The sequence below is a fragment of the Actinoplanes sp. NPDC023801 genome, from assembly GCF_040639655.1.
GTDB lineage: Bacteria > Actinomycetota > Actinomycetes > Mycobacteriales > Micromonosporaceae > Actinoplanes.
Genome location: NZ_JBFAAI010000010.1, coordinates 228,380 through 274,656 on the forward strand (window position 1 = coordinate 228,380; position 46,277 = coordinate 274,656).

49 protein-coding genes are annotated in these 46,277 nt (G+C 70.7%); 28 read left to right on the forward strand and 21 right to left on the reverse strand.

What is annotated here, in order from left to right:
• The first annotated feature begins 327 nt into the window (after positions 1–327).
• A complete protein-coding gene (locus AB0G04_RS20230) occupies positions 328–2,973 on the forward strand; it encodes a hypothetical protein (protein WP_360984510.1) in 2,646 nt (881 codons plus the stop codon).
• Positions 2,974–3,384: 411 nt separating this feature from the next.
• Here AB0G04_RS20230 and AB0G04_RS20235 read toward each other — a convergent pair whose 3' ends face one another.
• A complete protein-coding gene (locus tag AB0G04_RS20235; RefSeq protein WP_360984512.1) occupies positions 3,385–3,741 on the reverse strand; it encodes a DUF6401 family natural product biosynthesis protein in 357 nt (118 codons plus the stop codon).
• 199 nt (positions 3,742–3,940) lie between these two features.
• Between AB0G04_RS20235 and AB0G04_RS20240 the strand changes: the two genes are divergently transcribed.
• Positions 3,941–4,402, forward strand: coding sequence for a hypothetical protein (locus AB0G04_RS20240; RefSeq protein WP_360984515.1), 462 nt, complete (start codon positions 3,941–3,943; stop codon positions 4,400–4,402).
• A 232-nt stretch (positions 4,403–4,634) separates the two neighbouring features.
• Here AB0G04_RS20240 and AB0G04_RS20245 read toward each other — a convergent pair whose 3' ends face one another.
• On the reverse strand, positions 4,635–4,844 hold the full coding sequence (locus AB0G04_RS20245) for a hypothetical protein (RefSeq protein WP_360984518.1): 210 nt from the start codon (positions 4,842–4,844) through the stop codon (positions 4,635–4,637).
• Between the two features lie 121 nt (positions 4,845–4,965).
• Between AB0G04_RS20245 and AB0G04_RS20250 the strand changes: the two genes are divergently transcribed.
• Positions 4,966–6,093, forward strand: a complete 1,128-nt coding sequence (locus AB0G04_RS20250; protein WP_360984521.1) for a hypothetical protein — start codon at positions 4,966–4,968, stop codon at positions 6,091–6,093.
• 74 nt (positions 6,094–6,167) lie between these two features.
• Here the strand turns inward: AB0G04_RS20250 and AB0G04_RS20255 are convergent, their stop codons facing one another.
• Positions 6,168–6,356, reverse strand: a complete 189-nt coding sequence (locus tag AB0G04_RS20255; protein ID WP_360984524.1) for a hypothetical protein — start codon at positions 6,354–6,356, stop codon at positions 6,168–6,170.
• A 71-nt stretch (positions 6,357–6,427) separates the two neighbouring features.
• Positions 6,428–6,892 carry an SRPBCC family protein gene (locus AB0G04_RS20260; protein ID WP_360984527.1) on the reverse strand — a complete coding sequence of 155 codons (465 nt, stop codon included), beginning with the start codon at positions 6,890–6,892 and terminating at the stop codon, positions 6,428–6,430.
• Between the two features lie 199 nt (positions 6,893–7,091).
• Between AB0G04_RS20260 and AB0G04_RS20265 the strand changes: the two genes are divergently transcribed.
• Entirely contained in the window at positions 7,092–8,654 is a 1,563-nt protein-coding gene (locus AB0G04_RS20265; protein ID WP_360984530.1) for an NAD(P)/FAD-dependent oxidoreductase, read from the forward strand.
• Here AB0G04_RS20265 and AB0G04_RS20270 read toward each other — a convergent pair.
• On the reverse strand, positions 8,645–9,073 hold the full coding sequence (locus AB0G04_RS20270) for an SRPBCC family protein (protein WP_360984533.1): 429 nt from the start codon (positions 9,071–9,073) through the stop codon (positions 8,645–8,647). The genes AB0G04_RS20265 and AB0G04_RS20270 overlap by 10 nt on opposite strands.
• A 121-nt stretch (positions 9,074–9,194) precedes the next feature.
• Between AB0G04_RS20270 and AB0G04_RS20275 the strand changes: the two genes are divergently transcribed.
• From AB0G04_RS20275 to AB0G04_RS20295, 5 genes are all read left to right on the forward strand, one after another.
• On the forward strand, positions 9,195–10,349 hold the full coding sequence (locus AB0G04_RS20275) for a glycosyltransferase (protein WP_360984536.1): 1,155 nt from the start codon (positions 9,195–9,197) through the stop codon (positions 10,347–10,349).
• An 82-nt stretch (positions 10,350–10,431) separates the two neighbouring features.
• Entirely contained in the window at positions 10,432–11,325 is an 894-nt protein-coding gene (locus AB0G04_RS20280) for an ABC transporter ATP-binding protein (protein WP_360984539.1), read from the forward strand.
• 5 nt (positions 11,326–11,330) lie between these two features.
• Positions 11,331–12,071 (forward strand): ABC transporter permease, encoded by a 741-nt coding sequence (locus AB0G04_RS20285; RefSeq protein WP_360984542.1) that lies wholly within the window; start codon positions 11,331–11,333, stop codon positions 12,069–12,071.
• A 2-nt stretch (positions 12,072–12,073) separates the two neighbouring features.
• Complete coding sequence (locus AB0G04_RS20290; RefSeq protein WP_360984545.1) at positions 12,074–13,336, forward strand: sensor histidine kinase; 1,263 nt, start codon at positions 12,074–12,076, stop codon at positions 13,334–13,336.
• Entirely contained in the window at positions 13,333–13,965 is a 633-nt protein-coding gene (locus AB0G04_RS20295; RefSeq protein ID WP_360984548.1) for a response regulator transcription factor, read from the forward strand. Before AB0G04_RS20290 ends, AB0G04_RS20295 begins: the two co-directional genes overlap by 4 nt.
• Before the next feature lie 46 nt (positions 13,966–14,011).
• Here the strand turns inward: AB0G04_RS20295 and AB0G04_RS20300 are convergent, their stop codons facing one another.
• The 3 genes from AB0G04_RS20300 to AB0G04_RS20310 are packed head-to-tail and all read right to left on the reverse strand — an operon-like array spanning position 14,012 to position 15,846.
• Positions 14,012–14,440 (reverse strand): VOC family protein, encoded by a 429-nt coding sequence (locus AB0G04_RS20300; RefSeq protein WP_360984551.1) that lies wholly within the window; start codon positions 14,438–14,440, stop codon positions 14,012–14,014.
• Between the two features lie 26 nt (positions 14,441–14,466).
• Complete coding sequence (locus AB0G04_RS20305; protein WP_360984554.1) at positions 14,467–15,333, reverse strand: helix-turn-helix domain-containing protein; 867 nt, start codon at positions 15,331–15,333, stop codon at positions 14,467–14,469.
• A 9-nt stretch (positions 15,334–15,342) separates the two neighbouring features.
• A complete protein-coding gene (locus AB0G04_RS20310; protein WP_360984557.1) occupies positions 15,343–15,846 on the reverse strand; it encodes a hypothetical protein in 504 nt (167 codons plus the stop codon).
• A gap of 216 nt (positions 15,847–16,062) precedes the next feature.
• Here AB0G04_RS20310 and AB0G04_RS20315 point away from each other — a divergent pair, with 216 nt between their 5' ends.
• On the forward strand, positions 16,063–16,737 hold the full coding sequence (locus tag AB0G04_RS20315; protein WP_360984560.1) for an MBL fold metallo-hydrolase: 675 nt from the start codon (positions 16,063–16,065) through the stop codon (positions 16,735–16,737).
• Between the two features lie 88 nt (positions 16,738–16,825).
• Here AB0G04_RS20315 and AB0G04_RS20320 read toward each other — a convergent pair whose 3' ends face one another.
• From AB0G04_RS20320 to AB0G04_RS20335, 4 genes are all read right to left on the reverse strand, one after another.
• On the reverse strand, positions 16,826–17,974 hold the full coding sequence (locus AB0G04_RS20320) for an LCP family protein (RefSeq protein WP_360984563.1): 1,149 nt from the start codon (positions 17,972–17,974) through the stop codon (positions 16,826–16,828).
• Positions 17,975–18,052: 78 nt separating this feature from the next.
• Positions 18,053–19,690: a RecQ family ATP-dependent DNA helicase gene (locus tag AB0G04_RS20325; protein ID WP_360984566.1), complete on the reverse strand. Its 1,638-nt coding sequence runs from the start codon at positions 19,688–19,690 to the stop codon at positions 18,053–18,055.
• 10 nt (positions 19,691–19,700) lie between these two features.
• Positions 19,701–20,651 carry a TIGR03557 family F420-dependent LLM class oxidoreductase gene (locus tag AB0G04_RS20330; RefSeq protein WP_360984569.1) on the reverse strand — a complete coding sequence of 317 codons (951 nt, stop codon included), beginning with the start codon at positions 20,649–20,651 and terminating at the stop codon, positions 19,701–19,703.
• A gap of 15 nt (positions 20,652–20,666) precedes the next feature.
• Positions 20,667–20,792, reverse strand: a complete 126-nt coding sequence (locus AB0G04_RS20335; protein ID WP_360984572.1) for a hypothetical protein — start codon at positions 20,790–20,792, stop codon at positions 20,667–20,669.
• Positions 20,793–20,914: 122 nt separating this feature from the next.
• Here AB0G04_RS20335 and AB0G04_RS20340 point away from each other — a divergent pair, with 122 nt between their 5' ends.
• Positions 20,915–22,483 carry a glycoside hydrolase family 3 protein gene (locus AB0G04_RS20340; RefSeq protein ID WP_360984575.1) on the forward strand — a complete coding sequence of 523 codons (1,569 nt, stop codon included), beginning with the start codon at positions 20,915–20,917 and terminating at the stop codon, positions 22,481–22,483.
• Between the two features lie 78 nt (positions 22,484–22,561).
• On the opposite strand, the gene AB0G04_RS20345 is transcribed toward AB0G04_RS20340, so the two are convergent.
• Positions 22,562–22,846, reverse strand: a complete 285-nt coding sequence (locus tag AB0G04_RS20345; protein WP_360984578.1) for a GNAT family N-acetyltransferase — start codon at positions 22,844–22,846, stop codon at positions 22,562–22,564.
• 42 nt (positions 22,847–22,888) lie between these two features.
• Between AB0G04_RS20345 and AB0G04_RS20350 the strand changes: the two genes are divergently transcribed.
• The 7 genes from AB0G04_RS20350 to AB0G04_RS20380 all read left to right on the forward strand — a co-directional run bounded on the left by AB0G04_RS20350 (position 22,889) and on the right by AB0G04_RS20380 (position 27,108).
• Positions 22,889–23,215: a hypothetical protein gene (locus AB0G04_RS20350; RefSeq protein WP_360984581.1), complete on the forward strand. Its 327-nt coding sequence runs from the start codon at positions 22,889–22,891 to the stop codon at positions 23,213–23,215.
• A gap of 43 nt (positions 23,216–23,258) precedes the next feature.
• Positions 23,259–24,080, forward strand: coding sequence for a DUF1206 domain-containing protein (locus AB0G04_RS20355; protein ID WP_360984584.1), 822 nt, complete (start codon positions 23,259–23,261; stop codon positions 24,078–24,080).
• A gap of 134 nt (positions 24,081–24,214) precedes the next feature.
• Complete coding sequence (locus tag AB0G04_RS20360) at positions 24,215–25,375, forward strand: mechanosensitive ion channel domain-containing protein (protein ID WP_360984587.1); 1,161 nt, start codon at positions 24,215–24,217, stop codon at positions 25,373–25,375.
• Between the two features lie 48 nt (positions 25,376–25,423).
• On the forward strand, positions 25,424–25,858 hold the full coding sequence (locus AB0G04_RS20365) for a phage holin family protein (RefSeq protein ID WP_360984590.1): 435 nt from the start codon (positions 25,424–25,426) through the stop codon (positions 25,856–25,858).
• A gap of 64 nt (positions 25,859–25,922) precedes the next feature.
• A complete protein-coding gene (locus AB0G04_RS20370) occupies positions 25,923–26,288 on the forward strand; it encodes a DUF3618 domain-containing protein (protein WP_360984593.1) in 366 nt (121 codons plus the stop codon).
• Entirely contained in the window at positions 26,288–26,560 is a 273-nt protein-coding gene (locus AB0G04_RS20375; RefSeq protein WP_360984596.1) for a DUF4235 domain-containing protein, read from the forward strand. Before AB0G04_RS20370 ends, AB0G04_RS20375 begins: the two co-directional genes overlap by 1 nt.
• A gap of 344 nt (positions 26,561–26,904) precedes the next feature.
• The gene (locus AB0G04_RS20380; RefSeq protein ID WP_011905669.1) at positions 26,905–27,108 is read left to right on the forward strand and encodes a cold-shock protein; all 204 of its coding nucleotides are present in this window, start codon (positions 26,905–26,907) and stop codon (positions 27,106–27,108) included.
• A 176-nt stretch (positions 27,109–27,284) separates the two neighbouring features.
• Here AB0G04_RS20380 and AB0G04_RS20385 read toward each other — a convergent pair whose 3' ends face one another.
• Positions 27,285–27,467 carry a hypothetical protein gene (locus AB0G04_RS20385; RefSeq protein ID WP_360984600.1) on the reverse strand — a complete coding sequence of 61 codons (183 nt, stop codon included), beginning with the start codon at positions 27,465–27,467 and terminating at the stop codon, positions 27,285–27,287.
• Positions 27,468–27,508: 41 nt separating this feature from the next.
• The gene (locus tag AB0G04_RS20390) at positions 27,509–28,486 is read right to left on the reverse strand and encodes an aldo/keto reductase (protein WP_360984603.1); all 978 of its coding nucleotides are present in this window, start codon (positions 28,484–28,486) and stop codon (positions 27,509–27,511) included.
• Positions 28,487–28,550: 64 nt separating this feature from the next.
• Here AB0G04_RS20390 and AB0G04_RS20395 point away from each other — a divergent pair, with 64 nt between their 5' ends.
• Together AB0G04_RS20395 and AB0G04_RS20400 are read left to right on the forward strand one after the other, a co-directional pair.
• Complete coding sequence (locus tag AB0G04_RS20395; RefSeq protein WP_360984605.1) at positions 28,551–29,294, forward strand: methyltransferase domain-containing protein; 744 nt, start codon at positions 28,551–28,553, stop codon at positions 29,292–29,294.
• Between the two features lie 32 nt (positions 29,295–29,326).
• The gene (locus tag AB0G04_RS20400) at positions 29,327–30,349 is read left to right on the forward strand and encodes an adenosine deaminase (protein WP_360984608.1); all 1,023 of its coding nucleotides are present in this window, start codon (positions 29,327–29,329) and stop codon (positions 30,347–30,349) included.
• Here the strand turns inward: AB0G04_RS20400 and AB0G04_RS20405 are convergent.
• The 4 genes from AB0G04_RS20405 to AB0G04_RS20420 form a co-directional block, all read right to left on the reverse strand.
• Positions 30,340–30,486, reverse strand: coding sequence for a hypothetical protein (locus AB0G04_RS20405; protein ID WP_360984611.1), 147 nt, complete (start codon positions 30,484–30,486; stop codon positions 30,340–30,342). The genes AB0G04_RS20400 and AB0G04_RS20405 overlap by 10 nt on opposite strands.
• A gap of 51 nt (positions 30,487–30,537) precedes the next feature.
• Positions 30,538–32,658 (reverse strand): RICIN domain-containing protein, encoded by a 2,121-nt coding sequence (locus tag AB0G04_RS20410; RefSeq protein ID WP_360984614.1) that lies wholly within the window; start codon positions 32,656–32,658, stop codon positions 30,538–30,540.
• A gap of 344 nt (positions 32,659–33,002) precedes the next feature.
• Positions 33,003–34,424, reverse strand: a complete 1,422-nt coding sequence (locus AB0G04_RS20415; RefSeq protein WP_360984617.1) for a HAMP domain-containing sensor histidine kinase — start codon at positions 34,422–34,424, stop codon at positions 33,003–33,005.
• Between the two features lie 2 nt (positions 34,425–34,426).
• The gene (locus AB0G04_RS20420; RefSeq protein WP_043525920.1) at positions 34,427–35,116 is read right to left on the reverse strand and encodes a response regulator transcription factor; all 690 of its coding nucleotides are present in this window, start codon (positions 35,114–35,116) and stop codon (positions 34,427–34,429) included.
• Between the two features lie 96 nt (positions 35,117–35,212).
• Between AB0G04_RS20420 and AB0G04_RS20425 the strand changes: the two genes are divergently transcribed.
• From AB0G04_RS20425 to AB0G04_RS20435, 3 genes are all read left to right on the forward strand, one after another.
• Entirely contained in the window at positions 35,213–36,115 is a 903-nt protein-coding gene (locus AB0G04_RS20425) for an ADP-ribosylglycohydrolase family protein (protein WP_360984620.1), read from the forward strand.
• 136 nt (positions 36,116–36,251) lie between these two features.
• Entirely contained in the window at positions 36,252–38,249 is a 1,998-nt protein-coding gene (gene thrS / locus AB0G04_RS20430) for a threonine--tRNA ligase (RefSeq protein ID WP_360984623.1), read from the forward strand.
• Between the two features lie 69 nt (positions 38,250–38,318).
• On the forward strand, positions 38,319–38,849 hold the full coding sequence (locus tag AB0G04_RS20435) for an HIT domain-containing protein (RefSeq protein ID WP_360984677.1): 531 nt from the start codon (positions 38,319–38,321) through the stop codon (positions 38,847–38,849).
• On the opposite strand, the gene AB0G04_RS20440 is transcribed toward AB0G04_RS20435, so the two are convergent.
• On the reverse strand, positions 38,799–39,404 hold the full coding sequence (locus AB0G04_RS20440) for a TetR/AcrR family transcriptional regulator (protein WP_360984626.1): 606 nt from the start codon (positions 39,402–39,404) through the stop codon (positions 38,799–38,801). The genes AB0G04_RS20435 and AB0G04_RS20440 overlap by 51 nt on opposite strands.
• A 53-nt stretch (positions 39,405–39,457) precedes the next feature.
• On the opposite strand from AB0G04_RS20440, the gene AB0G04_RS20445 reads away from it, so the two are divergent.
• A complete protein-coding gene (locus AB0G04_RS20445; RefSeq protein WP_360984629.1) occupies positions 39,458–40,627 on the forward strand; it encodes an FAD-dependent monooxygenase in 1,170 nt (389 codons plus the stop codon).
• Here AB0G04_RS20445 and AB0G04_RS20450 read toward each other — a convergent pair.
• Positions 40,624–42,786, reverse strand: a complete 2,163-nt coding sequence (locus tag AB0G04_RS20450) for an elongation factor G-like protein EF-G2 (protein ID WP_360984632.1) — start codon at positions 42,784–42,786, stop codon at positions 40,624–40,626. The two genes, AB0G04_RS20445 and AB0G04_RS20450, sit on opposite strands and share 4 nt — an antisense overlap.
• 177 nt (positions 42,787–42,963) lie before the next feature.
• Between AB0G04_RS20450 and pgsA the strand changes: the two genes are divergently transcribed.
• Genes pgsA through AB0G04_RS20470 form a run of 4 tightly spaced genes read left to right on the forward strand, consistent with a single transcriptional unit; the run spans position 42,964 to position 46,168 of the window.
• Positions 42,964–43,584 (forward strand): phosphatidylinositol phosphate synthase, encoded by a 621-nt coding sequence (pgsA, locus tag AB0G04_RS20455; protein WP_360984635.1) that lies wholly within the window; start codon positions 42,964–42,966, stop codon positions 43,582–43,584.
• Positions 43,581–44,447: a phosphatidylinositol mannoside acyltransferase gene (locus AB0G04_RS20460; protein ID WP_360984638.1), complete on the forward strand. Its 867-nt coding sequence runs from the start codon at positions 43,581–43,583 to the stop codon at positions 44,445–44,447. Before pgsA ends, AB0G04_RS20460 begins: the two co-directional genes overlap by 4 nt.
• An 8-nt stretch (positions 44,448–44,455) precedes the next feature.
• Positions 44,456–45,592 (forward strand): glycosyltransferase family 4 protein, encoded by a 1,137-nt coding sequence (locus AB0G04_RS20465; RefSeq protein WP_360984641.1) that lies wholly within the window; start codon positions 44,456–44,458, stop codon positions 45,590–45,592.
• Positions 45,593–45,622: 30 nt separating this feature from the next.
• Entirely contained in the window at positions 45,623–46,168 is a 546-nt protein-coding gene (locus AB0G04_RS20470) for a hypothetical protein (protein WP_360984644.1), read from the forward strand.
• The last annotated feature ends 109 nt before the right edge of the window (positions 46,169–46,277 follow it).

Consider the following 46,277-nt stretch of genomic DNA (forward strand, 5'->3'; position numbering starts at 1 on the left):
TCTCACCCTGCGTGAGTGGCTGAGACGTGATCCGATCCGGGCTGCCCGCCCAGGACCGCCGCCCCGAGCCGGTCGCGCGGTGTGACCCTTTCCACCGGGCCCGTCAACCGCTTCCTCCGTGACGGGATTCTCCTCGCCTGAGCCCCGGTTGTGTCGTCTTCCCGCTTCGAGCCGCCGGCCGGATGCCGCCAAGCAGCGGCGATGTCCGGCGTGCCCACGTCCGTGGTTCCGTCGGCCGCGAGATTGCCGGGGGTTCGTGGTACTCCAGAGGCCTATGGTTCGTGGAGGCGGCGTGACGGCCGGGCCGCGGGCAGTCAGGGAGGACCGATGACCGGAGACGGGCTGAGTCGTGGGCTGAGCGACATGTGGCGTTCGGTGGTGCTGTTCCTGCCGTCGGCCCTGGCGTTCCTCGCGATCGTGATGGTCGGTTATCTGCTGGCCCGTCTGGCCCGCACCCTCACCACCAAGGCGCTCCGCAGGACCGGGTTCGACCGGGCCGTCCAGCAGGGCCCGGCCGGCCGCCTCATCAGACCCGGAACACCGAGCGCCACCGACGTCTGCGCGCGCCTTGCGTTCTTCGTGGTGCTGCTGTTCGCGCTGCAGCTGGCATTCGGCGTCTGGGGTCCCAACCCGGCCGGTGAACTGATCAACGACCTGATCTCCTGGCTGCCCCAGGTCTTCGTGGCGATCGTGATCGTCGTCGTCACCACCGCCATCGCGCGGGCCGCCCACGATCTGACCCTGGCCGTCCTCGGCAACCTCGGTTACGCCCGCGTGCTGGCCAAGGCCGTCACCGCGGTGATCATCACCCTCGGCGTCATCGCCGGCCTCGACCAGATCGGCATCGCCACCTCGGTGACCCGCCCGCTGCTCATCACCATCCTCGCCACCGTCGCCGGCGTCATCATCGTCGGCGTGGGCGGTGGCCTGATCCGGCCCATGCAGCAGCGCTGGGACGGCTGGCTCGACCGGGCCGCCGCCGAATCAGCGGTGATCCGGTCACAGGCGCGCGCCTACGCCGAGGAGCGCGCTCGCAAGGCGGCCCGGCCCACCGGATACGACCACTCCAGCACAGCCGGTCCCAGCCCGACCGACCTCGGTTCGGCCGACCTTGGCTCGTCCGGTCCCGGTTCGGCCGACCTTGGCTCGTCCGGTCTTGGTTCGGCCGACCTTGGCTCAACCGGTCCCGGGCCGTCCGGTCCCGGGCCGTCCGGTCCCGGCTCGACCGACCCCGGCTCGACCGGTCCTAGCTCGAGTGGTTCTGGCTCGAGCGGCCGAACCGGCCCAGGAGGCATGGCCGGTCTTGCGGGCAAGATCGGGCACCCGAGCCCGGCCGGTGCGGACGACGTGACTATCCAGACAAGCCGCGCGTCTAGTGCCGATCGGCCATCGACGGCTCAGGCGGTCGCGGCCGGTGCCGCGGTCACCGGCGTGCGGGGACAGGAGGAGGCCGACGCGCCCGGCCGGACGGCGGATCTGGAAGCCCGCACTTCGGGTACCGCACCGGCGCCACCCGACGGCTCAGCCGCCGGTGGCGCGTCAGCGGGCGCTCCGGCAGTCACGGGGGCGGTTGCCCCGACTTCGGAGTCGTTGACCAGAGATGACTCGGGTTCCTCGGCGGACGACGGCTTGAGTTCCTCGGCAAGCGACGGCTCGGGTACCGGTTCCGTGGCTACGTCCGGGGACACCGGTGATGCGCCGTCGTCCACCGCCGCCGGCACATCGAGTGACGCACCGTCGCCGGCCGGCGGTGAGGAGCGGGGCGCACGTGCCGGCGGGATCGGATCGCGGGCATATCCGGAGGAGGGCGACGACTGGGGCTGGGAAGCCCGCTGGGCGGAGGAGGAACGCCAGTCCCGTGCACGCGGCGGCGACGAGACCCAGATCGTCGACGCTCCGGCAGCCGGCATGGTCGACGACCGCCCGCATATGATTCCGGGCTTCGACCGCCCCGAGGACCGTCAGCCGGCGACCTACGAAGGTCCTACGGCCGACGAAGACCCCACGATCTTCGTGCACATCGGTTCAGCCGAGACCACCCTGCTCACGCCGGGGGTGAGGCCAGCACCGGCATCGGCCGACCCCGCTGCCGGAGACGACGACCCGACGGATCCCGGCCACCGCCTCAACGCCTCGGCAGTGCCGGACGCAGCCGCCGGCGAGCCGACCCGGCAGCTGAACACCGTCCCGGCCCACGACCCGGGTTCCGGTCCGGTGCCGGGCGTACCTGCCGCCACACCTGATCGAGACGAGCCGACGACAAGCGTCGTCACGTTTGACAGTGAGCCGACTACGTCGTTCGTGTCAGGTGGGCCGGTTTCGGGTGAACCGACGGTTGTGCTGGCGGCAGGCGGTCCGCACGACAGCGAGTCGACCACCTCGTTCGTGTCGGGTGGCCCGGCGTTTCGATCGGCGGACGGGAGTGAGCCGACGACGTCGTTCGTGTCGGGTGAACCGACGGTTTCCCTGACTGTCAGCGGTCCGGACGACGGTGACCCGACGACCTCCTTCGTGCTGGATCGGCCGGTCTCCGGTGAGCCGACGGTTTCGGTGGTCGGGGATGGTGAGCCGACGACCTCGTTCGTCCTGGATCGGCCGGTTTCCGGTGAGCCGACGGTTTCGGTGGTCGGGGATGGTTCCGGCGGGGGTGAGCCGACGACTTCGTTCGTTGTTCGCAGTTCGCGTACCGGTGAGGCCGGTGCTCCCGGTTCGGACTCGGATTCGGACGAGTCGCCCACGGCGTTCATCACCATGGGGCCGAGCCCGGGTGACGAGGTGGTCGTCATACGTGAATCGGGTTCCGGCGTGACCGGCGAGAGCGAAGTCGGGGCAGGCGGGGCCAGAACGGGGGCAGCCGGGGAGGGCGCGGCGCGGGGCGACGACACGGACCGGACCGTGGAGAGCCGGCGGCCCGCCGAGACCGGTGCTGGCCCGGAGGCGGGGCGGACGCCGGGCGAGCGGGGAGACGCCTAACCACCGCGGAGACGGCGCCGGGCAAGGACGGCCGGTAAGGGCGCTGGGCATGGACCGCCTCGGCAGGTGAGGGCGCCGGGCAAGGAAGGCGTCGGCAGGTAGAGGCACGGCGTAGGGGTCGCCTCGGCCGGTAAGACGCTGGGCGAGGTCGGCCGGACGGGTAAGACGCCGGGCGAGGTTGGCCGGACGGGGTAGGGCGTGGGGCGAGGTGAGGTCGGCGTCGAGAGGTCAGCGGTCAAGGCATGCCATAGGCCGCTGACAGACCCGGAATGGGCCGAGGGCCGGCACCGGGTTACCGGTGCCGGCCCTTTGCGGACGGGATTCGGGCGGGTGGCCGAACTACCCGGCCGGATGTTCGAGGCGAGAGCTGTTCGGGTTGGGCCTGTTCAGGTCAGAGCGGTGGGGATGTCGTCAGCGCGGGTCCGGCAGGGTGCGGGCCAGCAGGCAGATCGCCAGCAGGCGGCGGAGGACCCAGTCGTTCTCGGACCAGTCGATCCCGTCCTCGGGGGCGGTCCAGCCGTGCTGGAAAGCGGCGTCGCGGACACCCTCGGCGTAGGCGGCCAGCAGGATCGCGGTCAGCGGGCGCGAGTCGGCGTTGAGGCTGTCCCGGACGCCGGCGGCGTGCTGGTCGATCACTGACATGAGGCCGGGGTTCGCCTGTGCGGCGGCGAGGCCGGTGACGCCGACAGCTGCGGTGAGGTCGGCGAGCGAGGCGTGGGCGGAGCGCTGAGCGGCGCGGGCGGCGGCGTTGCTGAACAGACCATTCATGAGAAGAAACGTTAGGTACGCCAGGGTGACCGACGGGTCTATCCGCGTTGCAGGCCGGTTGAACTCGTCCGGTGCGGGAAATTGGCCCGGTGCGCGAAGTCCCGGGGTGCTGCGGGCGGGGGCGGTCGCGCTGTCGGGAGAGGTTCGGCAGGCAACAGCGAGGGCCCGCGAAGGTGGCGGGCCGCGGAAAGGTGGAGCGGTGGTGGCTGGCGGCGGTCCGGATTCGGGACATCAGCGGCCGGAAGGGCTGGACGACGTGACCGTGGAGGCGCTCGGCAAGCTCAGTGAGGCCCTGGAGACGGTGGAACGCGTTCGCGGGCATCTCTACAGCGCTCATCAGCTCGTCGGGAAGGCCGATTTCGCGCTGGACGAGGCTGTTTCGCTGTTCATGCAGGCGGGACACACCGAGACTGCGGAGCGGATCCAGCGGGAGCTGATCGGGCGGAACGTGATTCCGGGGCATTGGACGTTCCAGATCGTCGAGGAGTTCGACGACGGGTACTACGCCGAGTTCCGGGAGTTCGAGCGGGACGCCCGGGTGCGGTTCGCGGGTGGGCGGCGGCATCTCTACGAGGCGGAGCTCAAGGAGCGCCGGCGCACTCACGGACGGCGCGGACACGAGGCGCTCCCGGAGGACCCGGAACGGCAGAACGGCAACTGATCCGGTCGGTCGTACGGGCTAGCAGCCGCACCCGGAGAGCAGCCGACGGCCCGGAAACCACGGAGAAGACCCGGACCGGGAAGTGCGCCGGAGCATGCCGCGGAGCGCGGAGCGAGGAATGAGGGCCGGACCCCGGAGTAGGGTCCGGCCGCGAAGGCTCCGAAGTGACGGGCCGAACCGAGCGGGCGGAGAAGCCCTGCCAGGTCCGGTGAGTCGGGGTAAATCTGGAGAGTTACTCCGGGTAGTCGACCACTTCGGGGCGACGGCGCTCGGCGTCGTCGGCGATGATGACCGTGGCGACCACCAGGGCCACTACCACGGCGAAGAACCAGGACGCATCATTGACCAGTTTCGCTGCCAGGGGAGCCTGGAACGCGGCTAGGAGGAAGCCGATCCAAGCGAAGCGGCGCTGACGCTCTGAGAGGAAGCCGACGGATCGCACTCGGAAAGTCTGGCGCGATATGGGCGGATCGCCGTCACCCGTTCGGCCGATAATGCGTTGTCCGATGGTGCCTGCTGTCTTGCGTCTCCGTCACTCAATTCTTGTCGCCGCCGGGGTTTCCTTGCTCGCCGTAGGAGTGGTGGCGGCGGTCGGGCCGGCGCCGGGCGCGCCGCCGATGCGCATGGTCACGCCGGTCGTGCCGGTGGCGGACGAGCGGGTGATCTCCGGGCCGCTTCTGGACCGTACGGCCGCCTGGCTCACTGTGGGTGACGCCGCGGCCCGGGTGCGGGTCCGGTTCGCGCGGATGCCGGGGCTGCTGTATCGGGTCAGCACCGCCTCGGATGCGGGGGTCGCGCCGGTGGTGAGCCGTCGGGGTGGCCGGGTGACGGTGCGGCTGACCGCCACCGGCCGGGACGGGCTGGACGAGGTGCGGATCGTGCTGAACCGCCAGGTCCGGTGGGATATCCGGCTGCCCGCCGGCGCCGGTGAGCAGCAGCTGAACCTGCGGGACGGGCGGGTGCAGCGGGTCGAGGTCGGCTCGGCGGGGCTGGCCGAGGTGTGGCTGCCGGAGCCGGAGGGCACCGTTCCGATCGTCTTCACCGGCGGGGTGGGTACGGCCGTGGTGTCGGTCGGCAGCGGTACGCCGGTACGGGTGCGCCTGTCCGAGGGCGCCGGATCGGTGGAGACCCCGTGGACGACCAACAACGGCACCGCCGCGGGGACCGTGCTGCACGATCCGGTGTTCCGGCGGGCCCGGGACCGTTATGCGATCCGCGCGGAGGGCGGCCTGGGCGCGCTGGTGGTCCGTCAGTCCACGGATGACGTACCCGGCACGGTCGCCCCGGGACGCGATCCGTGGACGGTGCCGCCGGGAAAGCCGGCCGGTCCGGGCCCCCGCCCCGGCGTGATCGCCCCGACCGGTGAACCGCGGCCGCCCGCACCCGCGGGTGACGCCCGCACGACCGGGAAGAGGGACGCCCGGACTGCCGGGAAGAAGGACGCCCGCACGGCCGGGACGAGAAATCCCCGGACGCCGGGGACGAGAGACAGCCGCCCGGGCGGTACGAGAGACACCCGGCCGACGGTTCCGCGGCGTGACCCGCGGCCCGCTGCGACTACGAACCCGCCACCGCCGGCTGCACCGATCGCCACGGGGAAGGCGGACCCGCCGCGGCGGACGAGCGCACCCGGAGCGGCCGTCCCGCCGCGTGCCGCCGACCGGACGGCTTCCGAGGATGCCGCCCGATGACCACGGAGCTCTAGTTTGGGCGGGACGCCCGCCCGAACCGGGGTGGCCGTGGGCTCACGTAGCCGTACCGGAAATCAGTGGGGCCCGGTGTGCGGGGTGGTGCTGGGCCGCCCCGCCGCCGTCTCCGCGGGCTCCTGGCCGGCGTCGTTGTCGGTGGCGTCGTTCTGGCCGTCGGTGTCCCACGTGGCCATCGCCTTGTTCAGTTCGCTGAGGGGGAGTTTCTCCTCGTCGCGCCAGGCCTCGTCGTTGCGTGAATCCGTCATGACGGCCGATTACCCGTCCGGGGACAACGGAAACGGCCGCCCGGAGGCGGCCGTTCCACGAAGCTGACGGATCAGATACCGGGGCGGTCGACCTGGCCGCGCCAGGCGCCCGTCTCGATGCCGCCGCGGCTCTCGATGAACTCCTTGAACCGGTGCAGGTCACCCTTGACCCGGCGGTCGATCACGCCGAGCTTGTCGCCGGCGGTCTCGACGATGCCCTGCGGCTCGAAGTCCATCTGCACGGTCACCCGGGTGTGGGTGTCGTCGATGCGGTGGAAGGTGACCACGCCGGCCTGCTTCTCACCGTCGGTGGCGTGCCACGCCACCCGCTCGTCGGGCAGCTGTTCGGTGATCTCGGCGTCGAATTCACGCTTGATACCGGCGATCTCGGTCTTCCAGTGGGTGTGGGTGTCGTCGAGCTGCCGGATCTCGCTGACGCCCTCCATGAACCTCGGGAAGTCCTCGAACTGTGTCCACTGGTTGTAGGCGGTTCGAATGGGGACGTTGACGTCGACGAATTCCGTTACCGTGCTCACGCGTTTCTCCCTTTCGATTGCTTTTCACACCTGGGTGACGTTCTCCCCGTCGGGAAGGCGGCCAGGTGCCGCATCGGGTCTTGGGGGTGGCCGGCGCCCCGCGCCGGGAATCAATCTCCGGCGCCGCGCGGTCTCACCCTTTCCATGATTCGTCTGGTGCCCGGAGGTAGATGTCCTAAACGCCGGGTAGCTTGCTGATGTGGAGACCGTGGATGCGATCGTCGTCGGGGCCGGTCACAACGGCCTCGTTGCCGCCAACCTGCTCGCCGACGCCGGATGGTCGGTGCTGGTCCTGGAAGCGACGCCGAACCCCGGCGGCGCTGTCCGGTCCGGTGAGATCACCGCGCCGGGCTACTTGTCCGACCTGTTCAGCGCCTTCTATCCCCTGGGGTACGCCTCTCCGGTGCTGAAGTCGCTCGATCTGGATCTGCGCTGGACGCACGCCCCGGACGTGTTCACCCATCTGCTGCCGGACGGCCGCGCCGCGACGGTCAGCCGGGACCTGGACCGGACCGCGGAGTCGATGGATCAGTTCGCGCCCGGTGACGGCGATCGCTGGCGGACCGCCTACGAGGAGTGGCGTTCCGTCTCCGGGAAGATGCTCGACACCCTGTTCACCCCGTTCCCGCCGGTGCGCAACGGACTCGGCCTGGTCCGGCAGCTGCGGGTCGGCGGCGCGCTGCGGCTGGCCCGGCGGCTCGTCCTGTCGGTCCGCGAGCTCGGCTCGGAGATGTTCGACGGCGAGGGCGCGCCCCTGGCCCTGGCCGGGTGCGCCCTGCACACCGACCTGTCGCCGGAGGAGGCTGGCGGCGGTGTGTACGGCTGGCTGCTGGCCATGCTCGGGCAGGAGTTCGGCTGGCCGGTGCCGGTCGGCGGGGCGCAGGAGATCACGACGGCGCTGGTCCGGCGCTTCCGTGGAGAAATCGTTTACGAGGCACCGGTGTCCCGCGTGCTGGTCGCCCGGGGACGGGCCGTGGGGGTGCGCACCGCCGACGGCCGTGACTGGCGGGCCCGCCGGGCGGTGATCGCCGACGTGCCGGCTCCGGCGCTCTTCCTCGACCTGGTCAGTGAGCGGTGGCTGCCGTCCCGGTTCGTCGAGGATCTCCAGCACTTCCGCTGGGACGGAGCGACCGTGAAGGTGGACTGGGCGCTGCGCGGCCGGATGCCGTGGCACAACCCGGTGGCGGGCCGCGCCGGGACGGTGCATCTGGGCGCCGACCTGAACGGGCTGACCAAATACGCCGCTCATCTGGCCGCCGACGAGGTGCCGCCGGATCCGTTCCTGCTGCTCGGACAGATGACGACGGCGGACGCGACCCGGTCGCCGGCCGGGACCGAGTCGATGTGGGCGTACACCCATCTGCCGCACCGCCGGACCTGGCATGCCGACGAGATCGCCGCCCACGTGGAGCGGATGGAGGCGGTCGTCGAGGAGCACGCGCCCGGCTTCCGTGCCGAGGTGATCGCCCGGCACGTCTACGCCCCCGGTGACATGGAGCGGGAGAACCCGTCCCTGGTCGGCGGCGCGCTGGGTGGCGGCACGGCGGCCGCGTTCCAGCAGCTGTTCCTGCGGCCGGTGCCGGGTCTGGGACGGCCGGACACCCCGGTGGACCGGCTGTACCTGGGCAGCGCGTCCGCGCACCCTGGTGGTGGCGTGCACGGAGCCCCGGGTGCGAACGCGGCGCGCGCCGCGCTGGTTCGCGACCGGAACGTGCTCTATCCGGCCGCGATCCGCGCGGCGCACCGGGTGATCTACCGCTGACGTTCGGCGATGTCGGCGAGCCGGCGCAGGCTCTCCACGTTGCGGCGGTGCAGCAGCAGGTCGTTGAGTTTGTTCTGGACCCAGCGCAGTGGGCCCGCGATGAACTCCTCCTCGATCTCCACCCGGGTGGCGTCACCCTCCACGGGGGTGAGCCGGATGTTCACCCGGGCCGCGCCCATCGGCCACAGTCCGGCGTTGAGTTTCAGTTCGCGTTCGGGGGTGCAGGCCAGCACGGTCGACGAGTCGTGCAGCGACAGCGGCCAAGGGCCGGCCTTGTGGTGGAGTTTCGAGCCGGGCGCGGGCCACTCCGGCTCGACGTCACGGATGTGTACGGTGCCGACCACCCAGTCGCTGTAGCTCCAGCCGTCGGCTAGCACGGCGAAGACCTGTCCGGGCGGGGCGTTAACGGTTCGGGTCACAATGGCCACGACCTCGGTTTACCCTGCTCAGGCAGTCTGTAACGGATCGCCCATGTTTACGGTTCGTGCTGTCGGGCATTGGCTGCGGCGTACCCGACCCCGGCCCGCTGGAGGAGACCCCGTGCACATTGCGATGATCTCCGAACCCGCTGACGTCGCCGACCTGGCGGCCGCGCTGGCCGAACAGGGCCACGACGTCCGCATCTACACCCGTCGCGACGATCCGGACGTCGCCGAGGTCGTGATCACCCCGAGCGGCGTGCACGTGGTCCACATCGAGGCCGGCCCGGTCCGCCCGGTGCCGTCCGATCTGCTGCTGCCGTACATGGGGGAGCTCGCCCGGATTCTCGGCGAGCAGTGGCGGGACGGCTGGGCGCCGGACGTGGTGCACGCCCACTTCTGGACCAGTGGACTCGCCGCGGTGACCGCCGCGAAGCAGCTGAACATCCCGGTGGTGCAGTCGTTCCACGAACTCGGGGAATCCGAGGAGACGGCGCAAGGCCCGTCCCGCACCGGCTACGAGCGGGCACTGGGCCGGGCGGTGGACCGCGTGGTGGCGCAGACCCAGGAAGAGATGCGCGGCCTGGTCCGCATCGGTGTTCCCCGGGCGCGGCTGACCGTGGTCCCGCCGGGTGTCGACAGCGAGCGCTTCACCCCGGACGGCCCGGCCGTGCAGCGTGACCCGGAGCGGCCCCGCATCCTGTCGGTCGGCAAACTCGTCGAGCGCAAGGGCTTCGGCGACGTCATCCAGGCGATGCGGTACGTCCCCGGTGCCGAGGTGGTGGTCATCGGCGGCCCGCCGCCGGAGCAGCTGCAGGCCGATCCGGGCGCGCGACTGCTGAGGTCGATGGCCGAGCAGTTCAAGGTCGCCGACCGGTTCCGGCTGGTCGGTTCGGTCCCGCAGCGGGATATGCCGAGCTGGTACCGCTCCGCCGACGTGCTGGTCGCCACCCCGTGGGAGGAGCAGGCGGCACTCGAGGCGATGGCCTGCGGCGTGCCGATCGTCGGCCCGGCCTCGGGCGCGCTCACCGAGACGGTGGTCGACGGCCTGACCGGTGACCTCGTTCCGGCCCGTGATCCGCGGGCACTGGGTTCGGCGATGCGCCGGCTGGTCAACGACAAGGTGCGGCGGTTCACGTACGCGACGGCTGCGCTGGACCGGGCGCGGCAGGCGTACTCGTGGCGGCGGGTGGCCTCCCAGATCGGCTCGGTGTACACGTCGCTGCGGCGTACCCCGGCCGTGAGTACCCCGGCCGTGGCTGAGGACGCGGTGTAGGACGCCATCAACCGATCGGTGGATCGGTTGTCCCGCTCGCTGATCGATTCGGGCACGGGGGCCCCCGGGTGACGCTCTATGCATGACAGTCATCGAGGTCAGGAACCTGGCGAAGAGGTACGGCGAGACCGTCGCCGTCAAGGACGTCTCGTTCACCGTCGAACCCGGTGAGATCTTCGGGATCCTCGGTCCGAACGGGGCCGGCAAGACCACCACCGTCGAATGCATCTCCGGTCTGCGGACTCCCGACTCCGGCACCATCACGGTGCTCGGCCAGGCGGCCGGCTCCCCGGTGCTGCGCAGCCGTGTGGGCGTGCAGCTGCAGGAGAGCGCACTGCAGGACAAGCTGAGCGTCCGTGAGGCGCTGGAGCTGTACAGCGCCTTCTACCCGGCCCCGGCGGACTGGCGGAAGCTGGCCGACGACCTGGGTCTGACAGCCAAGCTGAAGACCCGGTACGGCAAGCTCTCCGGCGGCCAGAAGCAGCGCCTGTCGATCGCGCTGGCGCTGCTCGGCAACCCCGAGATCGCCATCCTGGACGAGCTGACCACCGGACTGGACCCGCAGGCCCGGCGGGACACCTGGGAACTGATCTCCGGCATCCGCGACCGCCGCGTCACCCTCGTGCTGGTCACCCACTTCATGGAGGAGGCCGAGCGCCTCTGCGACCGGATCGCGGTGATCGACAAGGGCGAGGTCGTCGCCCTGGACACCCCGGCCGGTCTGGTGCAGCGGGCCGGTGACGAGCAGCGGATCCGGTTCCGCCCGTCCACCCCGTTCGCGGACGAACTGCTCACCGGCCTGCCGGAGGTGCGTGAACTGCGCCGCCAGGGAGACCGGGTCGAGATCATCGGCTCGGGCAACGTGCTGCACGCCGTCATCTCGGTGCTCGCCCGCGACGGCATCGTCGCCGCCGAGCTCAACCTGGAACAGGCAAGCCTCGATGACGCCTTCGTCCAACTGACCCGCGGGGAGTGAACATCATGGCCGTCTTCACCAAGCTGCTGCTGACCGAGATCAAGATCTCCCTGCGTGACCCGCTCTACGCCTTTTTCACCCTGCTCTTCCCGGTGCTGCTGATCTCGATCCTCGGCAACGTCCCGACGATGCAGGAGGCCCCGCCGGAACTCGGCGGCCTGCGGGTGATCGACCTGTACGCCGGACTCGCCCTCGGCCTGGCGATCGGCATCATCGGGCTGCAGGGCCTGCCCGCGGTGCTCGCCACCTACCGCGAGCGGGGGATCCTGCGACGCCTCGCCACCACCCCGGTACGGCCCGGCCTGCTGCTCGGCGCGCAACTGACGATGAATCTGCTGACCGTGCTGATCTCCGCGGTCCTGGTGTACACAGTGGCCAACCTGGCGTTCGACGTGCCGATCCCGGAATCCCCGCTGTTGTTCCTGCTCGCCGTGCTGCTCAACTGCGCCGGTGCGTTCGCGATCGGCCTGCTGCTGGCCGCGCTGGCACCGTCGGGCAAGACGGCCAACGCGATCGGCACCTTCCTGTTCTTCCCGATGATGTTCTTCGCCGGGCTGTGGGCTCCCCGCGAGCTCATGCCGGAGATGCTGCAGCGGATCGGTGACTTCACCCCCCTCGCGGCGGGCCAGGACATGATGACCGACGCCCTCACGGGGCGGTCCCCGGCTCTCCTCTCGATTACCGTTCTCATCGGATACCTGGTGATCTGCGGGGCCGCCGCGGTGAAGTTCTTCCGCTGGGAGTGACGATGACGGAGCCGATGGCAGTGGAGGGACCGGCCCGCGACTGGGACGTCTGGCGCCCCCTCCTGACGTACGGGACGCTGCTCAGCGCACTCCTCATCGTCCTGGTGTCGCAGAACGTCGAGGAACTGCCGCGGCAGGACATCCCCACCATCCTGGCCACCACCGCGCTGGCGGCCCTCTGGATGGCGTGGTGGGTCGACCTGCACCCGTCCTGGGCCGGGCGCCGGGTCCTGATGTTCGTCTTCCTCGCCGGCTGGCTGGTCATCGCCGTGCTGCTGGTCATATGCAGCCCGCTCTTCGGCATCTTCACCTGGACCGGCTACATCTTCGTCGGCTACGCGGTGCCCGGCATGTGGCAGATGGCCGGCGTGGTCCCGGTGGCCGCCATCAACGCCCTCTCCCAGATCGGTGGCCCGCAGACCTACGCCGACGACGACGGGCTCTCCATCTACCTGGTGGTCCTGCTCGCCAACCTGCTGATCGCCGGGATCATGACGTACGTCAGCATCCGCGAGGACCAGAAGTCGCAGCGGCGGGAGAACCGGATCGACACCCTCGCCGAAGCCAACGCGAAACTGGCCGCCGCCCTGCAGGAGAACGCCGGACTGCACGCACAGCTCCTGGTCCAGGCGCACGAGGCCGGTGTCCTGAACGAACGGCAGCGGATGGCCGGCGAGATCCACGACGTCCTCGCCCAGGGGCTGACCGGCATCGTCACCCAGCTGGAGGCGGCCGAGTCGGGCGGCGACCGTGAGCGGCACCTGGCAGCCGCGAAACGCCTGGCCCGGGAGAGCCTCAGCGAGGCCCGCCGGTCGGTGCAGGCCCTGCGCCCGCAGCATCTGGACGCGGCCCGCCTGCCGGAGGCCATCGACGAGGTGGTGCGCGGCTGGTCCGAACTGCACGGGGTCCGCGCCGACCTGACCACCACCGGCGTGGCTCGGCCGCTGTTGCCGGAGATCGAGACGACGCTGCTGCGTACCGCCCAGGAAGCCCTGGCGAACGTGGCCAAGCACGCCGCCGCCGGTAGGGTCGGGCTGACTCTGTCCTACATGGAGGACGTGGTCACCCTCGACGTGCGCGACGACGGCGCCGGTTTCGACCCGGCCGCCCCGCGCAAGGTCACCGAGGAGGGTGGCTTCGGCCTGCGGGCGATGCGGGAACGGCTGTCCCGCATCGCCGGGTCCCTGGAGGTGGAGTCGGAGCCGGGCGCCGGCACCGCGATCTCCGCGTGCGTGCCCGCCATCGCGATCGGGGGAGCGGCATGAGCACGGTCAAGGTCGTCATCGTGGATGATCATCCGGTGGTGCGCGACGGCCTGCGCGGTATGTTCGCCGGCGACGACCGGTTCACCGTGCTCGGTGAGGCCGGCGACGGCCGGGAGGCCCTGGCCGTCACCGACGCGGTCGGCCCCGACGTCGTGCTGATGGACCTGCGCATGCCGGTGATGGACGGCGTCACCACCATCCGCGAGCTCAAGGCCCGCGGCTCGGCCGCCCGGGTGCTGGTCCTCACCACGTACGACACCGACTCCGACGTGCTTCCCGCGATCAAGGCCGGAGCCACCGGGTATCTGCTGAAGGACACCCCGCGCGAGGAGCTCTTCCGGGCCGTCCTGGCCGCCCACCGCGGCGAGTCGGTCCTCTCCCCGGCGGTCGCCGGACGCCTGATGGGCCAGCTCCGCTCACCCGCCAAGGAGCCGCTCAGCCATCGCGAGATCGAGGTGCTGACCCTCATCGCGCGCGGGTGCGGCAACCGTGAGGCGGCCCAGCGCCTCTTCATCAGCGAGGCCACGGTCAAGACCCATCTGCTTCACGCGTACGCGAAGCTCGGCGTCCGGGACCGGGCGGCGGCCGTGGCCACCGCCATCGAGCAGGGACTCATCCGCCGGGACTGAACCCGCGAACCGCCGGAGAAGGACCGGGGGCCGTACCCGGCGTGTGTCAGGGCGTACCCGTTGCCGGCCGGCGGGCTTCACCGCGGTACGTGCCGAACTGCCACAGGTTGCCCTCAGGATCACGGGCCGTGAAGTCGCGCGAGCCGTAGTCGGTGGTGAACGGCTCCCGGACGATCTCGGCGCCCGCCGCGGCCGCCCGCTTGTGCAGCCCGTCGATGTCGTCGGCCACCACGTAGGCACCGAACGTTCCGGGTGGCAGCCGCCACGGGCTGTCCGGGTCGTCGCGTACCGAACCCAGCATGATGCCGCCCCCCGGAGGCCAGCTGAGCTCGCAGTGATGGACCACGTCGCCCTCACCGTGGACCACGGTCTCCTCGAATCCGAACGCGTCGACGAGGAAGCGGATCAGAGCGCGGGCGTCGGTGGCGTGAAGTGTCGGCCACACCTGTGGCGGTGGTGTCCTCGAGTCGGTCATGAACCCATCGTCGCGATCACCGGCGGTCAGGGATTGGACAAAACCGAACCGGCGATCAGGTCGTGCTCGTCGGCCAGCCACCGGGACGGCGCGCACCCGGCGAACACCCGGAAGTCACGGACCAGGTGCGACTGATCGGCGTATCCGTGAACGGCGGCCACGTCGGCGAGCCGCACCCCGGGCCGCACCGCCCGCCGGGCGCGGTCGAACCGGGCGATGCGGGCTGCTTCCTTGGGCCGCAGCCCGATCTCCGCCCGGAACCGGTCGGTCAGATAGCGCGCGCTCCAGCCGATCCGCTTCGCCACGTCACCGATGGGCACACCATCGCTGACCAGATCGAATGCCTGCCGGACCGGCTCCGCGGCGGCGGCGTCGCGCAGCCGGCCGCCGAGTGCCCGGTCGAGGACGGCGAACCGGGCCGGCCAGTCCGGTGCTGCCGACATCCGTTCGCGGACCTCGGCCACGAACCGCTCGCCCAGGATCGCGGCGGCGTCAACGTCGAGATGCGCGACCTCCGCGGCGGGCAGTCCCAGCAGGGCCCGGCAGCCGAGCGGCCGCACCGCGACCTGCACCCCGGACTGGCTGCCGTCGTGGGTGATCAATGCCGGTGCCAGGTGCAGTCCGCCGAGCAGCGAGGTGTAGACGCCGGACGGTTGCCGCGGATCCGGGTGCGCCGCGACGACAAGTGGCTCGTCCAGCGTGAAGATCAGCGTCAGGTAGGGGGACGGCAGCCCGCGATGAGTGGCCGGGGCAAGCCCGCGCTGCCGGTAACCGGAGTAGAACGCGATGTGCGGCCGCAGCATGGGCGCCGGCCGTACCTGCGCGTATTCGTCCATCTCCCGAGTCTGCACCCGGCCGCCACCGTGGTGCACGACGAGCCGGTCGTCGTGCACCACGTCCGGCTAGCGGGCCAGGGCCTTGGCCAGCTCGTCGCGGAAGGTGCGCTCGCTCTCGGTGACCGTCTCGCCGCCGAGGCCCAGCAGGCCGCCGCTGGACGCTGCCCCTACCACCTCGTCGGCGATCTCGACGAGCCAGTGCTTGTAGGTCTCCGCGTCGGCCGGCGCCGCCTTGACTGCCAGCAGCGCGGCCGCCTCGGCGGCCCGCGCCACGACGTCAGCGGCGTACCCGGCCGGGTCGCGCGGCTCGATCACCGGCGGCTCCTCACCGATCTCCGGGTCGCCGGCCTCGGCCACGGCGGCCGTTGCGGCGGCCGCGACCAGCGGGCTCGCCGATGCGCGGGCGTCCGAGATGCGGTCCAGCCCGGCAGCGCTCTCGGCCCGGGTCTTGCGTGCGCTGTCCGGGGTGGCGGCGCTCGCCGCGGTGAGCACCGACTGCGGCAGGCCGCTCAGCAGCCCCCACTCGGCATCGGTGAATCCCAGTTCGGCATAGAGCGGTTGATCCGTCACGCTGGTGTCCCTCTCATCAGTTGACCCGTCAGCATTCTTACCTGCCACCGCCGTATCAAAACCCCCGGCTGTCGCGCAGCGCTGTCTCAGCGCCGCTGAGACAGCGGTGCTCGACAGCCGGTCAACCCCCGCCTACGCCCGGTGGTCGTGCTGCGCCCGCGCCCGGGGTCCGCGGCCCGGTCCGTGATCGCCGGGGACGGCTGCGAGAATCGTCGGGTGCGTGAGGTCGTCGACGGGGTCTTCGAGATCCCTCTGGGTTATGTCAACGTGCACCTGGTCGTGACCGACGACGGACTGGTGCTGATCGATACCGGTCTGCCCGGCCGGTCGCCGATGATCGAGCGTGCCCTGCGCGGCATCCGCCGCTCGCTGGGCGAGGTGACCACGATCCTGATCACCCACCATCATCCGGACCACGTCGGCAGCCTCGCCGACCTGCGCGACCGGACCGGCGCACGGGTCATCGCGCACGCCGCCGAGGTTCCGTGGATCGGTGGCGAGCGCCCGCCGGCCGGCCCCGGTGGCTGGCTGGGCAAGCTGATGACGAAGGCCGTCGGTACGGCGGCGCCGACCAAGGTCGATCAGCTGATCACCACCGACGGCTCGGAGCCGGTGCCCGGGTTCACCGCCCTGCACACCCCGGGACACACCCGCGGTCACGTCTCGTACCTGCTGGACCGGGCGGGCGGGGTGCTGTTCGCCGGGGACGCGGCAGCCAGCCGCCGGGGCCGGGTGACCGGCCCGCCGCGGATCGTCACCGCCGACCCGCCGCGTGCCGGCGAGAGCCTGGCCCGTCTCGCCGGACTCGAGTTCGACCACGCCGTCTTCGGCCACGGCCGCGCCGTCTCCGGCATGGCCGTGGAGGCGTTCCGCCGAGCCGTCGCGAGCTAGGGCCGTCCGGGACGGCCGACTACGGGCCGTCACTCGCCGGTGGTGACGAAGCCCGCGTCACTCTTCCTCGATGGTGACCAGGCCGGGGTCACTCTTCGTCGGTGTTGACGAAGCGGGGGTGGTCCAGCAGGAACGCCGGTACCCGTTCCTCCCTGACCGCCTTGAAGAACTCGCCGACCTCGGGGAGGAAACGTTCCCCCTTGTATTCGCCCTCGAAGATGCCCTCGCCCGGCAGGTTGACCGTGACGATGTCGTCGATGTTCAGGCTCTTCAGCTCCATCGCCCAGTCCAGGACGGTGTGGTCGCCGGGCGCGACCGTCAGCGATCCACCGGCCGCGTCCATGACACCGAGCAGCTTCGACGGGTTGGTCACCACGTCGCGGCTCATCGCCTGCTTCGCGATCGCCTTGATGAACTGCTGCTGGTGCCGCTGCCGGACGTAGTCGGTCATGCCCTCGCCGTAGCGCTGGCGCACGTAGTCGAGCGCCTCCCACGCCTTGAGGCGTACCGGCTTGGTGCTCTTCTTGTAGATCTTCTGCACCCCGGTGTACGGGCGGGCGCAGTTGTGGTGGCCCTGACATGCGGGGGTGCGGTCGCGCGGGCTGCCGTCCGGCTTGAGATGCTCGCTCTTGACGTCCATGTCGATGATCATCTCGACGCCGCCCATGGCCTCGACGATCTTCTTGAAGCCGCCGAAGTTGACGATCGCGCCGGCGTCGAACCTCTTGATCCCGGTGACTCCGCTGACCGTGGTGGCGAGGAGCTGGAAGCCCTGGGCGGCGCTGTACTTGCCGTTGCCCAGCCGGCTGCCGTACGCCATCGCGGCGTTGATCTTGTCGCGGTCCGCCCCGGTGCCGGACTTCGGGAAGGCCGGAATGTCGACACGCAGGTCACGGGGCATCGAGAAGAGGTAGGCGGTGTGCCGGTCGCGGGGGATGTGCGCCACGATGATCGAGTCGGCGAGCGGCGCGGTGCGATCGTCGCGCGGGTCGATCCCCACGAGCAGGATGTTGACCGCCCCGTCGATGTCCACGTCGGGCTCGGGTGCCGGGGCCGCCTCGGCCGGCTTCGGCTGAATCGGGTCGAGGAGAGTGTTGTCGGTTACGGCGTCGGAGTACTTGGAGATCAGTGCCTGACCCGTCACCAGCGTGCCGGCCCCGGCGACCAGCACGCCGACGCCGACGCCGACACAGATCCGCGCCCACAACGGAGATCGTTTCTTCGTGGATGCAGCCACCCGTCAAGCCTCCCCCGTACCGGCAACGTGCGCATGATGGCACAGTGGCGCAAGCCCCTGGGAGCGCTTCCCACGTGGTCAGGCGAGTGACAGCAGTCCCTGCTCGACGACGACGGGAACGGAGAGGGTCTTGTAGCCGACCGAGTCGAAAAGGACCGTCATCCGATCCTCTTCGTAGTTCATCACCATGCCGGTGCCCCACTCGCCGTGCCGGACCTGGCTGTGCACGGGGAACGGACCCTCCGGCTCGGCCGCGGCGATCTCCTGGGCGGAACCGTCGGCACAGTTGTCACAGTGGTTGCACGGCCGGCGCAGTTCCTCGCCGAAGTAGGCGAGCAGCGTCTCGGTACGACACTGCCGGGACTGGGCGAAGCCGCGCATCATGTCGGTGCGGGACTTCACCACCGCCTGCTGCCGCTCGAACTCCGCACACGCCGCCTCGGCCGCCGCGGCCGGCAGTGGTGCCCGGGCCGGTACGGTGAGTTTGTGGCCGGTGCCGGGCCGTACCGCCCCGACCTGTTCCAGCAGGTTGAGGTACTGACCCAGCTTGCGCGGGCCGAGCCCGGTGGCCTTCTGCAGCGCGGTCTTCGAGGCCGGGCCCTTGTGCAGTTCGCCGGCCAGCTCGCGCAGCTCGTCGAGGTCGGGGGAGCCGCCCTGGAAGAAACGCTGGATGGCCTCGTCCTCGGAACGCCAGAGCAGCAGCGCGCGGGCCGGTTCGCCGTCCCGCCCGGCCCGGCCGATCTCCTGGAAGTAGCTGTCCGGCGAGTCGGGCAGGGCCACGTGCGCGACCCAGCGGATGTTCGGCTTGTCGATGCCCATGCCGAACGCCGACGTCGCCACCATGATGTCGACCTTGTCGTCCTGGAAGTCGATGTGCCGCTGTTCCCGCAGGCCGGCGGCCATCCCACCGTGGTAGTACTCGGCCGGGTAGCCGGCTGTGGTGAGCCGTTCGGCGAGTTCCTCGGCGGCCCGCCGGGTGGCGACGTAGATGATGCCGGGCCGCTGCTCCCCGTCGAGCATCGCGGTCAGCTTGCGCCACCGGTAGTTGTCGTCGGGGCAGTAGGCGACCTCGAGGAACAGGTTGCGGCGGTCCAGGCCGGAGACGTGGATCTCGGGCTTGTCCAGGCGCAGCCGGGCGATGATGTCCTCGCGGACCGGTGGTGACGCGGTGGCGGTCAGCGCGAGCACCGGCGGCCGGCCGAGCTGCTTGATCATCTCACCGAGCGCGAGGTAGTCCGGCCGGAAGTCGTGGCCCCAGGCCGAGATGCAGTGCGCCTCGTCGACCGCGACCAGGCCCGGTTTGAGGGCACGCACCTCGGCCAGCCGCTCCGGATCGCTGAGCTGTTCCGGCGTGATGAAGAGGAACTCGGCCTGGCCGGTCCGGATCGCCTCCATCGCCTCGCGCTGCTCCTTCGGCGTCTCCTGGGAGCTGACCCGGACCGCGCGGAGCTTCGCGTCGCCGCGATCGTTGAGGGCGGCGATCTGGTCCTGCTGCAGAGCCAGCAGCGGCGAGATCACCACTGTCGGCCCGGGCAGCAGGACGGCCGGGATCTGGTAGATCGCCGATTTCCCGCCACCGGTGGGGAGCACCACGAGGGCGTCCTTGCGGCGCAGCACGGCCCGCATCGGCTTCAACTGTCCGGGGCGCAGCGTGCGCCAGCCGAAGTGGGTGCGGGCGACCCGGCGCAGGCGGGGGCCGTAGATTGGCAGTTTCATCGAGGGAAAGCTATCCGATCTTCGGCAGGATCTCACGGGCGTACAGGTCGAAGAGGCCCTGGTAGTGCGGGCCGGTGTTGGCGACGTAGATCTCGTCGAAGCCCGCATCGGCGTACTTGCGGATCATCTCGAGGTGCTTCTCCGGATCGTTGCCGCAGACGAAGGCCTCGGCCACCATCTCCTCGGTGACGAGCTGGGACGCCTGCTCGAAGTGCTTCGGCGAGGGCAGCACCTGGGACAGTTCGCCGGGCACACCGGCGTTCGGCCACTTCTGGTACGCGATCCGCGCGCCCTCCTCCGCCGAGTCCGCGAACGCTGCCTTGAAACCGCCCTGTGCGACCTTGCCGCCACCGCCGGCCTGCCGGAACCGGGAGACCATCTCCCCGTCCGGCATGACGCTGACGTAGCCGTCGCCGATCCGGCCCGCTACCTCGATCGCCTTGGGTCCGAAACCGGACACCAGGATCTCGACCGGTTTCTCCGGCAGGGTGTAGATGCGGGCGTTCTCCACCGTGTAGTGCTTGCCGTGGTGCGAGAAGTTCTCCCCGGTCCAGAGGCCGCGCATGATCTCGATGGCCTCTTCGAGCATCTCCAGGCGTACGTCCAGCTCGGGCCAGGCGTCGCCGAAGATGTGCTCGTTGAGGGCCTCGCCGGTGCCGACCCCCAGCCGGAAGCGTCCGCCGGTGAGGACCGCGCTGGTGGCGGCGGCCTGGGCGATGACGGCCGGGTGGATGCGGACGGTGGGGCAGGTGACCGCGGTGGTGATGTCCAGGCTCGTCGCCTGGCTGAGGGCGCCGATCATGGACCAGACGAAGGCGCTCTGGCCCTGGGCGTCCACCCACGGGTGGTAGTGGTCGGAGATCCACAGACCCTGGAACCCGGCGCGTTCCGCGCCCTTCGCCTGCTCGATGAGCTCGGCGGGCGAGTACTCCTCGCTCGACAGGAAGTATCCGATGCGCATGGCGCCCCGGTACCCCTATTTGCCTCCGAACATGCGGCGTATGGCCCAGATCAGGAAGAGGACGGCGAGGGCGATGCCGAGCAGTCGCACGGCGTGCACCTCGGACCAGTCGACACCGGTCGCGGCGAGGGGCGTGAGCACGTGCACATCCTACCGAGCCATCGGTCCCAACAAATAGAAAGGTTTGTTGACTAAACTCTGCGGGGGGTGTGAACATAGGTCCCCGGTACGGGCGGACAAACGCATCGGAGGTACGGGGGCTCATGACCATTCACGGCGAATTGCCGGAACTGGCCGCTGCGTTGCTGCAACCGGGCTTCGTCGGGACGGCCGCACCGGACTGGGTCCGCCGCTGGCTAGGTTCCGGCCTCGGTGGGGTCGCCCTCTTCGCCCGCAATGTGGAATCGCCCGCGCAGGTGGCGGCACTCACCGCCCAGCTGCGCGCCGAGAACCCCGATGTGATCGTTGCCATCGACGAGGAGGCCGGTGACGTCACCCGGTTCGAGTCGCGGCACGGCAGCTCCCGACCCGGCAACCTGGCACTCGGCGCGATCGACGACCCCGGGCTCACCGAGCTGGTCGCCCGCGACCTCGGCCGGGAACTCGCCGACGCCGGCATCACGCTCGACTACGCCCCGGACGCCGACGTCAACAGCAACCCCGGGAACCCGGTCATCGGCGTACGGGCCTTCGGCGCCGAGCCGGAGCTGGTCGCCCGGCACACCTCCGCCTTCGTCCGCGGTCTTCAGGAAGCCGGGGTGGCCGGCTGCGCCAAGCACTTCCCCGGGCACGGCGACACCGCCGTCGACTCGCACCACGACGTGCCGGTCATCGCGCGATCCCGGGCCGAGCTGGCCGCCTGCGAGCTGGTCCCGTTCCGGGCGGCGATCGCGGCCGGGGCACAGGCCGTGATGACCGGCCACCTGCTCGTCCCGGCCTACGACCCGGACCTGCCGGCCACGCTGAGCCCGCGCATCCTGACCGGCCTGCTGCGCGAGGAGCTCGGCTTTGACGGTCTGATCGTCACCGACGGCATCGAGATGCAGGGCGTCCGCCGCCGGTTCGGCCTGGAGGGCGCCACGGTCCGGGCGATCGCGGCCGGGGTGGACGCCATCTGCGTGGGCGGCGACCACGCCGACGAACAGACCGCGATCCGGCTCCGCGACGCCATCGTCGCCGCGGTCCGGTCCGGGGAGATCACCGAGGAACGGCTGCACGACGCGGTCGCGCGGGTCCGCCGGCTCGCCGCATGGACGACCCGGACCCAGATCGCCGCCGGGGCGCGTGCGATCGCCGACGCCGCGGCCGGTACCGAGGTCGCGGTTCTCGGTTCGGCGGTCGGTTTCGAGGCGGCCCGGCGGGCGGTCCGGGTGACCGGCAGCGAGGGCGGCCCGTCCCTGCCGGTGATCGGAGTACCGCACGTCGTCGAGTTCGCTCCGCCGCGGAACATCGCGATCGGCAGCGAGACCCCGTGGGGGGTCGGTGAACCCCTGACCGAGCTGCTGCCCGGCACCACCTCGGTCCGCTTCGAGGCCGGCGATCTGGAGTCGCTGCCCGACCCGTCGGTGCCGGTGCTGGCCGGGGCGGGGGAGCGGCCGCTGGTCCTGGTGGTCCGGGACGTGCACCGGCACCCGTGGATCGAACGGACCCTGCGCTGCGTCCTCGAGGTGCGCCCCGACGCCATCGTCGTCGAGATGGGCATCCCGGTCACCGTGGCCGGTGGGGTGCACATCGCCACCCACGGCGCGACCCGTGCGCTGGGCCGGGCCGCCGCCGAGATCATCGCCGGCGTGAACGTGCCGGAACCGGCGCCGCAGCCGGTCGCCGCCTGACCCTCACATCCCGGGAACGGTCCGTCCCGTCGCGTCCACAAGACGCGGCGGGACGCGACCGGCTGTCGCAGCTGGGGTTCAGGGGGCCAGCAGGTCCTGGTGCTCGGGGTGCTCGCCGATGTACTTCGCGAAGAACGGACACGACGGGATCACCCGCTCGCCCCGCTCACGGATCTGATCGAGAGCCTGCCGGGCCAGCTCGCCGGCAAGGCCCCGGCCGCGCATCTCCCGAGCGGTCTCGGTGTGCAGGATGCGGACCACGCCGTCACGCGCCCGATAGGTGGCCAGCGCGCCCACCTCTCCGTCGGCGATCAGCTCGAACCGCTGCTCGGCGGCGTTGTCCCGGACCAGATAGTCACCCACCTTCACAGCTTATTGTTGCTTTCACCCCGTACCGTGACAAGGGTGTTGATCTCTAAGCCGCGCCACCGCATCGCCGCCGCCCTAGCCTCGGCCGTCCTCGGACTCACCCTGCTCACCGGGTGCAGTGACGATGTCAGTTGTGGGCTCGACCAGTGCACCGTGACCGTCCAGCGGGAGACCAATGCCAAGGTGGAGGTGCTCGGGGTGGAGGCCAAATTCATCTCCGCCGACGACAACACCGTGACCCTCGACGTCGCCGGCGAACAGATCCAGCTGACCAAGGGCCAGCAGGCCGTGGAGGTCGGTGGCCTGACGTTCAGCCTGTCCAGCGTGACGCCGGACGACGTCAAGATTGAGGTGTCCCGATAACGCGGCACGTTTGACGATCGTCGCCGCTGGTCACATTGGGGGCATGACCGCAGCCTCGAACGTCAAGCACACCGCGTCACGGGCCGCCGAGAGCAAGCCCCTGGAGCTTCTCGCTCGAGGCGGCTTCATCGGATACGGCATCATCCACCTGCTCTTCGCCTGGATCGCGCTGCAGGTGGCCATCAGCGGCTCCGGACAGGACAGTGACCAGTCCGGAGCTCTTCAAACCATCGCAAAGCAGCCGTTCGGAAAGACGCTGCTCATCATCATCGCCGTCGGCCTGATCGCGATGGCGATCTGGCAGGCCTTCGAGGCCGCGATCGGCGAGAGCGGGCCGCGGGACCGCCGCGCCATGGCCGAGCGGATCCTCTCCGTCGCCCGCACGTTCCTCTACGGCTACCTGGCCTGGAACGCCATCAAGGTGGTCCAGGACGCCGGTTCGTCGATGGGTGACAGCAACGCGAGCGGCGCCTCCGGCCTGATGAGTTCCGAGGGCGGTCGCTGGCTCGTCGGCCTGATCGGCCTCGTGGTGCTCGGTATCGGCGTCGGCATGGCGTACTACGGATACAAGAAGAAGTTCATCCGCCACCTGAACACCCAGCAGATGCCGGCCGGCACCCGTCAGCCGATCGTCCGCCTGGGCATGGCCGGCTACATGGCCAAGGGCACCGCGTACGCCATCGCCGGGTTCCTCGTGGTGCTCGCCGCCGTCAACTACGACCCGAAGCAGGCCCGTGGCCTGGACGCCGCGCTCAAGACCCTGGCCGCCAACTCCTGGGGTGTGTGGCTGCTGATCCTGATCGCCGCCGGCATCGCCGCCTTCGGCGTCTACTGCCTGGCACAGGCCAAATACCGCAAGATCTGATCTGGTACGGAGAACCCGGCGGCGGATGTGAGCTATGTCTGACATCCGCCGCTGCCGGTGTTCCCGGGGGCCTCACGAGCAAGGCTGGACGCCGGCCGTGATGACGCTCGTGGGAAGGAAGTTAATTGTCCAGCATGGTGACAGCACCGCTCGCGATCGCCGCCGCCGCGGGCGCGGCGATTCTGTTCGTCGAGGTGGTGCACCGGATAGTCAGACGCATCGGACGCCGGTCCCCGCTTGCCGCCGCCCTGGCCCGGACCATGCACAAGCCGTTCCTGGCGACCGTCACCCTGACCGTCGTGCAACAGGCGGTCCGGATCTGGGCCGGTGAGTTCCCCGGCCGGTCCGGTGTGGTGCACGCGCTGGTGCTCCTTTGTATAGCGGCCGCGGCCTGGCTGGTCGGTACGACCCTGCTGGTGCTCGAGGACATGGCCCTGGCCCGGTGGCGCACCGACGTGCCGGACAACCTCAAGAGCCGCCGGATCAAGACCCAGGTGGTGATGCTGCGCCGGGTCACCGTGGCCGCCATCGTGGTGATCACTATCGGCGTCATGCTGATGACCTTCCCGGACATCCGGGCGCTCGGCGCGAGCGTGCTGGCCTCGGCCGGTGTGATCAGCGTGGTCGCGGCGCTGGCCGCGCAGAGCACTCTGGGCAATGTGTTCGCCGGACTGCAGCTCGCCTTCAGTGACGCGATCCGGGTCGACGACGTGGTCGTGGTGGAACAGGAATGGGGCCGGATCGAGGAGATCACGCTGACCTATGTGGTCCTGCAGATCTGGGACGACCGGCGGCTCATTCTGCCGACCTCCTACTTCACCACCAAACCCTTCCAGAACTGGACACGTACGTCGTCGGCGGTGCTCGGCACGGCCGAGATCGACGTGGACTGGGCCACCCCGGTCGAGCCGGTGCGGGCCGAGTTGCAGCGGGTCTGTGAGGACTCCGACCTGTGGAACGGCAAGGTCTGCGTGCTGCAGGTGACCGAGGCGACCGACGGCCGGATCCGGCTGCGGGCCCTGGTCAGCGCGAACGACGCGGCGGCGCTCTGGGACCTGCGGTGCCTGGTAAGGGAGCGTCTGGTGGCCTGGATCTGGCAGCACCAGCGGTCCGCGGTGCCGAGGATGCGCGCCGAGGTCGAGCCGGCCCGCGCGGTCCCGGTCCAGCCGTCCGGCCATCACGGGCCGGACGCGGAGTCCGGTGCGGCCCGGGTGTTCAGCGGCGGTGTGGACGGTGACGCCCGTGGTGCCGTGTTCGGCGGCCCTGTCCCGGTTGGGTCCGACCGTAAGGATTGAGAAAGCTCTGATCAGGGCATACCCCGGTCACACGGAAAGGGGGACATGATGGCCGATGTCGTGAACGGCGTTCCCGTCCGGCCGACGACCGAGAAGTCGACCGCGGAACTGGTGCAGCAGGCCAGCGAACAGCTGAGCCGCCTGGTCCGGGACGAGATCACCCTGGCCAAGGTCGAGCTGGCGGAGAAGGGCAAGCGGGCGGGCATTGGCGCCGGCCTGTTCGGCGGTGCCGGTGCACTGGCGATGTACGGGCTGGGCGCGGCGATCACGACCGGGATCATCGCCCTCGACCTGGTGCTTCCGCTCTGGCTGGCCGCGCTGATCGTCACGGTGGTGCTCTTCGCGATCGCCGGTGTGCTCGCGCTGCTGGGCAAGAAGCAGATCAGCCGGGCGGTTCCGCCGGAGCCACTGGCGGCGATCGAGAGCGTGAAGGCCGATGTCGATGAAGTGAAACACGCGGTCAAGGAGCGTAGCCGGGCATGAACGACCCGAGGGATGTCATGCCCGCATCCGGCTGCGCTGGTGAGCCCGGAGAGGCGGGAGAGCTATGAGTGACGACAACGGATCCGCCGCCAAACCGGACCTGGTGGCGCTACGGGCGGATATCAGGCAGACGCGGTCCGAACTGGGTGAGACGGTGCAGGCGCTGGCTGCCCGGGCGGACGTGAAGGCGCGGGCGCGCGAGCAGGTCGATCTGACCAAGCAGCGGGCACGGGAGCAGGTCGATCTGACCAAGCAGCGGGTGCTGACCAAGGCGGCCGAGATGACCGGGCGGGTGCGCGAGACGCCGCCCCGCGAACTGGCGCATCAGGCCGGTGACCGGATCCGTGCCAATCCTGTTCCGACCGTGCTGGTGTTCGCCGGACTGGCGGCGCTGGCCGGCATCATCCTGATCGTCCGAGGGAGGCGCTGATGGCGGGCAAACTGCAGAAATTCGCTTTGAAGCCGGTGAACGTGGCGCTCGGTTTCGCGGCCGGTGCGGCCGCGGGCTTCCTCTTCAAAGAGGTGTGGAAGCTGGTTGCCGGGGACGACGACGCACCGGACGCCGGCGACCCGGAACGCGGCTGGGGAGAGATCCTGACGGCCGCCGCTCTGCAGGGCGCGATCTTCGCGGTGGTGAAGGCGGCTGTCCATCGTGGCGGTGCCATCACGACCCAGAAACTGACGGGCACCTGGCCCGACTAGATCATCTCTTGTATAGACAAGAGTCTTGGCGGCCCCCCACTTCGTTGCGTAGAAGTGGGGGGCCTTTTCCGTATCGGTCACCCATTATTGGATTCCTTCGAGGGGCAGCTTTACGGCCCGATTTTCGGGTACAGTGTGGCCAGTTTTTGCGTACGTGGTTCGCTGCTTCTGCTAGGCCCGCGCGACGCCGGCCCCATCCCGGGAAGGTCGGCAGGCGTCACAACGGCCCGGTGGATGGGACGTCCTCCTGAAAGGCCGCCTCGCGGTACCGCTGCTCGAAAACGGTCATCGGCCCCGCGCTGCCGCGGTTGGGCGGGCCGGCATTTTCAGAAGGAGAGTTCAGCATGGCGCAAGGAACCGTGAAGTGGTTCAACGCAGACAAGGGCTTCGGCTTCATCACCGTCGACGGCGGGGGTGCTGACGTGTTCGTCCACTTCTCGGCCATCCAGACGAGCGGCTACCGCACTCTGGAGGAGAACCAGCGGGTGGAGTTCGAGATCGCCCAGGGCCAGAAGGGCCCGCAGGCGGAGCAGGTTCGCCCGCTCTGAGACCAACATCTTCGCCGGTCGTGAGACCGGTTCGCCGACCGCCTGGCGGAGGTCGGCCCGACCGTGGCCCCGCATCCTCCTCGAGGTTGCGGGGCCTCTTTCGTACGCCGTTACTGCTTTCGTACGCGGTTACTGCTGAAGCTGCGCGGTTACTGCGGACTGCTGGAACTGCGCCGTTACTGCTGACTGCCGGAGCGCCGGCGCATCCCGACAACGATCAGCGCCAAGCCGCCGACGACCAGCACGCCGCCGGCCGCCGCCCAGAAACCCTGCCCGCTCATCAGGCTGTCGTCGAGGTAGTCGAGCCCCTGTAGCGTCCACACCCCACCGATCACGATCGCCAGTAGCCCGAGAGACATGGTGAGCCAGCCTCTCAACCGTGGTGGCTCGGTTTCATTGTTCACCATTTGTCGTGCACCTGCGGGCGAATCAACTCATCGTAGACCGCGGTGATCATTTCCTGGGTCTCCGGCGACAGCGGTGCGAGGTCGGCCGCGGCGGCGTTCGCCCGCGCTTGTTCCGGGTTCCGGGCGCCCGGGATGACGACGGTGAGACCCGGCTGGTCGATGATCCAGCGGAGCGCGAACTGCGCCATCGTGGCACCGGCCGGTACCAGCGGGCGCAGCCGTCCGACCGCCTCGAGACCGATCCGGAAGTCCACACCGGAGAACGTCTCGCCGACGTCGAAGGCCTCACCGTGCCGGTTGTAGTTGCGGTGGTCGTCGGCGCCGAAGGTGGTGCTCTCGTCATACCGGCCGGAGAGCAGGCCGCTGGCGAGCGGGACGCGGGCGATGATGCCCACCCCGGCCTCGGCGGCGGCCGGGAGCACCCGCTCCAGCGGCTTGAGGCGGAACGCGTTCAGGATGATCTGCACGCTGGCGACGCCGGGCCGGGCGATCGCGGCGAGTGCCTCGTCGACCCGTTCGACGCTCACCCCGTACGCCGCGATCCGCTTCTCCTGGACCAGCGTGTCGAGCGCGTCGAAGACCTCGTCCGAGGAGTACACCGAGGTGGGCGGGCAGTGCAGTTGCACCAGGTCGAGCGTGTCGACGCCGAGGTTGGCGCGGGAGCGGTCGGTCCAGGCCCGGAAGTTGTCCAGGTGGTAGTTGCCGTGCTCCTGCGCGACCCGGCGGCCCATCTTGGTGAAGACGGTCAGGCCGGGGTGATCGGCGATGAACGAGCCGATGATCTGCTCGCTGCGGCCGTCACCGTAGACGTCCGCGGTGTCGATGAAGGTCACGCCGGAGTCGACGGCGGCCTGCAGGGTCGCGTGCGCGTCGGCCTCGCTGACCTGACCCCAGTCGGCGCCCAGCTGCCAGGCACCGAGACCCACCACGCCGACGTCCCTGCCCAGCCTACGGAAGCTTCGTTTTTCCACGTCGTGACCCTACCGCTCGTCTGTTAGCGTTAAACAAGACGTACGTACGGTTTTGGAGGTTGGTATGTGGGACCCCGCTGTCTACCGCCGTTTCGGTGCCGAGCGCTCGCGTCCGTTCTTCGACCTCGTCGGGCGCGTCGGCGCGGAGAGCCCCCGGGCCGTCGTGGACCTCGGCTGCGGACCCGGCGAGCTGACCCGCACCCTCGCCGATCGCTGGCCCGGCGCCCGCGTCACGGGGCTCGACTCGTCACCCGAGATGATCGACAAGGCCACCGCCGAGCCGGGCCGGGTCGAGTTCCGCCTCGCCGGCATCGCCGACTGGCACCCCGGCCCGGACGTCGACGTCGTGGTCACCAACGCCGCCCTGCAATGGGTGCCGGGACATCAGGAGATGATCGCCCGCTGGGCGCGTGAACTGCCGTCCGGAGCCTGGTTCGCGATGCAGGTGCCGGGCAACTTCGACAGCCCGGGGCACCGGGCCGCGCGGGAGCTGTCGCCGGTCGGGCTCCCGGCCGACCCGGTGTCGGACGCCGCCGGTTACGCGGAACTCCTCACCGCGGCCGGAGCGACCGTGGACGCCTGGGAAACCACATACCTGCACCTGTTGCCCGCCGACGGGCCGGAACATCCGGTGCTGCGCTGGATGGAGGGCACCGCCCTGCGACCGGTGCGAGCGGCCCTGGACGACGCCGCGTGGGCCGCGTTCCGCTCCGAGCTGGCCGAGCGGATCATCGCCGGCCATCCGGTGCGGCACGGCCTCGTGGCGTTCCCCTTCCGCCGTATCTTCGTGGTGGCGTCCATCAAGTGATTGCCTCAGTTCCGAAAGACCAGGGAGAACCCTTGACCGATCTGACGTCGTTCATCGCCGGTCTGCCCAAGGCCGAGCTGCACGTCCACCACGTCGGCTCGGCGTCCCCGCGGATCGTCGCCGAGCTGGCCGCCCGCCACGAGGGCAGTTCACCGGTGCCCGCCGACCCGGCTCTGCTCGCGGACTACTTCGAGTTCCGCGACTTCGCCCACTTCATCGAGGTCTACCTCTCCGTGGTGGATCTGATCCGCGACGACGAGGACGTCCGTCTGCTGACCTACGAGATCGGGCGGGAGCTCGGCCGGCAGAACGTGCGGTACGCCGAGCTGACCGTCACGCCGTACTCGAGTGTCCGGCGGGGCATCCCGGCCAAGGCGTTCTGCGAGGCGATCGAGGACGCCCGTACCGGCGCGGCCCGCGACTTCGGGGTCGACCTGCGCTGGTGCTTCGACATCCCGGGCGAGGCCGGGCTGGCGGCAGCCGAGGAGACGCTGCGGATCGCCCTCGGCGAGCGACCCGAGGGGCTGATCAGCTTCGGACTTGGCGGGCCGGAGATCGGGGTGCCGCGGCCGCAGTTCAAGCCGTACTTCGACCAGGCCCGCGCGGCCGGACTGCACAGCGTCCCGCATGCCGGCGAGACGACCGGCCCGGAGACCGTCTGGGACGCCCTGCGTGAGCTGGGAGCCGAGCGGATCGGTCACGGCATCGCCGCCGCCGGGGACGAGCGGCTGATGGCCCACCTGGCGGAGAACGGGATCCCGCTCGAGGTGTGCCCCACCTCGAACCTGCGTACCCGGGCCGTCGCCGACCTGGACGAGCATCCGATCGCGACCCTCGTCGCGGCGGGTGTCCAGGTCAGCGTCAACTCCGACGACCCGCCGATGTTCGGCACCACCCTCGAGCAGGAGTACGCGACCGCGGCGCGGCTGCTGAAGCTGGACACCGCCGGGGTCGCCGAACTCGCCCGCGCCGCCGTCCGGCACAGCTTCCGTCCCGGCCGGGACAAGGCCGCGCTGCTCGCCGAGATCGACGCCTACACGGCCGCTCAGGGGTAGAGCGGGTCCTGCCAGCAGGCGACCATCGTCACCGTGCCGATGGTCAGGATCGTCAGCCAGCGAACCAGCCTGCGCCGGGTGAACCGGGCCGGATTGTCGTCCGGCTCGGTGTCCGGCCTGCTCAGCACATCGGGCATTCGCTTCTTCTCCCGTCAGGGCGGCCCACTGGCGGGCCGCGTCAGGGCGGCCTAGTCGGGGACCGCCGTCCAGCTCTGATGCCGCTGCTCGGTGTCCTCCTGCAGGGCCAGCACACGCTGCATGCCGTACCGCTGGGTGCCCACCCCGATCACCAGGTCACCGGAGGTGGTGCGGATCGTGAAGCCGTACGCCGAGGCGCGCAGCGTCCACCGCGCGCCGCTACCGGCCTGGCAGTCACCCTGCACCAACGGTGCCCCGGCGACCGCGGTGCCGCCGAGCGGGACCGCGCACCGGTTGCTCGCCTTGGAGACCAGCGAGTACGTGTTGTTGCCGGCCGGCACCAGCTGCCACTGCTGCTGGGTGCCGCCCTCGTCGTTGCCGAGCATGACCGGGGTGCCGTCGGCCGAACGGGCCGCGTACAGGTCGGCCGCACCGCCGGTCAGGGAGTTGGTCAGCACGAACCACGAGTTCTGCACCGGCCGGGCCGACGGAGCCGTCTCCGCGGTGCCCTTGGCCAGGTAGCCGAGCTTGCGGTTACGGACCTCCACCTTGTACTTGGCGTCCGGCTTCAGGCCGATCAGGCGGGCCCGGGTGGCACGGGTGCTGGCCACCGGCTCGCCGTCGACCGACACCTCGTAGTCGGCGTCGGCCGCGGCCGAGCTCCAGGTGAGCCGGACCGAGCCGCTGGTCGGCTCGCGGATCTCCAGCACCGCCTGCACGCCGTCGTTGGTCACGCCCGGCGGCGCGCCGGGAAGCCTGCCGTCGGCCTGGTCGCCGGTGCCGGCCGGCGGAGGCGTGGTGTTGTGCTTCGCGACCGGGGTGACGGCCAGGCCGGGCGGGGTCGCCGGGGCGTTCCCGGGGGCGTCCGGGGTGGCGCTGACGGAAGCGCTCGGCGTCGGCTCCGGCGACACGGAGCCGCTCGGTGCGGGCGTCGCGGTGCTCGGCGACGGAGCGGGCGCCGACGGTGTCACGGGCGCGGGTGTGGGCGTGGCCGGCGGGTCGTCGTCCGGACGCGTTGCTCCCGGAACGTCCGGGACGTCGTCGCCACCGTCGCTGCGCAGCAGGAACTCGCTCAGCGCCACGTTCCAGTGCTTGGCCAGGTAGCTGCCCGGCTCCGGGTTGGTGCTGAAGTAGTCGTCGTGCCCGCAGTCGAGGCGGATCTCGTTCTTCTTCGGGCACACGTTCTTCACCGGCTTGCCGGTCCGGTCCCGCCCGCACAGCAGGTCGTACTCGTCCAGGCAACTGCCCGCGCCGGTGGCGTTCGGCGAGTCGGTGAGCACCGCGCCGAGGGTGTGGGTCAGCTGGTGGGCGGCCATCGCGGAGCTCCAGCAGCCGGAGTCGACACGGGCGTACGACGGGCCGCCGTTGTTGCGGTTGCCGCGGATGGCCCGGGTGTCGTTGACGTAGGTGGAGATGCCGCAGTAGAGGTTCGTGTCGGCGAACATCAGGTACTTGCGGTCGGTGCGGTTGTAGCCGAGGCCGCGCAGCGCGTCGATGGTCGCCGCGAACGAGCGCAGCGAACCGTCGGGCAGCTGCACCTCGACCACGTCGGCGCGGCACTCCGGCGTCGTCACGTAGCGGATGTGCCGGGAACCGCCGGTCTCGGCCGCGCTCGCGTCGTAGATCGCGTCCACGCCGGCGGCCCAGGTGCGGAACGAGTTGAGGTATTTCGGGTACCGGCTGGCGGACGACGACTCGTGCAGGTAGAGCAGCTGCACCCGCTTGCCGGTACGCCCGTCGCCGGCGCACGCCACGTCGTCCGGGCCGAGGATGAAGTCGGCCTGGCCGGGAGCGGCGTCCGGCACCAGTGCGGGGGCGTCGGCGGTGATGGCGCTGCCGCCCTCGTCGCGGGCGATCTCGGCGTCGCCGGGAACCCGGCCGCTCTCCCGCCGGACCGCATCGAAGTCGTCACTGCCCGCTGTCACCGGGGCGACGTCGCGGCGTACCGACAAACCCTCCGGCGCCGGGTCGGGCCCGTGCGTGCAGGTCTCCTCGAACACCAGGTAGGCCCCGGCGCAGACCGAGCCGGACGACGCCAGGCGCAGTCCGCTGTAGACCAGTCCCTGCTCAGGGGCGTCCTTGGGGAGGGCGGTCAGGGCGTAGTCGTCGTCGGACGGCCCGGAATTGATCACGGACGGTCCGACCACGCCGCCGACACCGAGCAGCGCCATGCCGAGCGCTACCGGAAGCAGCCGGAAAGTAGCGGAGCGTGTCCGTGGGGGATTCGGAGGGCTCGCCGCGCGGCGCCGTCCGGGCGGCGACCCGCGGAACGTCGGCCGGCGATGCGCGGACACGGCGTCTCCTCGTCGAGCTGTGTGGCGGTGGGAGGGGTCCATGGGGTGACCGCCTCCCACCGCGCGGTGGCTTCGCGAATCGCGGCGATGGGGACGCGCTGCGGGTTGCGATCCGGGAAGCCGGATGGGATCTGAGGGAACAGTGCCAGCCCGGCGCCCCCAGGGGAATGTTCCTAAGAAACTTATAAGCCAGCGCTGTTTCGTTCGGGGGATACGGCGGCTCATTCCCGTCCTCGTTGCCAGCGTCGTCGTCCGGGGTCGCGGTCCTTCGCCGGCCGTCCGCGGCCGACGAGCCCGAACCGGCTCGGTTGTTTCGGGGTGGCGTCGGCGTCCGCCAGCAGCATCACGATGCTCGCCCCGCCCATCACGGCCCGGTCGATGCTCACCGAGCCGCCGGTGCCCTGCGCCACCCGGCGGGCGATGTCCAGGCCGAGGCCGGTCGAGCCCTGCTGACTCTGACCGCGCCGCAGCGCCCGCTCCGGATCGGGGATGCCGGGGCCGGCGTCGTCCACCCGCAGCGCCACCCAACCGTCCCGCCGGGACAGGCCGACCTCGAAGGCGGTGCCCTGCGGGGTGTAACGGAACACGTTGCCGAGCACCGCGTCCAGCGCCGCGGCCAGCTCGGCGCGGGCCACCGGGACCGGGATGCGCAGGTGCGCGCCAACCACCCGGTACTGGCGTTCCTGGTCGGCGGCGAGCGCGGACCAGAACATCATCCGCTCCCTGACCACCTCGCTGGCGTCGCAGAGACCGTCCTCGGGAGTGGCGGCGACCCGGTCCGCGACGGCCTGCCGGGTGGTGTTGATCAGGTTGTTGACCTCGTCCTCCAGGGTGGTGATCGCGGTCCGGATGCGCCGGATGCCGCGACGGCGGTCCACCTCGTCGGCGGTCAGGTCGATGATCTGGGTGTCGTCCGGGTCGAGCGCCTCGACGTCCAGCCGCAGCGCGGTGAGCGGGGTCCGCAGCCGGTGCGACAGGTCGGCGACCAGCTCGCGCTCGTCGGTCCGGGAGGTCACCAGCCGGTCGGCCATCCGGTTGAACGCATAGCCCGCCTCGGCCAACTCCCGCGGGCCCGAGGGGGTGATGCGGACCTCCAGGTCACCGTTGCCGACCGCGAGCGCGGCGTCGACCAGGTTGCGGGCCGAGTCCACGGCGCCGCGGGCGAGCCGGTCCACGACCACGACCGCGCCGCCGACCAGCACCACCGCGAGGCCGAGCAGCAGCCACCAGTCACGGGCCGTGTCGTGGTCCAGCACCGAGTCCGGAACGAACGCCTCGACCACCAGGGTCCGGTCGCCGACCTTGACCGGCTGCAGCCGGACGACACCGCCGTCGACGTCCTCGATGGTCGGCTCCGGCGTGACCGCCGCCCGGTCGATCAGGCCGGCGTCGGCCCGGCCGCCGGACGTGGCGGCCAGACCCGGGGTGTGCACCACCGGAACGCCGCCGGCCTGCGCGATCGCCGCGGCGACACCCTTCTCGCCGGCTCCGGACGTGATGGCACCGGCCACCGTCGCGGTGCGCTCGGCGGCCTCGGCCATGGCGGCGTCGCGGTGGTCGTCACGCAGACTCCAGCCGAGCGGTACGAGAAAGACGAGCGCGGCGACGGCGGTGGTGGCGGCGGTGGTGTACGCCAGCCGCAACCTCAGTCCGGCGCCACCAACCGGAATCCGACCCCCCGCACGGTGCGCAGGTAGCGGGGCTTCGCCGCGGACTCGCCCAGTTTCCGGCGAAGCCAGTACAAATGCACGTCGATGGTCTGGTCCTCGCCGACCGATGGCTGTCGCCATACCTCCTCCAACAGCTCACGACGGGAAACCACTCGGCCCGGACGGGCGGCGAGGTAGGCCAGCAGGTCGAATTCCTTGCGGGTCAGCGCCAGTGGCTGATCACCGAGGGTGGCGCTGCGCTCGCCGACGTCCACCCGTAGCTCGCCCACCTCGTGGACGGCCGGTTGCGCGGCCCGGCTGGCCCGGCCCACGCGGCGCAGCACGGTGGCTATCCGGGCGTCCAGATGGGCGCCGGTGAACGGCTTCACCATGTAGTCGTCGGCACCGGCCCGCAGCAGCCGCACGACCGTCTGCTCGTCGTCGCGCGCGGTGGCGATGATGATCGGCACATCGGTGATGCCGCGCAGCATACGCAGGGCGTCCGAGCCGTCCAGGTCGGGCAGCCCGAGGTCGAGAACGACGAGGTCCGGCGTCTCCGCGGCGACCCGCCGCAGTGCCTCCAGAGCGGTTCCGACGGCGTGCACGGCATGCCCCCGGTCGGCTAGCGAACGGAGCATGGCACCGCGCACGACATGATCGTCTTCGACGAGCAACACCGTGGCCATGCGAAGACCGTAGCGTCCCGGGCGGGGAGAACCTAAAGGGTGATCGAACGAGAGCTTCTAATGACGGTCAGTGATGGAATACGATCCGAGTTACCGATGTCATTCACCCTTTTCCCCGGTACGCGTCTCGCCCTGGCCCGCGACAGTCTCGCTGGTCTCAGCGTCGGCGACGCGCTCGGCGCCCAGTACTTCGTGCCCGGCAACAAACCCTCCGACCTCCTCGACGCCCGCGTCCCCGAGGCTCCCTGGCCCTGGACCGACGACACCGAGCAGGCATGCTGCCTGGTGACCGTCCTCAACGAGGGCGACTTCGACCGCGACTCCTTCGCCGAGTTGCTGGCCGGGCGGTTCGAGCCGTACCGGGGTTACGGCCCCGGCGCGGTCGTGATGCTCCGGGCGATCCGTGAGGGCCTGCCCTGGCCGATCGCTGCGGCCGCCGCCTTCGACGGGCAGGGCTCGTGCGGCAACGGGGCGGCGATGCGGGCGGCACCGCTGGGTGCCTGGCATGCGGATTCGCTCGCCCACGCGGCGGCTCAGGGGGTACGCGCGGCGGAGGTCACCCACGCCCACCCGGAGGGCATCGCCGGTGGGGTGGCGGTGACCGTGGCCGCCGCGGTGGCGGCCGCCGCCCGCCTGAACGGGCACCGGCCCGACCGGGGACAGCTGTTGCGCGCCACGGCCGGGCACACCCCGGCCGGGGTCGTGCGGGACGGGCTGACGGAGGCCGCCGCACTGACCGCCGGGGTGGCGGAGGCGGCCGAGCGGCTCGGCAACGGTGGCCGGGCGACGGCGCAGGACACCGTTCCGTTCGCGCTCTGGGTGGCCGACCGGTTCCTCGACGACTATCCGGCGGCTGTGGCGGCGTGCGTCGTCGCCGGTGGGGACGTGGACACCACGGCCGCGATCGCCGGGGGAGTGGTGGCGGCGTACACCGGGATCGACGGCATCCCGCCGGCCTGGCTCGCCGCCCGGGAACCGCTGCCCCCGTGGAGCGCGTGAACCACGGACCTGCCGCACGCCCGGAGTACACACGCAGCTGAAGTGCACGCGCCGGGCGAAAGCGGCGGAAGCCTGGCCGATAGCATCGGTGGCGGCCTGGAAGCGCCGGGTCACCGCTTCGCGAATGGAGATCACCGTGTCTGCACCCCGTACACCCGTCGTGGCCGACCCACTAGTCGTCCCGGCCGGGACTACGGCGGCCGACGCGGTGGCCGCCGCCGGGCTCCCGGCACACGGGCCGAAGGCCGTCGTCGTGGTCCGCGAGGCCGGCGGCCGGCTGCGTGACCTGCACTGGGCCCCGGACGCCGACACCGAGGTGACCCCGGTCGCCATCGACACCCCGGACGGCCTCGACGTGCTGCGCCACTCGACCGCGCACGTGCTCGCGCAGGCCGTGCAGGACGTGTTCCCGGAGGCGAAGCTCGGCATCGGCCCGCCGATCCGGGACGGTTTCTACTACGACTTCGACGTGGAGAAGCCGTTCCAGCCGGACGACCTGACGAAGCTCGAGAAGCGGATGCAGGAGATCGTCAAGGCCGGCCAGACGTTCCGCCGCCGGGAGTACTCCTCGCTCGACGAGGCGAAGGCCGAGCTGAAGAGCGAGCCGTTCAAGCTCGAGCTGGTCGACATCAAGGGCGACGTGGACGAGGAGGCCGCGGCGGTCGGTGCCGGCGAGCTGACCCACTACGACAACCTCGACAAAGACGGCAACCGGGTCTGGGGTGACCTGTGCCGCGGCCCGCACCTGCCGTCGACCCGGCTCATCCCGGCGTTCAAGCTGATGCGCTCGGCCGCCGCCTACTGGCGCGGCTCGGAGAAGAACCCGCAGCTGCAGCGCGTCTACGGGACGGCGTGGCCGTCGCGGGACGAGCTCAAGGCGTACCTCAACCGTCTTGCCGAGGCCGAGCGCCGGGACCACCGCAAGCTGGGCACCGAGCTGGACCTCTTCTCCTTCCCCGACGAGATCGGGTCGGGTCTCGTGGTGTTCCACCCGAAGGGTGGCGTGATCAAGCGGGAGATGGAGGACTACGTCCGGGCCCGCCACATCGAGGAGGGCTTCCAGTACGTCGGCAGCCCGCACATCACCAAGGAGGGCCTGTTCCACACCTCGGGCCACCTGCCGTACTACAAGGACACGATGTTCCCCCCGATGGAGCTGGAGGGGGCGAACTACTACCTCAAGGCGATGAACTGCCCGATGCACAACCTGATCTTCAGGTCGCGCGGGCGGTCCTACCGTGAGCTGCCGATGCGTCTGTTCGAGTTCGGCACGGTGTACCGCTACGAGAAGTCCGGTGTGGTGCACGGCCTGACCCGGGTCCGCGGCCTGACGCAGGACGACTCGCACTCCTACGTGACCGCCGAGCAGGCGCCGGCCGAGATCAAGCACCTGCTGAACTTCGTCCGCTCGCTGCTCGACGACTTCGGCCTGGACGACTACTACCTGGAGCTGTCGACCCGCGACCCGGACAGCTCCAAGTTCATCGGCACCGACGAGCAGTGGGAGAAGGCCACCAAGGTTCTGTCGGACGTGGCCGAGGAGTCCGGCCTCGAGCTGGTCCTCGACCCCGGCGGCGCGGCGTTCTACGGTCCGAAGATCAGCGTGCAGTGCAAGGACGCGATCGGGCGTACGTGGCAGATGTCGACCATCCAGTACGACTTCAACCAGCCCGCCGGGTTCGGTCTGGAGTACCAGGCGGCCGACGGCACCCGCCAGGAGCCGGTGATGATCCACTCGGCGAAGTTCGGTTCGATCGAGCGGTTCTTCGGCGTGCTGGTCGAGCACTACGCGGGCGCCTTCCCGGCCTGGCTGGCGCCGGTGCAGGTGGTCGGCATCCCGATCCGGGACGACCACGCCGACTACCTGGCCGAGTTCGTGGCCCGCCTCAAGAAGGAGGGCATCCGGGCCGAGGTCGACTGGTCGACCGACCGGATGCAGAAGAAGATCCGCACCGCGCAGCAGCAGAAGATCCCGTTCATGGCGATCGCCGGCGACGACGACGTCAACGGCGGCACCGTGTCGTTCCGCTACCGGGACGGCTCGCAGCGCAACGGCGTGTCGATCGACGAGGCCGTCGCGCACGTCGTCGAGGTGGTCCGCTCCCGTACCAACGTGGGGCCGTCCGCCGCCTGATCAACGAAGCGGCCGGTTTCCCGCCCCGGGGAACCGGCCGTCTGCGCATAGGATGCGATCGTGAGCGAGCTGACGGGCACGGGCGATCCGGACGGGCTGGAGCGGCTCTGGACGCCGTACCGGTTGGCCTACGTCTCCGGCGAGGACCGGCCCGAGGGTGGTTACGAGAAGCCGGCGGGCTGCCCGTTCTGCCTGGCGCCCGGCCGGCCCGAGGCGGAGTCGCTGGTCGTGGCCCGCGGTGAGCTGGTGTTCGCGCTGCTCAATCTGTATCCGTACAACCCCGGGCACCTGATGGTCTGCCCCTACCGGCACGTGGCCGACTACACCGATCTCACCGAGGCGGAGACGGTCGAGGTGGCGGCGTTCACCCGGACCGCGATGCGGGTGATGCGCACCGTCAGCAGCCCGCACGGCTTCAACCTGGGCATGAACCAGGGTTCGGTGGCCGGTGCCGGCATCGCCGCCCACCTGCACCAGCACATCGTGCCGCGCTGGGGCGGCGACGCCAACTTCATGCCGGTGATCGGCATGACGAAGGTGCTGCCCCAGTTACTGTTCGACACCCGCGATCTGCTGGCGAAGGCCTGGCCCGCCGCCTAACGCGCGGATCCCGGCGACGATCTGCTCGGCGGACGGTGCGCTCGCCGGATCGGTCAGCCACTGCATGAGCACCCCCGACATCAGGGCCATCTGCACGGAGCCGAGTGAGGCGACGGTCTCCGGATCGACCTGATCCTCCGCCAGGCCGGTGAGCATCGCCGCCATGCCGGATCGCCCGGCCGCCATACCGCCGGCCATCTGCTCGCGCAGCGCCGGGTTGTGCTCGGCCTGCAGCATGGCCTCGATGCTGGCCAGCCAGAGCTGCCGGTCGGTCTGGATGGACCGGATCACCCGGCGCCAGAAGCGCAGCATCGGGTCGTCGCCGGTGTCGTCGTCGCCGGGTTCGGCCAGTGCCCGGCCCAGTGCGTCGCCCCACTCCTCGACGGCGCTCAGCATCGCGGCGGTCATCAGGGCCTCGGTCGAGCCGTAGTGATAGCCGATCGAGCCCAGGTTGGTGCCGGACAGAGCCACCACGTCACGAGCGGTGGTGCGTGCCCACCCCTTCTCCAGCAGCGCCTTCTTGGCGCCTCGCAGCAGTTCCTCGCGGTGACCCATGGCGGTGATCCTAACTTCTATACAAACGTATAAGACGTTTGTATAGTCGAGTCATGACGAACTCACGGGTGTTGATCTCAGGGGCCGGCATCGGCGGTCCGGCCCTCGCGTTCTGGCTGGTCCGGCGCGGGTTCCAGGTGACCGTCGTGGAGCGCGCCGGCGGTCTGCGCGAGGCGGGCTACAAGGTTGATGTGCGCGGCTCCGCGACCGAGGTGCTGCGCAAGATGGGGCTGCTCGCCGCATGCCAGGCAGCCGACACCGGCATGCGGCAGGTCACCTACGTCAAGCGCGACGGCGGCCCGATCGCCGCGCTACCCGCCGACCTGCTGATGGGCCGCCGCGGCGACGACTTGGAGATCATGCGGTGGGACCTGAGCCGGATCCTGCACGACGCCACCGCACGTGAGGTGGAGTACCTGTTCGGTGACGCGATCGCCACTCTGGCCGACGGCCCCGACGGCGTCGACGTCACCTTCGAGAAGGGCGCGCCCCGCCGTTTCGATTACGTGGTCGGGGCCGACGGGCTGCACTCGGCCACCCGGCGCAAGGTCATGGGCGAGGTGCCGCTGAGCCACCTCGGCGCCTACATCTCCATCTTCACTGTTCCCAACCTGCTCGGCCTGGAGCGTGAGGAGGTCATGTACACCCGGCCCGGGCGGCTCGTCTTCGCGTACGCCATGGATCCGGACCGGCCCGCCATGGTCGGCCTCACCTTCGCCTCACCGCCGCTCGACCACGACCGGCGTGACATCGAGGGGCAGAAGGCGCTGGTACGGGCCGCGTTCACCGGCCAGGGGTGGCGGGTCGACGACTTCCTGGCCGCGATGGACGACGCGCCCGACTTCTACTTCGACTCGCTCAGTCAGGTCGAGCTGCCGGCCTGGTCGGCGGGCCGGGTGGCGCTGCTCGGCGACGCGGCGTACTGCCCGTCACCGGCCTCCGGGCAGGGCACCAGCCTCGCGCTCGTCGGGGCGTACGTGCTCGGCAAGCACCTCGGCAGCCCGGACGGGTTCGCCGCCTACGAGCGGGAGATGCGGCCGTACACCGAGAAGAACCTCGCCTTCGGCCGCAAGATGGTCAAGGACATGGTGCCCGGTGGCCGCCTCAGCATCGCCTTCCGTAACTACGGCATGCGGACCCTGAAGTACCACCCGCGCAAGGAGCAGATGATCGACAGGATCCTCGCGCCGATGCACGAGGCGGCCAACGCCATCGCGATCTAGCGGGAGGCGGTGTGCTCCTTACGGACCGCGTCGGCCAGGTGCGGTGGCATCGGTTCGTGGCGGAGGTACCTGCGGGTGAACGTGCCCGTGCCCGAGGTGAGGGCGCGCAGCTCGACCACGTACCGCACCAGTTCGGTCGCCGGGACCTCGGCCCGGACCAGGCTCGCCTCACCGGTACCACCGGATTCGCTGCCCAGCGGGCGGCCGCGGCGCCCGGAGAGATCGCTCATCACCGCGCCCACGTACTGCTCCGGCACCCGGACCTCGACCTCGTCCACCGGCTCGAGCAGGGTGATCGCGCCCTGCTCGGCGGCGGCACGCAGGGCCAGCGCCCCGGCGGTCTGGAAGGCGGCGTCCGACGAGTCGACGCTGTGCGCCTTGCCGTCGTAGAGCGTCACCTTGAGGTCCACCACCGGATAGCCGGCCGCGATGCCCTTGTCCAGCTGGGAGCGCACACCCTTCTCCACCGACGGGATGTAGTTGTGCGGTACGGCGCCACCGACCACCTTGTCGACGAAGACGAAGCCCTCGCCGCGCGGCAACGGCTCCACCTCGATGTCGCACACCGCGTACTGGCCGTGGCCGCCGGACTGCTTCACGTGCCGGCCGTGGCCCTTCGCCGCGCAGCCGAACGTCTCCCGCAGCGACACCTTGACCGGCTCGGTGTCCAGCTCGACCCCGCCGGAACGGAGCCGGTCCAGCACCACGTCGGCATGCGACTCGCCCATCGTCCAGAGCACCAGCTGGTGGGTCTCCGGGTTGCGCTCCAGGCGCAGCGTGGGGTCGCCGGCGACGAGCCGGGCCAGGTTCTTGGCGAGAGCGTCCTCGTCGGAGCGGGTCTTGGCCACCACAGCGATCGGCAGCAGCGGCTCCGGCATCGTCCAGGGCGTCATGAGCAGCGGGTTGTCCTTGCCCGACAGCGTGTCACCGGTCTCCGCGCTGCCGGACTTGGTGATCGCGCAGATGTCGCCGGCGATCGCCTGCGGGATCTCCCGCAGCTGGGCGCCGAGCGGGCTGTAGACGTGTGCCACGCGCTCGTCGGCGTCGTGGTCGGGGTGGCCGCGCTCGGCCATGCCGTGCCCCGAGACGTGCAGCGTCTGGTCCGGGCGCAGGGTGCCGGAGAAGACGCGTACCAGCGACACCCGGCCGACGTGCCGGTCGATGGTGGTACGGACCACCTCGGCGACCAGTGGGCCGTCCGGGTCGCAGAGGATCGGTGAGCGCGGTGAGCCGTCCACCCCGGTGACCACCGGCAGGTCGTGCTCCAGCGGTGACGGGAAACCACTGGTCAGCAGATCGAGCAGGGCGTCCAGGCCGACGCCGGTGTGCGCGCAGACCGGGACGACAGGGTAGAAATTGCCGCGCGCGACGGCCTTCTCCAGATCCGGGATCAGCGCCTCGGTGCTGATCAGCTCACCGCCGATGTAGCGGTCCATGAGGGTCTCGTCCTCGCTCTCGGCGATGATCCCCTCGATGAGCGTGTTGCGGTCGTCGGCGATCGGGTTCAGGTGCTCGGGCTCGGCCTCCCGCACCGCCGGCGGGTAGCCCTCCGAGTAGTCCAGCACCCGCAGCGTGACCAGGCCGAGCAGCCCCGCCGTCGAGTGCCCGTCGTCGCCGAGCATCGGCTGGAAGACCGGCAGCACGTTGTCGCCGAACGCCTCCTGGCAGTCCTGCAGCGCCTCGTCGTAGTCGGCGCGCGGGTGATCCAGCCGGGTGATCGCGACGGCGCGCGGCATGCCGACCGCGGCGCACTCCTCCCAGAGCGCGACGGTGGACTCGTCCACACCGTCGACCGCGGAGACCACGAAGAGGGCCGCGTCCGCGGCGCGCAGACCGGCCCGCAGCTCACCGACGAAATCGGCGTAACCGGGGGTGTCCAGCAGGTTGATCTTCACATCGCCGTGCATCAGTGGCGCGCAGGCCAGCGCCACCGAGCGCTGCTGCCGGACCGCCGCCGGGTCGTGGTCGGTCACCGTGGTGCCCTCCGCCACACCGCCCGCGCGCGGGATCGTGCCCGTGGCGGCGAGAAGCGCCTCCACCAGGGTCGTCTTCCCGGCGCCGGAGTGGCCCACCAGCACCACGTTGCGAACTCTGCCGGGCTCGGTCACCACCGGCGCGCCCGCGCCGGCAAGCCCTTTCTCCGAAGTCTTCTGCGCCATGCCGAGCGCTCCCGTCGTTTCCTGTTCGTTACGCCGCTGTTCTCCGAATCCCACACCCGGCGCGGGCGGGCCCGCAAGGACCTTCAGCCCGCGAAAGGTGCCGGATGGTGACGATACGGCCAAGCCGGGGGTCGAGCCTTACCGCCGCTGGTCGCGCGCCGTTATGGTGGGACGGCCATGGCAAAGATCGTTCAAACAACGGCCCGTGCCGTCGTCTCGTACGGCGTCAACCCACTCGCCCGTTTCCTGCTCCGGATCGGTGTGTCGCCCAACGCGGTCACCGTCGCCGGCACCGTCGGGGTGCTGATCGGCTCGTACTTCGGTGCGCAAGGCCACCTCTTCTGGGGCACCGTGATCGTAACCGCGTTCGCGCTCACCGACGTGCTCGACGGCACAATGGCCCGGATGAGGGGCGGTTCCGGGAAATTCGGGGCGCTCCTCGACTCCTCCATGGACCGGATCGCCGACGGCGCCGTCTTCGGGGCCGTCGTCTACTACCTGGCGACCGAGGGCAACCCGTACAACGGGGTGATCGCGGCGCTGATCAGCCTCGTCTTCGGACAGGTCGTGTCGTACGTCAAGGCGCGTGCCGAGAGCCTCGGCCTGAACGCCGACGTCGGCATCGCCGAGCGGCTGGAACGACTGCTCATCGTCGGTGCCGGCGGCCTGCTCGGCGCGGCCGGCCAGGACTGGGGCCTGCCGGCGGCGCTGTGGGTGCTCGCCGCCCTCGCCGTGATCACCGCCTTCCAGCGCCTCATCCACGCTGCCCGGACCGAACCGAAGGTGCCTGCCGAGTGAAGGAAAGACTGATCCACCTCGGCTACTCGGCCGGCTGGGGAATCGTGCGCGCGCTGCCGCTGCCGATGGCCAAGGCGCTGTTCCGGGCCGCGGCCGACCGTGCCTACCAGAGGAACGGGCCGGCCACCCAGCGGTTGCGCCGCAATCTGCGCCAGGTCGTGGGCGAGGACATGCCGGACACGCTGGTGCGAGACGGACTCCGGTCGTACGCCCGATATTGGATGGAGGCCTTCCGCCTGCCGTCGCAGAGCCGCGAGCAGTTCCTGGACGGGTTCTTCATGGTCCCGGAGAGCTATCAGCGGCTGAAGAAGGCGGTCGCGGACGGCCGGGGGGTCGTCCTGGGGCTGCCGCACGCGGGCAACTGGGACGCTGCCGGCGCCTGGGTCACCTCGCACGACTGGCCGCTGATCACGGTGGCCGAGCGGCTCAAGCCCGAGTCCCTGTACAAGCGGTTCCTGGCGTACCGGGAGAAGCTCGGCATGCACATCCTCCCCCTCACGGGAGGGCCGCGCCCGCCGCTCGACGTGCTCGCCGAGCACCTCGAGAAGGGCTGGGTGGTGCCGCTGCTCGGCGACCGCGACCTGTCCCGCTCCGGGGTCGAGGTCACCTTCTTCGGTGGGCGGACGCGGATGCCCGCCGGGCCGGCGATCCTTGCCATCCGCACCGGCGCGCCGCTGTACGCGGTGGACCTCTGGTTCGACGACGAACGCACCATGGCCCGGATGCGCGAGGTCATCCCGCCGGTCGACGGTCCGCTCGACGAACGGGTCAAGAAGACGACGCAGTTGCTCGCCGACGCGTACGCGGCCGGTATCGCCGACCACCCGCAGGACTGGCACATGCTCCAGAAGCTCTGGCTCTAGGAGGATCGGTGCGGATCGGGATCGTCTCGCCCTACTCCTTCGACGTCCCGGGCGGTGTGCAGAACCACATCATGGACCTGGCCGAGGCACTGCTCGAACTCGGTCACGAGGTCAGCGTCCTGGCGCCGGCCGACGACGACGCCGACCTGCCCGCCTACGTGGTGCCGGCGGGACGGGCCGTGCCGCTGCCCTACAACGGCTCGGTCGCCCGGATCTCGTTCGGGCCCCTCTCCACGGCCCGGGTCCGGCGCTGGCTCAAACACGGCGAGTTCGACGTGCTGCACGTGCACGAGCCGCTCTCCCCGAGCCTGTCCTTCCTGGCGGTGCTCTCCGCCCGCGGCCCCGTCGTCGCGACGTTCCACACCGCGATGACCCGCTCCCGGGCTCTGGCCGGCCTGCAGAACTTCTTGCAGCCGGCCCTGGAGAAGATCACCGCACGGATCGCGGTGAGCGAACTGGCCCGCAAGGTGCAGGTCGAACACCTCGGCGGTGGCGCGGTCGAGATTCCCAACGGCGTCGCGGTCCGTAAGTTCGCCTCGGCCACGCCATTGCCGGGATGGCCCGGCGACGGCGGGGCACTCGGTTTCCTCGGCCGTTTCACCGAACCTCGCAAGGGCTTTCCCCTGCTGCGTACGGCGTACGTGACGCTCGCCCGGGAACGGCCGGGGCTGCGCCTGCTCGTGGCCGGGCCGGGCGACCGCGACGAGCTCTACGACGACATCCCGAAGGAACTGCACGACCGGGTCGAGTTCCTGGGCCTCGTCTCCGAACCGGACAAGGCCCGGATGCTGCGCAGCGTCGACGTCTACGTGGCCCCGAACACCGGTGGCGAGAGCTTCGGCATGATCCTCACCGAGGCGATGGCGGCCGGGGCAACGATCGCCGCCAGTGACCTCGACGCCTTCCGCCGGGTTCTGGACGGCGGCCGTGCCGGGGCGCTCTTTCCCAACGGTGACCAGGCATCTCTCACCCGGCTGCTCGGTGAGTTGCTGGATGATCCGGCCCGCCGCGCCGGTCTGGCATCGTGCGCCCGGCTGGCGGTCGGCGCGTTCGACTGGCCGAGTGTGGCCAATCGGGTGCTCGAGGTCTACGCGACCGCGATCGAGGCCACCGATGGGAGAGTTTTCGACGAGGAGTGGTCCTGACCACTGGTGCCGTAAAGCACGGGCACTACGATGCCCGGCATGTGGTGGGTGGTGGGAGTCGTCGTGCTGGCCGCGATCTTCTCGGCGTACCTCGGCTGGACCGCCCAGCGGGTGGAACGTCTGCACACGCGGGCCCGGTCGGCTGAGCGCGCTCTCGACGCGCATCTGCTGCGCCGGGCCGCGGCCGCGGCGGTCGTCGCCGAGCAGGCCGATGCGATGGAGTTGTATGCCGCCGCGCGTCTGGCGCTCGACGCCGACCCGGGCGAACGCGAATCGGCCGAGAACGATCTGACCCGCCAGCTGCGGGCGGTCGTGCTGGACCCGGCCGACCCGGCGGTGCGCACGCTCATCGCCACGAGCCGGCGGGTCGTCCTGGCGAGGCAGGTCCACACCGATCTGGTACGCGACGCGCTGAGCGCCCGCCGCCGGGTCTTCGTACGGCTGCTGCGCCTGGCGCGGCGTTACCCGCGTCCGTCGTACTTCGACATCGTCGAACCGGCCCTGCCGGATCTGCCGCTGCCGATCCCGGTGCCCGCGGCGCCGCCGGAGGACGTCCTCCCCGTCCAGGTGCTCTGAGATTCCCGGCTGTCCGTCTTCGTGCCGCTCACCGGCGATCCGCTGCCTGAGGACGTGGCGGCCGCACAGCGCGCGGTGGCGGCCCGGGCCGAGCGGATCGATCCGGAAC

Excerpts from the sequence above, each read along its gene's own strand:
- AB0G04_RS20230 (WP_360984510.1), top strand. The coding sequence starts at position 328 with ATGACCGGAGACGGGCTGAGTCGTGGGCTGAGCGACATGTGGCGTTCG.
- AB0G04_RS20235 (WP_360984512.1), bottom strand. The coding sequence starts at position 3,741 with ATGAATGGTCTGTTCAGCAACGCCGCCGCCCGCGCCGCTCAGCGCTCC.
- AB0G04_RS20255 (WP_360984524.1), bottom strand. The coding sequence starts at position 6,356 with ATGACGGATTCACGCAACGACGAGGCCTGGCGCGACGAGGAGAAACTC.
- AB0G04_RS20280 (WP_360984539.1), top strand. The coding sequence starts at position 10,432 with ATGACAGTCATCGAGGTCAGGAACCTGGCGAAGAGGTACGGCGAGACC.
- AB0G04_RS20285 (WP_360984542.1), top strand. The coding sequence starts at position 11,331 with ATGGCCGTCTTCACCAAGCTGCTGCTGACCGAGATCAAGATCTCCCTG.
- AB0G04_RS20290 (WP_360984545.1), top strand. The coding sequence starts at position 12,074 with ATGACGGAGCCGATGGCAGTGGAGGGACCGGCCCGCGACTGGGACGTC.
- AB0G04_RS20295 (WP_360984548.1), top strand. The coding sequence starts at position 13,333 with ATGAGCACGGTCAAGGTCGTCATCGTGGATGATCATCCGGTGGTGCGC.
- AB0G04_RS20300 (WP_360984551.1), bottom strand. The coding sequence starts at position 14,440 with ATGACCGACTCGAGGACACCACCGCCACAGGTGTGGCCGACACTTCAC.
- AB0G04_RS20325 (WP_360984566.1), bottom strand. The coding sequence starts at position 19,690 with ATGAAACTGCCAATCTACGGCCCCCGCCTGCGCCGGGTCGCCCGCACC.
- AB0G04_RS20330 (WP_360984569.1), bottom strand. The coding sequence starts at position 20,651 with ATGCGCATCGGATACTTCCTGTCGAGCGAGGAGTACTCGCCCGCCGAG.
- AB0G04_RS20340 (WP_360984575.1), top strand. The coding sequence starts at position 20,915 with ATGACCATTCACGGCGAATTGCCGGAACTGGCCGCTGCGTTGCTGCAA.
- AB0G04_RS20355 (WP_360984584.1), top strand. The coding sequence starts at position 23,259 with ATGACCGCAGCCTCGAACGTCAAGCACACCGCGTCACGGGCCGCCGAG.
- AB0G04_RS20360 (WP_360984587.1), top strand. The coding sequence starts at position 24,215 with ATGGTGACAGCACCGCTCGCGATCGCCGCCGCCGCGGGCGCGGCGATT.
- AB0G04_RS20365 (WP_360984590.1), top strand. The coding sequence starts at position 25,424 with ATGGCCGATGTCGTGAACGGCGTTCCCGTCCGGCCGACGACCGAGAAG.
- AB0G04_RS20370 (WP_360984593.1), top strand. The coding sequence starts at position 25,923 with ATGAGTGACGACAACGGATCCGCCGCCAAACCGGACCTGGTGGCGCTA.
- AB0G04_RS20375 (WP_360984596.1), top strand. The coding sequence starts at position 26,288 with ATGGCGGGCAAACTGCAGAAATTCGCTTTGAAGCCGGTGAACGTGGCG.
- AB0G04_RS20380 (WP_011905669.1), top strand. The coding sequence starts at position 26,905 with ATGGCGCAAGGAACCGTGAAGTGGTTCAACGCAGACAAGGGCTTCGGC.
- AB0G04_RS20385 (WP_360984600.1), bottom strand. The coding sequence starts at position 27,467 with ATGTCTCTCGGGCTACTGGCGATCGTGATCGGTGGGGTGTGGACGCTA.
- AB0G04_RS20395 (WP_360984605.1), top strand. The coding sequence starts at position 28,551 with ATGTGGGACCCCGCTGTCTACCGCCGTTTCGGTGCCGAGCGCTCGCGT.
- AB0G04_RS20405 (WP_360984611.1), bottom strand. The coding sequence starts at position 30,486 with ATGCCCGATGTGCTGAGCAGGCCGGACACCGAGCCGGACGACAATCCG.
- AB0G04_RS20410 (WP_360984614.1), bottom strand. The coding sequence starts at position 32,658 with ATGGCGCTGCTCGGTGTCGGCGGCGTGGTCGGACCGTCCGTGATCAAT.
- AB0G04_RS20420 (WP_043525920.1), bottom strand. The coding sequence starts at position 35,116 with ATGGCCACGGTGTTGCTCGTCGAAGACGATCATGTCGTGCGCGGTGCC.
- AB0G04_RS20425 (WP_360984620.1), top strand. The coding sequence starts at position 35,213 with ATGTCATTCACCCTTTTCCCCGGTACGCGTCTCGCCCTGGCCCGCGAC.
- AB0G04_RS20440 (WP_360984626.1), bottom strand. The coding sequence starts at position 39,404 with ATGGGTCACCGCGAGGAACTGCTGCGAGGCGCCAAGAAGGCGCTGCTG.
- AB0G04_RS20445 (WP_360984629.1), top strand. The coding sequence starts at position 39,458 with ATGACGAACTCACGGGTGTTGATCTCAGGGGCCGGCATCGGCGGTCCG.
- AB0G04_RS20450 (WP_360984632.1), bottom strand. The coding sequence starts at position 42,786 with ATGGCGCAGAAGACTTCGGAGAAAGGGCTTGCCGGCGCGGGCGCGCCG.
- pgsA (WP_360984635.1), top strand. The coding sequence starts at position 42,964 with ATGGCAAAGATCGTTCAAACAACGGCCCGTGCCGTCGTCTCGTACGGC.
- AB0G04_RS20470 (WP_360984644.1), top strand. The coding sequence starts at position 45,623 with ATGCCCGGCATGTGGTGGGTGGTGGGAGTCGTCGTGCTGGCCGCGATC.